The organism is Sporosarcina sp. P18a, assembly GCF_002743135.1.
Classification (GTDB): Bacteria; Bacillota; Bacilli; order Bacillales_A; family Planococcaceae; genus Sporosarcina.
The window spans coordinates 345,300-402,970 of sequence record NZ_PDYQ01000001.1; the positions used below are offsets into that span (position 1 = coordinate 345,300).

General features: G+C 41.1%; 65 protein-coding genes and 1 tRNA gene (1 of these 66 only partly in view). 56 read left to right on the forward strand and 10 right to left on the reverse strand.

The annotated features are described in order from the left end of the window. The first annotated feature begins 61 nt into the window (after positions 1–61). From CSV75_RS01715 to CSV75_RS01850, 30 genes are all read left to right on the forward strand, one after another. The gene (locus CSV75_RS01715; protein WP_199171280.1) at positions 62–277 is read left to right on the forward strand and encodes a peptidylprolyl isomerase; all 216 of its coding nucleotides are present in this window, start codon (positions 62–64) and stop codon (positions 275–277) included. Between the two features lie 5 nt (positions 278–282). Continuing rightward, positions 283–1,785 carry a phage portal protein gene (locus CSV75_RS01720; protein WP_099674482.1) on the forward strand — a complete coding sequence of 501 codons (1,503 nt, stop codon included), beginning with the start codon at positions 283–285 and terminating at the stop codon, positions 1,783–1,785. Then, positions 1,706–2,350 carry an HK97 family phage prohead protease gene (locus CSV75_RS01725; protein ID WP_233191563.1) on the forward strand — a complete coding sequence of 215 codons (645 nt, stop codon included), beginning with the start codon at positions 1,706–1,708 and terminating at the stop codon, positions 2,348–2,350. Before CSV75_RS01720 ends, CSV75_RS01725 begins: the two co-directional genes overlap by 80 nt. Continuing rightward, positions 2,347–3,801: a phage major capsid protein gene (locus tag CSV75_RS01730; protein ID WP_199171281.1), complete on the forward strand. Its 1,455-nt coding sequence runs from the start codon at positions 2,347–2,349 to the stop codon at positions 3,799–3,801. The genes CSV75_RS01725 and CSV75_RS01730 overlap by 4 nt, the downstream gene beginning before the upstream one ends. Positions 3,802–3,819: 18 nt before the next feature. Continuing rightward, the gene (locus tag CSV75_RS01735) at positions 3,820–4,146 is read left to right on the forward strand and encodes a DUF2190 family protein (protein ID WP_099674484.1); all 327 of its coding nucleotides are present in this window, start codon (positions 3,820–3,822) and stop codon (positions 4,144–4,146) included. Between the two features lie 18 nt (positions 4,147–4,164). Then, the gene (locus CSV75_RS01740; RefSeq protein ID WP_099674485.1) at positions 4,165–4,491 is read left to right on the forward strand and encodes a hypothetical protein; all 327 of its coding nucleotides are present in this window, start codon (positions 4,165–4,167) and stop codon (positions 4,489–4,491) included. Continuing rightward, positions 4,475–4,810 (forward strand): hypothetical protein, encoded by a 336-nt coding sequence (locus CSV75_RS01745; RefSeq protein WP_099674486.1) that lies wholly within the window; start codon positions 4,475–4,477, stop codon positions 4,808–4,810. The genes CSV75_RS01740 and CSV75_RS01745 overlap by 17 nt, the downstream gene beginning before the upstream one ends. Positions 4,811–4,819: 9 nt before the next feature. Beyond that, positions 4,820–5,365 carry a phage tail protein gene (locus CSV75_RS01750; RefSeq protein WP_099674487.1) on the forward strand — a complete coding sequence of 182 codons (546 nt, stop codon included), beginning with the start codon at positions 4,820–4,822 and terminating at the stop codon, positions 5,363–5,365. A 3-nt stretch (positions 5,366–5,368) separates the two neighbouring features. Next, positions 5,369–5,848, forward strand: coding sequence for a hypothetical protein (locus tag CSV75_RS01755; RefSeq protein ID WP_099674488.1), 480 nt, complete (start codon positions 5,369–5,371; stop codon positions 5,846–5,848). Continuing rightward, positions 5,838–6,173: a hypothetical protein gene (locus CSV75_RS01760; RefSeq protein ID WP_099674489.1), complete on the forward strand. Its 336-nt coding sequence runs from the start codon at positions 5,838–5,840 to the stop codon at positions 6,171–6,173. Before CSV75_RS01755 ends, CSV75_RS01760 begins: the two co-directional genes overlap by 11 nt. Further along, the gene (locus CSV75_RS01765) at positions 6,170–7,609 is read left to right on the forward strand and encodes a phage tail sheath family protein (protein ID WP_099674490.1); all 1,440 of its coding nucleotides are present in this window, start codon (positions 6,170–6,172) and stop codon (positions 7,607–7,609) included. Before CSV75_RS01760 ends, CSV75_RS01765 begins: the two co-directional genes overlap by 4 nt. A gap of 20 nt (positions 7,610–7,629) precedes the next feature. Continuing rightward, entirely contained in the window at positions 7,630–8,148 is a 519-nt protein-coding gene (locus CSV75_RS01770) for a phage major tail tube protein (protein ID WP_233191609.1), read from the forward strand. Between the two features lie 16 nt (positions 8,149–8,164). Then, the gene (locus tag CSV75_RS01775; RefSeq protein ID WP_099674492.1) at positions 8,165–8,521 is read left to right on the forward strand and encodes a hypothetical protein; all 357 of its coding nucleotides are present in this window, start codon (positions 8,165–8,167) and stop codon (positions 8,519–8,521) included. Beyond that, complete coding sequence (locus CSV75_RS16180; protein WP_158231560.1) at positions 8,515–8,682, forward strand: hypothetical protein; 168 nt, start codon at positions 8,515–8,517, stop codon at positions 8,680–8,682. The genes CSV75_RS01775 and CSV75_RS16180 overlap by 7 nt, the downstream gene beginning before the upstream one ends. Continuing rightward, positions 8,675–11,740 (forward strand): phage tail tape measure protein, encoded by a 3,066-nt coding sequence (locus CSV75_RS01780; RefSeq protein WP_099674493.1) that lies wholly within the window; start codon positions 8,675–8,677, stop codon positions 11,738–11,740. The genes CSV75_RS16180 and CSV75_RS01780 overlap by 8 nt, the downstream gene beginning before the upstream one ends. Beyond that, complete coding sequence (locus CSV75_RS01785) at positions 11,733–11,948, forward strand: tail protein X (RefSeq protein ID WP_099674494.1); 216 nt, start codon at positions 11,733–11,735, stop codon at positions 11,946–11,948. The genes CSV75_RS01780 and CSV75_RS01785 overlap by 8 nt, the downstream gene beginning before the upstream one ends. Next, positions 11,945–12,967 (forward strand): phage late control D family protein, encoded by a 1,023-nt coding sequence (locus CSV75_RS01790; RefSeq protein WP_099674495.1) that lies wholly within the window; start codon positions 11,945–11,947, stop codon positions 12,965–12,967. The genes CSV75_RS01785 and CSV75_RS01790 overlap by 4 nt, the downstream gene beginning before the upstream one ends. Beyond that, entirely contained in the window at positions 12,967–13,389 is a 423-nt protein-coding gene (locus tag CSV75_RS01795) for a phage baseplate assembly protein V (protein ID WP_158231561.1), read from the forward strand. Before CSV75_RS01790 ends, CSV75_RS01795 begins: the two co-directional genes overlap by 1 nt. 25 nt (positions 13,390–13,414) lie before the next feature. Further along, positions 13,415–14,080: a phage tail protein gene (locus CSV75_RS01800; protein ID WP_099674497.1), complete on the forward strand. Its 666-nt coding sequence runs from the start codon at positions 13,415–13,417 to the stop codon at positions 14,078–14,080. 52 nt (positions 14,081–14,132) lie between these two features. Then, positions 14,133–14,384, forward strand: coding sequence for a hypothetical protein (locus CSV75_RS01805; RefSeq protein WP_233191564.1), 252 nt, complete (start codon positions 14,133–14,135; stop codon positions 14,382–14,384). Then, on the forward strand, positions 14,377–15,495 hold the full coding sequence (locus CSV75_RS01810; RefSeq protein WP_099674499.1) for a baseplate assembly protein: 1,119 nt from the start codon (positions 14,377–14,379) through the stop codon (positions 15,493–15,495). The genes CSV75_RS01805 and CSV75_RS01810 overlap by 8 nt, the downstream gene beginning before the upstream one ends. Then, the gene (locus tag CSV75_RS01815; protein WP_099674500.1) at positions 15,488–16,525 is read left to right on the forward strand and encodes a phage tail protein I; all 1,038 of its coding nucleotides are present in this window, start codon (positions 15,488–15,490) and stop codon (positions 16,523–16,525) included. Before CSV75_RS01810 ends, CSV75_RS01815 begins: the two co-directional genes overlap by 8 nt. An 87-nt stretch (positions 16,526–16,612) precedes the next feature. Next, on the forward strand, positions 16,613–16,996 hold the full coding sequence (locus CSV75_RS01820) for a hypothetical protein (RefSeq protein WP_099674501.1): 384 nt from the start codon (positions 16,613–16,615) through the stop codon (positions 16,994–16,996). Between the two features lie 22 nt (positions 16,997–17,018). After that, the gene (locus tag CSV75_RS01825) at positions 17,019–17,885 is read left to right on the forward strand and encodes a hypothetical protein (protein WP_099674502.1); all 867 of its coding nucleotides are present in this window, start codon (positions 17,019–17,021) and stop codon (positions 17,883–17,885) included. Beyond that, positions 17,882–18,100 (forward strand): hypothetical protein, encoded by a 219-nt coding sequence (locus CSV75_RS01830; protein ID WP_099674503.1) that lies wholly within the window; start codon positions 17,882–17,884, stop codon positions 18,098–18,100. The genes CSV75_RS01825 and CSV75_RS01830 overlap by 4 nt, the downstream gene beginning before the upstream one ends. A 30-nt stretch (positions 18,101–18,130) precedes the next feature. Then, positions 18,131–18,301 (forward strand): hypothetical protein, encoded by a 171-nt coding sequence (locus tag CSV75_RS16185; RefSeq protein WP_158231563.1) that lies wholly within the window; start codon positions 18,131–18,133, stop codon positions 18,299–18,301. Positions 18,302–18,489: 188 nt separating this feature from the next. After that, positions 18,490–19,107: a hypothetical protein gene (locus tag CSV75_RS01835; RefSeq protein ID WP_099674504.1), complete on the forward strand. Its 618-nt coding sequence runs from the start codon at positions 18,490–18,492 to the stop codon at positions 19,105–19,107. Between the two features lie 116 nt (positions 19,108–19,223). After that, positions 19,224–19,442: a hypothetical protein gene (locus CSV75_RS01840; protein WP_099674505.1), complete on the forward strand. Its 219-nt coding sequence runs from the start codon at positions 19,224–19,226 to the stop codon at positions 19,440–19,442. 60 nt (positions 19,443–19,502) lie between these two features. Next, complete coding sequence (locus tag CSV75_RS01845; RefSeq protein WP_199171282.1) at positions 19,503–19,895, forward strand: phage holin family protein; 393 nt, start codon at positions 19,503–19,505, stop codon at positions 19,893–19,895. A gap of 1 nt (position 19,896) precedes the next feature. Further along, positions 19,897–20,607 carry a M15 family metallopeptidase gene (locus tag CSV75_RS01850; protein WP_099674506.1) on the forward strand — a complete coding sequence of 237 codons (711 nt, stop codon included), beginning with the start codon at positions 19,897–19,899 and terminating at the stop codon, positions 20,605–20,607. 39 nt (positions 20,608–20,646) lie between these two features. Here the strand turns inward: CSV75_RS01850 and CSV75_RS01855 are convergent, their stop codons facing one another. The 7 genes from CSV75_RS01855 to CSV75_RS01885 form a co-directional block, all read right to left on the reverse strand. Then, positions 20,647–20,985: a YolD-like family protein gene (locus CSV75_RS01855; RefSeq protein WP_099674507.1), complete on the reverse strand. Its 339-nt coding sequence runs from the start codon at positions 20,983–20,985 to the stop codon at positions 20,647–20,649. Beyond that, positions 20,982–21,203 carry a transcriptional regulator gene (locus CSV75_RS01860; RefSeq protein ID WP_233191565.1) on the reverse strand — a complete coding sequence of 74 codons (222 nt, stop codon included), beginning with the start codon at positions 21,201–21,203 and terminating at the stop codon, positions 20,982–20,984. Before CSV75_RS01860 ends, CSV75_RS01855 begins: the two co-directional genes overlap by 4 nt. 218 nt (positions 21,204–21,421) lie before the next feature. After that, complete coding sequence (locus tag CSV75_RS01865; RefSeq protein WP_099674508.1) at positions 21,422–21,961, reverse strand: hypothetical protein; 540 nt, start codon at positions 21,959–21,961, stop codon at positions 21,422–21,424. A 13-nt stretch (positions 21,962–21,974) separates the two neighbouring features. After that, positions 21,975–22,568: a replication-relaxation family protein gene (locus CSV75_RS01870; protein ID WP_099674509.1), complete on the reverse strand. Its 594-nt coding sequence runs from the start codon at positions 22,566–22,568 to the stop codon at positions 21,975–21,977. Further along, positions 22,519–23,856, reverse strand: a complete 1,338-nt coding sequence (locus CSV75_RS01875; protein WP_099674510.1) for an FtsK/SpoIIIE domain-containing protein — start codon at positions 23,854–23,856, stop codon at positions 22,519–22,521. The genes CSV75_RS01870 and CSV75_RS01875 overlap by 50 nt, the downstream gene beginning before the upstream one ends. A gap of 223 nt (positions 23,857–24,079) precedes the next feature. Further along, entirely contained in the window at positions 24,080–24,274 is a 195-nt protein-coding gene (locus tag CSV75_RS01880) for a hypothetical protein (RefSeq protein WP_099674511.1), read from the reverse strand. Positions 24,275–25,063: 789 nt separating this feature from the next. Beyond that, positions 25,064–26,872, reverse strand: coding sequence for a helix-turn-helix domain-containing protein (locus CSV75_RS01885; protein WP_099674512.1), 1,809 nt, complete (start codon positions 26,870–26,872; stop codon positions 25,064–25,066). Positions 26,873–27,144: 272 nt separating this feature from the next. Between CSV75_RS01885 and CSV75_RS01890 the strand changes: the two genes are divergently transcribed. The 14 genes from CSV75_RS01890 (at position 27,145) to CSV75_RS01955 (ending at position 41,055) form a co-directional block, all read left to right on the forward strand. Continuing rightward, positions 27,145–28,284 carry an acyl-CoA dehydrogenase gene (locus CSV75_RS01890; RefSeq protein ID WP_099674513.1) on the forward strand — a complete coding sequence of 380 codons (1,140 nt, stop codon included), beginning with the start codon at positions 27,145–27,147 and terminating at the stop codon, positions 28,282–28,284. A gap of 40 nt (positions 28,285–28,324) precedes the next feature. Further along, on the forward strand, positions 28,325–30,292 hold the full coding sequence (locus CSV75_RS01895) for an acetate--CoA ligase (protein ID WP_099674514.1): 1,968 nt from the start codon (positions 28,325–28,327) through the stop codon (positions 30,290–30,292). 98 nt (positions 30,293–30,390) lie between these two features. Further along, positions 30,391–31,758: an acetyl-CoA carboxylase biotin carboxylase subunit gene (locus CSV75_RS01900; RefSeq protein WP_099674515.1), complete on the forward strand. Its 1,368-nt coding sequence runs from the start codon at positions 30,391–30,393 to the stop codon at positions 31,756–31,758. 19 nt (positions 31,759–31,777) lie between these two features. Next, the gene (locus CSV75_RS01905) at positions 31,778–31,990 is read left to right on the forward strand and encodes an acetyl-CoA carboxylase biotin carboxyl carrier protein subunit (protein WP_099629756.1); all 213 of its coding nucleotides are present in this window, start codon (positions 31,778–31,780) and stop codon (positions 31,988–31,990) included. A 23-nt stretch (positions 31,991–32,013) separates the two neighbouring features. Continuing rightward, positions 32,014–32,919 (forward strand): hydroxymethylglutaryl-CoA lyase, encoded by a 906-nt coding sequence (locus CSV75_RS01910; protein ID WP_199171283.1) that lies wholly within the window; start codon positions 32,014–32,016, stop codon positions 32,917–32,919. Between the two features lie 13 nt (positions 32,920–32,932). Further along, a complete protein-coding gene (locus CSV75_RS01915) occupies positions 32,933–33,715 on the forward strand; it encodes an enoyl-CoA hydratase (RefSeq protein WP_099674517.1) in 783 nt (260 codons plus the stop codon). Between the two features lie 26 nt (positions 33,716–33,741). Beyond that, positions 33,742–35,286, forward strand: a complete 1,545-nt coding sequence (locus CSV75_RS01920) for an acyl-CoA carboxylase subunit beta (protein ID WP_099674518.1) — start codon at positions 33,742–33,744, stop codon at positions 35,284–35,286. Positions 35,287–35,820: 534 nt separating this feature from the next. Further along, a complete protein-coding gene (locus CSV75_RS01925; RefSeq protein WP_099674519.1) occupies positions 35,821–36,213 on the forward strand; it encodes a VOC family protein in 393 nt (130 codons plus the stop codon). Between the two features lie 97 nt (positions 36,214–36,310). Further along, positions 36,311–36,739 (forward strand): VOC family protein, encoded by a 429-nt coding sequence (locus CSV75_RS01930; RefSeq protein ID WP_099674520.1) that lies wholly within the window; start codon positions 36,311–36,313, stop codon positions 36,737–36,739. A 74-nt stretch (positions 36,740–36,813) separates the two neighbouring features. Further along, entirely contained in the window at positions 36,814–37,311 is a 498-nt protein-coding gene (locus CSV75_RS01935) for an SRPBCC family protein (protein ID WP_099674521.1), read from the forward strand. Positions 37,312–37,344: 33 nt separating this feature from the next. Continuing rightward, the gene (locus CSV75_RS01940) at positions 37,345–37,743 is read left to right on the forward strand and encodes a VOC family protein (RefSeq protein ID WP_099674522.1); all 399 of its coding nucleotides are present in this window, start codon (positions 37,345–37,347) and stop codon (positions 37,741–37,743) included. A 341-nt stretch (positions 37,744–38,084) separates the two neighbouring features. Further along, a complete protein-coding gene (locus tag CSV75_RS01945) occupies positions 38,085–38,576 on the forward strand; it encodes a DUF2975 domain-containing protein (RefSeq protein ID WP_099674523.1) in 492 nt (163 codons plus the stop codon). Between the two features lie 15 nt (positions 38,577–38,591). After that, positions 38,592–38,822 (forward strand): helix-turn-helix domain-containing protein, encoded by a 231-nt coding sequence (locus CSV75_RS01950; protein ID WP_099674524.1) that lies wholly within the window; start codon positions 38,592–38,594, stop codon positions 38,820–38,822. 280 nt (positions 38,823–39,102) lie between these two features. Further along, entirely contained in the window at positions 39,103–41,055 is a 1,953-nt protein-coding gene (locus CSV75_RS01955) for a hypothetical protein (RefSeq protein WP_099674525.1), read from the forward strand. A gap of 198 nt (positions 41,056–41,253) precedes the next feature. On the opposite strand, the gene CSV75_RS01960 is transcribed toward CSV75_RS01955, so the two are convergent. After that, on the reverse strand, positions 41,254–42,108 hold the full coding sequence (locus tag CSV75_RS01960) for a hypothetical protein (RefSeq protein ID WP_099674526.1): 855 nt from the start codon (positions 42,106–42,108) through the stop codon (positions 41,254–41,256). 393 nt (positions 42,109–42,501) lie between these two features. On the opposite strand from CSV75_RS01960, the gene CSV75_RS01965 reads away from it, so the two are divergent. The 6 genes from CSV75_RS01965 to CSV75_RS01990 all read left to right on the forward strand — a co-directional run bounded on the left by CSV75_RS01965 (position 42,502) and on the right by CSV75_RS01990 (position 49,824). Next, positions 42,502–43,260 carry a TerC family protein gene (locus tag CSV75_RS01965; RefSeq protein ID WP_099674527.1) on the forward strand — a complete coding sequence of 253 codons (759 nt, stop codon included), beginning with the start codon at positions 42,502–42,504 and terminating at the stop codon, positions 43,258–43,260. 188 nt (positions 43,261–43,448) lie between these two features. Next, positions 43,449–45,206, forward strand: a complete 1,758-nt coding sequence (locus CSV75_RS01970; protein WP_099674528.1) for a choline/carnitine O-acyltransferase — start codon at positions 43,449–43,451, stop codon at positions 45,204–45,206. A gap of 25 nt (positions 45,207–45,231) precedes the next feature. Then, the gene (locus CSV75_RS01975) at positions 45,232–45,888 is read left to right on the forward strand and encodes a DUF3885 domain-containing protein (RefSeq protein WP_233191566.1); all 657 of its coding nucleotides are present in this window, start codon (positions 45,232–45,234) and stop codon (positions 45,886–45,888) included. A gap of 116 nt (positions 45,889–46,004) precedes the next feature. Further along, on the forward strand, positions 46,005–46,403 hold the full coding sequence (locus tag CSV75_RS01980) for an SET domain-containing protein (RefSeq protein ID WP_099674530.1): 399 nt from the start codon (positions 46,005–46,007) through the stop codon (positions 46,401–46,403). 61 nt (positions 46,404–46,464) lie between these two features. Beyond that, positions 46,465–46,538: transfer RNA gene (locus tag CSV75_RS01985), tRNA-Arg, on the forward strand. An 829-nt stretch (positions 46,539–47,367) separates the two neighbouring features. Next, on the forward strand, positions 47,368–49,824 hold the full coding sequence (locus CSV75_RS01990; RefSeq protein ID WP_099674531.1) for a penicillin acylase family protein: 2,457 nt from the start codon (positions 47,368–47,370) through the stop codon (positions 49,822–49,824). 345 nt (positions 49,825–50,169) lie between these two features. Here the strand turns inward: CSV75_RS01990 and CSV75_RS01995 are convergent, their stop codons facing one another. After that, on the reverse strand, positions 50,170–51,246 hold the full coding sequence (locus CSV75_RS01995; protein ID WP_099672862.1) for an LCP family protein: 1,077 nt from the start codon (positions 51,244–51,246) through the stop codon (positions 50,170–50,172). 23 nt (positions 51,247–51,269) lie between these two features. Beyond that, a complete protein-coding gene (locus CSV75_RS02000; protein WP_099629773.1) occupies positions 51,270–51,905 on the reverse strand; it encodes a DUF1232 domain-containing protein in 636 nt (211 codons plus the stop codon). 228 nt (positions 51,906–52,133) lie between these two features. On the opposite strand from CSV75_RS02000, the gene CSV75_RS16725 reads away from it, so the two are divergent. From CSV75_RS16725 to tig, 6 genes are all read left to right on the forward strand, one after another. Further along, complete coding sequence (locus CSV75_RS16725; protein WP_369825349.1) at positions 52,134–52,334, forward strand: peptide-methionine (R)-S-oxide reductase; 201 nt, start codon at positions 52,134–52,136, stop codon at positions 52,332–52,334. Between the two features lie 459 nt (positions 52,335–52,793). Then, positions 52,794–53,420, forward strand: a complete 627-nt coding sequence (locus CSV75_RS02010) for an HD domain-containing protein (RefSeq protein ID WP_099674533.1) — start codon at positions 52,794–52,796, stop codon at positions 53,418–53,420. 412 nt (positions 53,421–53,832) lie between these two features. Then, positions 53,833–54,462 (forward strand): SIMPL domain-containing protein, encoded by a 630-nt coding sequence (locus CSV75_RS02015; protein ID WP_099674534.1) that lies wholly within the window; start codon positions 53,833–53,835, stop codon positions 54,460–54,462. 70 nt (positions 54,463–54,532) lie between these two features. Beyond that, the gene (locus tag CSV75_RS02020) at positions 54,533–55,459 is read left to right on the forward strand and encodes a diacylglycerol/lipid kinase family protein (protein WP_099674535.1); all 927 of its coding nucleotides are present in this window, start codon (positions 54,533–54,535) and stop codon (positions 55,457–55,459) included. A gap of 78 nt (positions 55,460–55,537) precedes the next feature. After that, on the forward strand, positions 55,538–56,503 hold the full coding sequence (locus CSV75_RS02025; RefSeq protein WP_099674536.1) for a tetratricopeptide repeat protein: 966 nt from the start codon (positions 55,538–55,540) through the stop codon (positions 56,501–56,503). Positions 56,504–56,747: 244 nt separating this feature from the next. Further along, positions 56,748–57,671, forward strand: the 5' portion of a protein-coding gene (tig, locus tag CSV75_RS02030; protein ID WP_099674537.1) for a trigger factor. 363 nt of this gene lie beyond the right edge of the window; 924 of the gene's 1,287 nt are visible here — the first part of the coding sequence; the start codon lies at positions 56,748–56,750; its stop codon lies off the right edge, out of view.

The window sequence follows — 57,671 nt, forward strand, 5'->3', positions numbered from 1 at the left end:
TGTGTAAATAGTAACACACTTGAAGGTGTGTAAATAGGTAGAAGAAAGGAGAAGAGGTATTTTGAATTTAGCTGAGAAGTTACAACAAATTAATGACGCAATTGCTGCCATTGAAATCGGTGGCCAAGAATACCAAATTGACAATCGTCGTCTAAGACGTGCGGATCTTTCATTGCTGTATCAGAGACAAAGAGAACTGCAGGCACAACTCGAGGCTGAGCAAATAGACGGCTCATTGTTTGGTAATACGTCTGTGGTGTTTTTCGATAGGAGGTAGCTTGAGTGAATTTTTTAGACAAGACGATAGGTTGGTTTTCACCTGAACGAGCGTATAAGCGAATAGGCTACCGGCAAGCCGTGGATGAGATGCGTTCTTACGATGCAGCCAGTGATGACCACCTGAATCAAGGCTGGCGTGCTGTTAATGCGAAAGCTGAAACAACGGATGGTATGTATCGTGATACAATTCGAGCACGCAGCCGTGATCTAGAACGTAATAGTGACATTTTAGAAAGCGTGATCTTGGCATTTGAACGAAATGTTGTAGGTGGAGGCTTCACCTTACAGGCCAAGACAGAAAATGAAGAACTTGATACAATGGTAGAAGCACTTTTCAAATTGTGGTGTCGTCCGAAAAATTGCGATGTGACACAGCAACAGAGCTTCACAGAAATATGCAAAATGATTGCGCGTCGTCAAAAAGTGGACGGGGGCATGTTGATTGTGATGCGCTACATCGATGATGGTGTTGTACCGCTATCCTTGCAACTGTATGAAGTGGATGATTTAGACACAATGATTCCACTCACTGAAAGAAAAAGAGTGGTAAATGGAATCGAGTATAATGCCTATAACCGTCCAGTTGCATATTACTTAAAAAAATATGATCCATACGGAAACTATAACGGTACATCTGAGCGAATTGACGCCAAAGATGTGCTTTTTTTGTTCCAGAAAAAGCGACCAAGTCAGTTACGCGAAATGAGCGAACTGTCATCCACCATTCCGCGTGTGCGTGACATGAATCAATTTATGGAAGCTGTGAGTGTGAAAGAACGTGTGGCTGCATTGTTGGCCGTATTGATTAAACGGATGATTCCAGGTGCAAACAATGGACAGTTCGCCGGTCGTGGTGCTACAGAAAAGCGCGCAGGGTATAACGGTAAAATGTTAAGTCCAGGCATGATCATGGAACTGAACCCGGGTGATGACGTTCATGTTGTACAGCCCCCTGCACAAGCTGCCAATTCAGCTGAGTTCATTCGATTACAACAACGTTTATCCGGTGCGTCACAAGGGATTTCATATGAAGTCACAGCGCGGGACATGTCGCAAGTAAACTATTCGTCTGCCAGACAGGGCTTACTAGAAGACCAAAAAACATATTTGATGCAGCAACAACACTTGATTGATCACTTTCTGACACCGATTTATGAAGCGTTCATTGAAGCGGCAGTTTTGGCCGGAAAGATTTCTATTAAGGATTTCTATACAAATAAAGAGCGGTATTTGCAGCATGAATGGATTGCACCAGGTATGAAGTGGATTGATCCATTGAAGGAAGCGAACGCAAACAAAATTATGTTAGAAAATAACTTGACGACTTTAGAAGACATTGCAGCATCTACCGGAAAAGATTGGCGTGAACTGGTCGAACAGCGCGCCATTGAGTTAGAATATATGGCCTTAAAGGGGGTGATAAGCAGTGAGTCCGGTACAAAAGCCGAAGAAATCGACAAGCTCATCGAAGAAACCGATGACGAAAAACCAGACGATGAAACGTGATTTATCCTTTAATGTTCGGTCGCTAGATGAAGAAAAACGTTCTTTTGAGCTTTCCTTTTCTTCTGAAGAACCATATCAACGTTGGTTTGGGTCGGAAATTTTATCCCATGAACCAGGTGCGATTGATCTAAGTCGACTTAATGAAATCGGTGTACTTTTATACAATCACAATCGTGACAAAGTAATTGGTCGCATCGATAAAGCATGGGCAAAAGATAATCGTGCCTATGCAACTGTGACATTTGACGACGACGCAGAAGCGGATGTGATATACCAAAAAACAAAAGCAGGTACTTTGCGTGCCGTCTCTGTCGGTTACACAGTAGATTCATGGGAAGAAGTAGCGGCAGGAAAATCCTCTTCAAACGGTAGGCATGCGGGTCCTTGTAGTGTGGCATTAAAATGGCAACCGTATGAAATTAGTATTGTCTCCGTGCCCGCAGATGCAACAGTTGGAGTGGGTCGAGAAATGGAAGAAGAGCCTATCGAGATGGAAAAAGGCGATTATTCGTATTATGAACGTCAAATTTTATTAAATCGAAACTTTGGAGGTATCACCAAATGACATTAGAACAAATGTTAGCACGTCAACAATCAATTGTGGATGCTGCAAAAGCCGAGAATAAACGTAGTTTAACTACAGAAGAACAAGCAGAGTTTGACCAATTACAGTCACAAATCGCTTCAATGCGTACAGCCGGGCCAACTTCGTCCGCTCCACCTGCTACATCGCCAGCGGACAATCAACGGATGATTGAGGATGAGCGTCAACGCACGTTAGAAATCACAACACTTTGCCGTGAATTCGGAATAGAAGCAGATTCATATATCAAATCAGGTGATTCAGTTGATCACGTCCGCAAGTTTATTCTTGAAAAACAAATCAAGGAACGTAGTCCCCAACCAACTGGCATTCAAATGGGGAAAGATGAGCGCGACAAGTTTCGTGAGGCGGCAGTTGACGGACTCGCTTTGCGTGTAGGTATGGGAATCGAAAAACCAAATGAAGGTGCAGAACAATTACGCAACTTATCTTTACGTGAAATTGTGAAGGAATCTCTGCAGCTAGAGGGTGTGAGTAATGCACACCGTTTAAGTGACGATGAACTCTTACGTCAACATTTAACGCCGACATCATTGTTTACAAACATCATCGATCAAACGGCGCGAACTGTATTCCAAAAAGCTTATACGGATGCCCAGACTTCATATCAGCACTGGACACGTCGCGGTACATTGACCGATTTCCGTCCATCTAAAACATATCAAGTTGGAACTGCAGGTGACTTATTGCTTGTTTCTGAAAACGGTGAACTGAAGCACGATGACCCGAATGGTGTGGAAGGTCCAACACGCCAACTGTTGACATATGGTCGCCAGTTTTCTATGTCGCGTCAAGCGTTCATTAATGACGATGTGAGCTTCATTCAGACGATTCCAGCGCTTTACGCTCAATCAGCGAGATTAGGTATTAATCGATTGGTTTATCAAACACTGGCACAAAACCCAGCGATTTGGGATGGCAAGACGCTATTCCATGAAGACCATAAAAATATTATGGCAACAGATGGTGCGCCGTCAGTTGATACGTTGTCACAAGCACGTCAATTGTTACGTAAACAAACGGCACCAGGTGGAGATGTGAAATTAAACATTCCGGCACGTTATCTACTTGTTCCTACTTCGATGGAAACTAGAGCAGGACAATTAATCGGCTCAACTGTTGATCCGTCCCAAGCGAATCCGAACATCCAAAATCCGTTCTACAATCAATTCAAAATTATTTCAGATGCTGAACTGGATGACGCAACGCCGAACGGAGAAAAGGAATGGTACGTTATGTCCGATCAATTACGTTCCCCAATTCAGGTAGACTTCTTGAATGGTAAAGATATGCCGACAATCGTAATGAAACAAGCGCCTGCAGGTCAGCTTGGATTCTTATGGGATATCTATATGGACTATGGTGTGACGGTTGTAGATTATCAGACAGTTGTTAAAAATAACGGACAATAAGAAAGGTGTGAATGATTCATGGTTCAAGCAATTTATGTTCAACGTGGTGAAACCATTGATTTTACTAATGGAACAGAAACAGATATTACAGCGGGTGAAGTGATCACATTAGACACTCGTATTGGTATAGCAGCTACTTCTATTTCGGTAGGTACAAAAGGTGCCTTGAATGTGGTGGGTGTCTATGATTTTCCCGCACTGACAACTGAAGCGTTGACAGTTGGGCAACCTGTTTATTTCACAGATGGAAAAGTAGTAGCTACCGAAACAGGTACCGTTCTGGCAGGTTGGGTTGTGGAACCTAAGACACAAGCAGGAGCAGTCGCCCGTGTGAAAATTGATTAACTAGAGGGGGCAGCAATTATGGCAATTGTTTTAGAAGCATTGACTTATGTTTGGTTTGCGGGTCGGATGATAGAGCCTGGCAAAAAGTTTTCGGCAGATGATGAATTCGGTAAGAAATTGATTCAAGGCGGGTCAGCCAGGGTGCATAAAGCATTTGAACGTGAACAAGCCGAGCCTGAACCCGCTGGCGGGTTGGAGAAAACTTTAATGGTGTTAAAACTGGATGAATTAAAGGCGCTGGCCAAGAAACATCAGATTTTATTGACGTCTGAAGACAACACAAAAGCTGAAATAACTAAAAAATTAATAGAAGCGGATGTGATGCTAGATGAAACGGATGTTTAAAGACTTCGCAACAGAGGACTTGAACGTTTTTTTTAATTTAAATGAAATGGCGGATATGCATGAGCTCGATGGCGCGGAGCTACCCATCCTTGTGGTGACAACAAAAGCGGATGATAAGTTGAGTGGTATGCCGCGCGATCAGATATATGCGAGCCAAGAAGTTTATAAGACGTACCGCACTATTTACGTAAAGACCTCTGACTTCTTCATTCCGAAAATCGACAGTGTGATTACACTGGACGGAAAGGAATATTACGTTGAAGAAACATCCGATGAATCGGGCGTCATCAAAATTGTGGTGTCTGCAAACGAAAGCTAGGTGTAGCGGATGATTACATTAGATATTCATAAGGTCGGGGAAATCGAACGGCTTCTAAGTCAAACACCAGATCAGGTGAATCGTGTGTTGGCAACTGCGATTAACAGTTCTGCTTCACACGGTAGACGGAGAGCAGCTAAAGCTGTACGAAAAGAGTATGTTGTCGATCGTACAGGTGCGATGAAGGATTTGAAAATGATTCGTGCCACTCCTGGTTATTTAAGGGCAACCTTAAAATCAGAAGGAAAACCGATTGAACTTTTCAAATTCGATACTATACCCAGGTTTCCAGACGTTGCAAAAGTGCGAGCTAGGGTTAAAAAGTCTAGTTCGCATAAAACTATTGAAAGTGCATTTGTGTCACAAATGGGTAGTGGTCATATAAATGTATTTGAACGTGTGGGAACAAGCAGATTACCTATAAAGGGGCTTTATTCACCATCATTGCCTCAGATGTATGGAAATGATGAAGTTATTAAAGATGTGGATACAGAAGTTGAAAAACGTCTTGATCAAGAACTTAGCAAAGCACTTGAAAAAATGTTGTGGGGGTAGGATATGCACTCGTTAGATATCTTAGATCACATAGTAGAGTTTATCAGAAATAACTTATCCGAAATGCGGTATCAGACAAAGGATGAAAATGTCTTGAAACCACCAACTGTTTTTGATGGATACTTGCCACCCAAGAAAAACCGTCGAGGGGAAACAGAACAAGAAGACTATCCATTTGTTATTGTTCGCTATTTAGGGGAAACGGATGAAGTCCACAAAGAAAATCATATGCGTTTCCGTTTACTTGTAGGGACCTATAACCGCGATGAACAGCATGGCTGGAAAGACACGCTCACTATCATGAATCGAATCAAGTTTGCATTGAAGGAGCAACAGGTCATAGGTTCGGCAAATTTAACAGGAAGCGTAGAAAGCGCGCTTTTCGAAGACCAAGCAAGACCGACGTGGCACGGAATTATGGAAGTCGAATTCGAAACGCCACAAATCCAATGGAATAGGAGTGCATGGCCAGATGACTATTAAAGAAGAGAAGGAAGAAGTCCTTCCAAAAGTAAAAAGCAAGCAAGCGCTAATTGAAGAAGTGAAAGAGACATCCGCAGCAGTGCAGGATGTCTCTATTTATGTTGGCCCGACATCTAAACTTTTGACTAGATATGCATCGTTTACTGGTGGATTGCCAACGCATATTTCGGAGCACTTTGAAAAGTGTAAATCGTTGCAAAAGATGTTTATTCCGACGTCAAAATTTATTGAGTTTGAGCAATCTTTAAAGGATCCGTCTTCTGCTGAAACAATGCTGTTTAATAAAGTTCGAGACTACTTCACTGGTGAGGTGAAAATGTTATGACATTTCGTCACGGTTCAAGAGTTACAGAAGCACCGACGTCTTTGCTTGTTCCTATCGTTGCAACAGCGGCATTACCAGTAGTATTTGGTACCGCGCCAATTCATTTGGCTAAGACCAGGGAGAATGTGAATAAAATTGTTGTCGCTTATTCATTTGGCGAGGCGCAAGCTGCATTAGGTTATTCGAGCGAGTGGGGAGATTACACATTATGCGAAGCGATGGATGCGGCATTCCGTCAGTTCAATGTGGCGCCTGTAATTTTTGTAAACACACTAGATCCAGAAATTCACAATAAAGTTGGAAGCGAAGAAGTTCCTATTGTAAACAAAAAAGCAACGCTCGAAGCGTCTGGTGTATTACTAGACACTTTAAAACTGGAAACTTCTGAATCTCTACCATTGATTGTAGATGAAGACTATGTAGCCAGCTTCAATGATAAAGGGAAAGTTACGATTGCGATGTTGACCGATGACGTAACTGTCACTGCATCTTATACACAGTTAGCGCCAGAACTAGTTACACATGACCATATTATCGGTGGTTCTAACGTGGACACTGGCGAATTAAAGGGGCTAGAGCTACTAAATTCGGTGTTCCCTAAAACGGGAATGGTTCCAGGATTAGTATTAGCTCCTAAGTTTTCTAAGAATCCCATGGTTGCGGCTGTTATGAAGGCAAAAGCATCTGTTATTAACACCTACTTCCGCGCTGCATCACTAGATGATATCGATACGAAAGAAGCCAATGTCTATACGAAAGCAAACGAATGGAAGAATCAAAACAACTATACAGGAACGAATGAAATCGTTAGTTGGCCACTTATTGGGTTAGGGGATAACGTCTATCACCTTTCTACTCAACTAGCGTTCCGTATTGTTAAAACTACTGCAGATAATGGCGATTATCCATACGAATCTCCATCTAATAAAAATCTACAGATGAACAAACTACTTGTTGAAACGGATGATGGCTACAAAGAAGTGGAACTGGGCCCAGATCAGGCGGAACTTTTAAATAGCCAGGGAATTGTAACGGCTCTTAATTTCATTGGTGGTTTCAAAGCGTGGGGGAATAATACAGGGGCGTATCCATCAAATACAGATGTTAAAGACATCTTTATTCCGGTGCGGATCACTCACAACTGGATTGCAAACTCTATCATCTTGACGACTTGGAGTAAAGTAGACGGTCCAATTCGTGGGCGATTAATCGATTCGATACTTGATACGATGAATATGTGGCTAAACGGTCTTCAGTCGCAAGAAGTGATCTTAGGAGGACGTGTCGAGTACCGTCAAGAAGACAATCCAAAGACAGATTTAATTAGTGGTAAGTTACGTTTCCGCTATTTTGTAGCAGAGCCGACTCCTGCACAAGACATCGAAAATATCTTAGAATTCGACGCAAATTATTACGATAATTTGTTTGTTGAATAAGAGGAGGAAAAATAGTGAGTATGATTCCAGAAAAGATGAATGACTCCCGGATATACGTGAATGAAAGCCCGGAAATTAAAGGGATTGGAGATCTTCAGCTTCCATCATTTGATGGAATGACAGAAACAATGAATGGAGCAGGAGTGTTGGGAGAGTATGAATCTGCCAACATTGGTCATATGCAATCGATGAAGTTAACTATCAACTGGACAACAACTATTGATAAAGCCATGGTTGCATTTTATAAGCAAGGATCATTAAAGGTTGATTGTCGTCTAGCAGATCAAAATTACGATCAAAATGCTTCAAGACACAAGTTCCTTGCTAAACGTGTGTTGGTTCATGGTCATGTTATTAAGCATGATTTCGGTAAAGCGGCGAAAGGTAGTCCGTATGAAGGATCCACAGAAATTGAAGTACTCTACATCAAGGTAGAGAGTGAAAAGCAAGTGCTAGTCGAGTACGACAGAATAAATTATATCTATATGGTTGATGGAGTAGACATGCTAGCAGAATTACGTGCAGCACTAGGTATATAAAAAGGGGGAAATTAAATTGACGGAGAAAAAACAGGAAATGGAAGAACAGGTGGTTCAGGAAGTTGTAAAAAATGAGTCTAATCCACTTGTCATTGTTATGCCAATCAAGAAAGAACTTGCATTTGACGGCAAGAGAATTAATGAATTAAAACTCGACTTTTCAGATATAACTGGCGCCGACATTTTAAGTGTCGATAATGAAATGCGCATTGAAGGTCACCCTGCTGGATTTGATAATATTTACAATCAAGAAGTATTACTGAAACTATCTTCTCGTGTAACAGGGATTTTACCTGATGAGTTGCAAAAGCTGCATGCTGCTGATTTCTTAGAAATGGTCTTACAAGTACGTAATTTTTTCATCCGATGGTAGGAGAGGAGGGAGCTCAAGCGTTTCGTCAAACGTTCTTGAAGCTCTCTTCTTTTTCGTATACATCTATTACATTTTGGCAATCCTTGCCGTTGTTTGAGTTGAAGTACTGGATTGAAGCAGCAGCAGCAGCTGCTGATGAGGTAGGTGACGACAATGGCTAAAAAGGCAATGGAAATGACAATTGAAATTGCCGGGAAAGTCGGTGGCTCTCTGGGTGCTGCATTTAAAAAAGCGACTGGGGATATTGATGACTTAAAAAAGAAAACCAATTCTGCAAAAAGAGAACTATCTCGTTTAGGTAAAGAGTTTTCGAAAGGTAATATTCATCAGTCTCAATATGCAGCCGAAACAGCGAAAGTGCGAGCGGAACTACGCAAGCTTGAAGGCGATATGCGACGAGTCAATGCATTAAGCTCTAAAATTAAAGGCGGAGCAGCTAAAGTGAAGGCGGTCGCAGGAATAGCCGCTGTTGTAGGAGCAACGGCCGTAGCAGGAGCAACAGTGAAATCCATAAATGTTGCTGCTGATTTTGAAGCGCAAATGTCTAAAGTGCAGTCAAAGACACAGGCTTCTGCTTCTGAATTAAGTTCATTGCGGCAAACAGCGATAAAATTAGGAGCCAGCACTAGTCTGTCGGCAGGAGAAACAGCTATTGCAATGGACGAGCTTGCAGCAAAAGGTTTTGATGCAAATAAAATTATTGGTGCAATGCCCGGGATTATAGCAGCTGCTGAAGCATCCGGTGAGGATTTGGTATTAACTTCAGACACCGTCGCAACCGCAATTAATGTATGGAGTTTAGAAGCTACAGAAGCATCTCACGTAGCGGATGTGCTTGCTATGTCCGCTAACCAATCTGCCGCAGGAGTACATGATTTAGCACAAACATTTAAATATGCGGGTGCACCAGCTGCAGCTTTAGGAATATCGTTGGAAGAAGTTTCTGCTGCCGCAGGAATAATGACAGATGCCGGACTTGAAGGTGGAAATGCAGGTACTTCTCTACGGGCTTCTTTATTAGCTTTAAATAATCCTGCCAAAGCGCAAGAGAAGATAATGAAGAAACTCGGTTTCTCAATTAAAGATTCGAACGGAAAGGCCAAGTCTCTTTCCGGAATTATTGAAGATCTAGCTAAATCCACTGAACATATGTCAGAAGCTGATAAAGTAGCAACTGTTGCCAAACTAGTAGGAACAGAAGCAGTAAGTGGTTTCTTATCCCTTATGAAAGCTGGACCTGAAAAAATTGACAATATGACGACTGCATTGGAAAAGTCTACAGGTACAGCAGCGAAGGCCGCAGCTGTGATGAAAGACAATTACGCTGGAGCAAAAGAGGAGTTTTTCGGGTCAGTAGAGTCTAGTCAAATAGCATTTGGAACTCCTATTTTAGGTGTATTAAAAGATACCTTTCAAGGGCTAACTGGATCTGTCGAGCAAAACATTGCAACATTTGAGAATCTAGGTGGTAAAGCGGCCACAGCATTAAGTGATATTTTGGATCCGTTTAAATCGGCTAAACCAGAAATAAATCCAGAACTCAGAGCAAATCCTGATGCACTAGCTGAGTATGAATCGCAAATGGCAAAATACGACTTGTTTAAGGATATGGATTTTGGAGATAAGGTTGTATACTCCCTTGAGACTGCTATGCAAAAAGCTGAAGAGTGGCTTGGTGGTAGTGGTGGAGAAACGATGGGGAGAATCTTTTCTCAGCTTGGTGAAATAGCTGCCAAAACATGGGTAGCTGCATTCACAGGAGCAGTAGGAGGAACTATAGGCGCTGCAATGGAAGGTAATGTTGCAGGTGCTCTAGGTTTAGGTGCTGCGGGGTGGATGCTCGGTGGTGGCACTATGGTAAAAGGAGCAATTGGTGCCGGTAAGTGGGCTATGGAATCTCGGAATGTAAAGAAAACCACAGCAGCTGCTGGGACAGTACAGCAGGCTTCTACAAATACAAAAAAGAAAGGTTCCAAAAACACTAAAGCAACCGCACAGACTCCTGTTCATACTAAAGGTAAACAAAAGAATCCTGGAAAAACTAAAGCTGTCGCTCAACCGTCAGTACGAAATACTAAATCAGCAAAAGCTCCTTCCTTTTTCAAAAATGCTGGCAAAGGGGTTATGAATGTTGGCGGTAAGGTCGCTAAATATGGAAATAAGGCAATGTTGCCACTTGCATTTGCGACTGAGGCATTCAATGTAATTAAATCGAAAGATAAAGTAAAAGCAAGTGGTCAGGCAGCGGGAGGTCTTACTGGAGCATTAGGCGGTGGTAAAGTAGGTGCTGCTATTGGGACTGCTATTGCTCCTGGAATTGGAACAGCAATAGGGGGTCTGGTAGGTGGTGCTGCTGGTTATATCGGTGGGAAATGGGCTGGTGGTAAAGCTGTAGATGCCGCTCGTGGTGATAGTGCTCCTCCGAAAGCTGCAAATACTCCTGCTCAATCAACATTTGATAGCTCTCAGTTAAATGCTTCAGCTAATGAGCTTGCTGCTTCATTATCAGCAAGTAATGCTAGTATGAGTGAATTGCAAGCAAGCACAAGTACAACTGCTCAGAGTATGTCTTTACTCGCTACCTATACCGGACAAGCAAGTGGAATGGTACAAGGAGCGTTTACTGGATTGCAATCAGGTGCAGAAATGACATCTCATAACATGTCATCCTTAGCAATGGTTACGGGCGAAGCAAGCGGCATGATTTATGGTTCATTTGCTACCTTACAATCAAGTGCAGAGATGACAGCCCTTAGTATGTCATTACTTACTTCTTATACCAGCCAGGCAAGCGGTATGATCTATGGTTCATTTTCTTCTCTACAATCTAATGCAGAGATGACAGCGCTCAGTATGTCTTTGCTAGCTTCTTATACGGGACAAGCAAGCGGTATGATGTACGGTTCATTTTCTTTATTACAATCTAATACACAGATGACGGCTCTTAGTATGTCACTGTTAGCCTCTTATACAGGGCAAGCCAGTGGAATGCTAGTAGGATTATTTTACCCATTGCAAGCTAGCACTAGTATGGCATCTGGTAATATGTCTTTACTCGCATCTTACATTGGTCAAGCGAGCGGTTGGATATCATCTTTGCAGGGGATCCAGTCGGCAGGTCAAAGGGTTGTATCAGCTCTATACAATTTAGAGTCTCGTATAAATAGTGTTCCTCTACCTGGAGGTACTTCTGCGAAAAGGGTGAGTTTTGATGGCTAGTTATACTACAATCCAAGGAGATACTTGGGATCTAATCGCATATAAATTATGGGGGAGCGAATACTTGCTCCCTTTACTATTAGAAGCGAATCCAGTGTTTAGGGACATAGTTATATTCTCTGGGGCTGTCAACTTAAATGTGCCGGAAATCGATACATCAATCTATACAGAGCGCCCGGATTGGTTGGGGGATGATACCGAACTATGACGACATCTACGAGACGCACTAGTCTTAATGTCACTTACAATACGACTAAATTAAACGAAGAGCTGGGCGAAGATTTGATTGATTGGACATATACGGATAATTTGAGTGGGGAAATTGATGATTTGCAACTCGTTTTGCAAGATGCTTTTGTGAAATGGTTGAATGATTGGTTTCCGTCCAAGGGTTCTCTGTTAGAAGTAGAATTACTACGTAGATACTGGACGAATGATCTTATGAAAACCAAATTAGGAAAATTTGAAGTAGATGAATTGGATGGTAGAAGTTCTGGTACACGAATGACAATTAAAGCGCTGAGTGTACCGGAATCTACTTCTATACGCGGGCAATATAAATCAAAGGCTTGGGAGAAAGCCACATTGAAGCAAGTAGCTGGTGATATTGCGAAAGCCAATAATTTAAAACTACATTGGGAGTCTAGTGATAACCCTAAAAAAGACCGTTATGATCAAGAGTCTGAAACTGATTTAGCATTCCTACACAGATTATGTAAAGACGAAGGGTTATGTCTTAAACTCTCAAACAAATCAATTGTTATTTTGGATGAAGCTGATTATGAAGCGAAACCTGTAAAGGAAACAATATTGCGGCGAAGTACAGACACATGCAGAATCCAAGTAGAGGATTGGAGTTTCAAAACCACATCAACTGGTCTTTATAAAGATTGTCGTGTACAGTCACATTCAGCAAAGAAAAAGAAAACAATAAAGGCAACGTATGCTCCACCTAAAGCTCCTAAAGTAGGAAGAACTCTTATTGTAAAGGACGAAGTAAAGTCAGTTGCAGAAGCTAAGAAACTTGCTAAAAAACGATTGAGAGAAGCTAATAAAGATGCAACAACAGTGGAATTAATAGTATTTAGTGAGATTCATATTGATGCAGGCATGACTTTCAATTTAAGTGATTTCGGACGTTTGAACGGAAAATATATAGTGACGAAGGTTACTCATAATAGAAGTAAGATTACACTCGATTTACGTAGATGCTTGGAGGGATATTAATGCGTGTGCAAGTCGGAGAAGTCGTCACAATCGATCCAGTTGATGCGACAGCGAGAGTCAGATTAGAAGAGCAAGATGACAAAGTGTCTGCACCATTAAGGATTGTGTATAACGGAACTTTAAAGAATAAACAATACTGGATGCCTAAAGTGGAAGAACACGTACTCTGTCTTTTCACGAAAGAGAGCGAAGGTTTTATTATTGGAGCTTTTTATTCAGAGCAAACACCTCCCCCTCTTCAGGATAAGAATAAGCATTACATCGAGTTCGAAGATGGTAGCAATATTGAGTATGATGTTAGCTCGCATACACTGTTAGTCAACATTGTGGGCGATATCAAGATTCAAAGTGGGCAAGGAAAAGTCGTAACGTTAGATGGGAATTTATTATCTAATATAGGAAGCTTAACACCAAAGAATTGAAATAATTTGGAAATAGGTGATAGCGATGGCTGTTATCGGGAGCTTTGGAACAGTAGTATTTGAAGTTACACCCAAAAAAATAAACTCATTTACTGATCTGGAAAAAAGTAATAAATCCAGATGGAGTGAACACGAAATCCATGGGAAGAAAGCCAAGCTAGAATTTGAAGGTGCAGGATTAATTGACATAAACTACCGCTTGTTGTTACGAGTAGAGAATGGTATTAATCCCATGAAAGAAATAGCAAAGCTTGAAAAAATGAATGATGGTGGAAAGGCTGCTCCTTTTATTTTGGGAAGTAAGCCACTATCACCTAACAAATTTGTTATTACTGAGATTTCAGAAGCACTTAAAAATATAGATCAGCGTGGTAATATCCTTTCAGCAGAAGTTACAATTTCATTGAAAGAATATGTAGAAGGAAAAGCACAAATTAAAAAAACGACTTCCAATACCAAGCAGCCTTCTAAAAATGCTAATGATAAGAGTAAAAAAGTAATGGGGAAAATGACAATTACAGTTAAATCCGTTTATATTCGAAGCGGTCCCGGAACTAAAAACAAAGCTATCGGTGTTGCTAGAAAAGGTGACAGTTTAACTGTATACGGTGTGAAAAATGGCTGGTATTCCCTTGGTGGAGGAAAGTATATATCAGCTAGTTCCGCGTACTCCACATTAAAGAAAGGGTGATAGAGTGCATACAGTAGAGCCTATGAAAAACATAAACTTTGGAGCAACTGGAGTGGAAGAAATTCTGCAAAACGTTGCTTTTATTATGTCTACATCTATCATGAGTTGCCCTTTAGATCGTGCATTTGGTTGGAAGACAGAAATAGATACACCCATTCATATTGCAAAAGCGCGTATCGCTTCTCAACTCACTGAAGTTATTCACACGTTTGAGCCACGAGCAGTGGTCAACGAAGTGCTTTTTGATGGCGATGGTTTAGAGGCAAAGTTGATACCGAAAGTGAAGGTGAGCATACGTGAGTAGATTTAATTTACCGGATTTATATTTTTTGGATAAAGCACCGGAACTCATTGAACGAGAGATGCTAATGCATGTTGAAGGTAAAACTGATATCGCATTACAACGTGCAGATCCACGCCGTAAATTTATTCAAGGTCTTGCTGCGTACATCTCTATTGAAAGAAATAATTTAGAGCATAGTCTTCGACAAAACAGGTTGTCGTATGCAGAGGACAATATGCTCGATCACATGGGAATCGAGATGACGACTGAACGACTGCCTGCCACCTTCTCGAAAACTACAATGGCCTTTATATTGGAAGAGGATCGAGTAGATACTTTAACAATACCTGGGGGAACTCGTTTTTTGGTTGGTGCAGATATTTATTTTGAAACCCAAGAGACACAAGTTATTCCTCAAGGTGAAAATTTGTTTACGGTTGGTGCAGTTTGTACACAGACAGGTGATATAGGTAATGGTTTTCTTCCTGGTGAAATCACCATTCTTGTGGAACCTTTGCCATATGTAAAATCGGTTCAAAACACTACCACCTCAGCGGGTGGAGCTGATGAAGAAGACGATGATGCATACGCTGAGCGTATCAGGCTTGCACCAGAAAGTTTTTCTGTTGCTGGTCCTGATGGAGCCTATATATATTGGGCTAAGTCTGCTAGTCAGGATATCGTGGATGTAAAGATAGATTCATCAGCACCTGGAGTAGTTGATGTTCGTATTTTAATGGCAGGTGGACGTCTTCCAGAGATGGAAGAAATCAATCATGTAGAATCTATCCTAATGGATCGCGAAGTAAGACCTCTGACTGATTTTGTTAGAGTAGATGCACCGTCAATTGTAAATTATACATCCACGGTTGAATATTGGATTTCAAACACGAATGCAGCTGTATCAGTATTAATTGCAGAACAAGTAAAACAGGCATATCAAGAGTATTTGATTTGGCAAAGAGCAAAAATGGGACGTGATGTTGATTTCTCTGAGTTGATTGCTCGTTTAAAACAACAAGGGGCTTCCCGTGTATCCGTTAATGCTCCAATGTTTTTAGAAGTAGGTAAGTTGGAAGTCGCTAAGGAGCTTGAGGCTACTATCACTTATCGAGGACTTGCCAATGATTAAAGTTCAAGACAACTCATTGTTACATTTGTTGCCCTACAGCTTGAGAGAAGACCCTGTCGTAGTTGCTATGGCTGAGGCGGCTGAAATCCAATTAAAAGAGGCATATCGAGAAGCTGAAGCCCTTTTCAACCTGATCGAAATCGAAAACATTCCTGAGCAATTGCTGGATTTACTTTCGTATGAAAAGCATGTGGATTTTTATGATGTTTCATTACCTATAGAACAGAAGCAGGCTGTAATTAAAGCTTCTATTAGTCAGCATCGAAAAAAAGGCACTCCAGAAGCAGTCGAAAAAGCTTTGTCTGCTGTAGCTGTCGAAAATAGATTGCTTGAGTGGTTTGAATATAGCGGCAGTCCATTTTTCTTTTCAACGCTGTTAAATATCGAATCGAATCCGGACAAAATGCAAATGAAGAAAATTATTAACGCAACCAAAAATACTCGCTCTTGGTTCGATAAATTTATCTTTAAAGGAAAATTTATTGTTGTTAGATATTTTAATAATAAGTTGTATATTAGAACCAAGTTATCTGCAGCATCTAATCCATGGGCTCAAGCGGGGATAGGTAGTGCAGGAGAGATTATTCGTCTTGATGGTGAGTACTTATTGAACGGAGATCGTTTTTTAAACGGTTTTTACAATAAAGATGGTCCCGCTCATCTTCAAAGAATAAATCTTGCCATGAAAGTACTGCACGGCTTCGGCGTTCACGAAGTTAATCTAATGCCGTCTCTTGACGGGGAATTTAGTTTGAATGGAGAAATAAGGTTACAGAACGAACCGCAAAATGTAAGGCTTGTCACGTTACATGATGCGAAAATGCGGTATAAAAAGCGTGAGAGCATTCATGTAATCCGTAACCGAACTGCACCAGTAACCTGCTCCACGAGTACTATGAATGGTGTAGTGCCATTAAACGGACAAATACAATTAGATGGTTCAATATTTTTAGATCAAGCCCTGTCAATTCACAGAGGCTTATTTCGCGTTAAAAAAGCAGGAGTAACTATCGAGGAGGTGGCAATTTGATTGTAAAGAACGAACCGATTTTTCAGTCGGAGCTTCGAGTAATTAAGAATGGCAAAGTCAAAGGAAAAGAAAGGGGTGAAGTGAACAATGGCAAATGCGATCACAACAACAAAGGCTAGAGAAAAATTTGCAAAGGCACACGGTGGTACTACTCCATTGCCTGCCATTACACACGTTGGATGGGGAACGGGCGGTCATGATCCAGTAACCCGACAACCGATCGTTCCTACTGCTGATGTGAATGCAATCCCTGGAGAAGTTATTAAGAAGGAAATCAACGGCATTGAATACCCGGTACCCACAACATTACGAATATTTGTGGATCTGCAGTTTTCCGAAAGCGGAGAAGCAGATATTTCTTGTTGCGGCCTGTACGATGCAACAGGCGACTTGGTGGCTTGGAAAACGTTCAAGCCCAAAGGGATGGATGATGAAACGACATTAGAAATCGATTGGGACGAACAGTTCTGATTTTTAGAAAGGAGAGAATCACATGGCAAATCAAGAAATTCATGAACCAACTAATTACAGCCAAGAAATTCGTAAGTTGCAAACAACTGATCCTTCACACGCAGACGTATTTAACCCATTGTTTGAGCGGCTGATTAATAATGATGTGTTCCTAAAGTCTTTGACTGAACGCTTGATTCAGGAACATACGCACAGCGGAGCGGATGGTGAAGGCTCACAAATTCCTTTGGCCAATATTAAAATGCCAGTCGGTGAAGGAGAGATTGTAACCGACAAAGAATTAGCTCATCATATCAACGAACGGAATCCCCATGGGACTCGAGCTGTCGATGTAGGGGCTGCTTCTTCACAAGAGGTTGCTACGCATTTGGCGGATATTACGAAACATATCACATTTGTTGAACGGACATCATGGAATGGGAAAATAGACAGTTCTGAAAAAGGACACCCCAATGGAGTTGCAACGCTTGGTGTTGATGGGTTGATAATCAAAACTCAAGTACCTAGAGATATTGAGATTATCTCAAGTGGAATTAAATATTCTCCAGGTGATGAAATATTATATACACTAATAGGAGAATGGACCCTCGCCTCTACTGCTTCGGAAATAGTGATTAGACGTTTTACGGTAAATAAAACAGGAATATTAAGATTCAGTTTGTCCAATAGAAGTACATCAGCAAGTGGAAGGGTAGTACCAAAATTAATAATAGATAACAAAATTTTTAATTTTCCTGGAACTTACTCCACAAGTTATGTCAGAGCATCGATAGACATTGAAGTTAAAGCTGGCGACTTAATAAGTTTTGCTATGTCGCACCATTTTTCTGGAACCGGATATGTTAAAGATTTAAGTATTGGTATTGAGGGAGTTGTGACTCTATCATGATAAAAATTGAATTCAAGGATGAGTTAGAGAGAAAAGCATTACTAGACAATCCTCCTAGCGGACTGTCCCTTGTAGAGGAATGTTATCATATCGATGGTAATTTTCTCATTTTTGCTAAACCCGAACCACAACCACCATCTGGAATAGAAGAACTTACAAATTACGTGTTAGATGTGGACTTTAGATTGTTAATGGTTGAAATGGGTTTAATGTAAAAAATAAAACACTAAATGGAGGAATATAAGATGAATATGATTACTTATAAAGGTTGCAAAACAAAAATAGAAAAGAACATGTACGAAATGCAAGAGGAAATGCAGACAATGCTTGACGTGTTTTATATGGGTGGGCGCATCACGCAAGATCAATATGAAGAACTTACGGTGTTATTGACTGCTAATCACGAAGCGGCTTAATACACATTCGGACCATGATGTGCAATAAATCCGGACGTCGAATTTATAAATGCTGCTAATGAGGATGCTACTATTTTTGTACTCTGGTTACGAAAGCTTTATGTAAATCTATATACCGCACAAAATATTAATATGGTATTGTTGTATTTGTGAATACTGTCCTATTAATTTTTTTTGGGGGGAAAGCTTTGGAATTTCAAGAGTACTTAGGGATTGGTTCAATTTTAGCTACAATTATAGTAGGTGTCATATCATGGTGGGTGTCTTCTTATGTAACAAAGAAAAGTTTAAAGAGACAAAAATTGAATTATGAAATTAAATTATATCCAATTATTTCAAAGGGATTTTTGAATAAGTCCGATGATTTACAGATACATTACCAAGAGGAATTACTACCTGATCCTACCTTGTTGGCTGTAGATATTATAAATTCTGGAAATGTTGCAATTGAAAATCCTCCTATAGAAATAAAAGCATTGGGAGCCACATACATCATCCCTGGTTATATTGAAGAGATCCCAGCGGGGTATGAGGAATTATGGGAGCTGACAAGAACCGATGCAGAAGCGTGTGCAGTCAAACTAGCACATATAAACCCTGGACAAATAGTTAAAGCTCGTTTTTTTTTGAATGAACTACCAAGCAATCCACCAGTGTTTCAATGTCCTATGAAAGATTTAGAACTTCAGGAAGTTAATACTGAAATGAAGCAAATCTTTATGAATAGCTTACTTTCTACATTACCATTTTCATCTTTAGGGAGAAGTATACGTGAATTAAATAAATATTTTAATAACATGTTTTAAACAACTAGAATTAATAAACAATTGAGAATGTCCACATGGGCGTTCTTTTTATTTTGAGTGAAAAAAGGAAAACTCCTCATTATGTCGAATTAACCAGACATAAAGGGGGAAAGTCTATGAAAGTTAACATTATATACAAAGATAAAATCATCAAAGAAACAACGGTTGATCATATTACTTCTGAAAAATATTCAATGAAAAAGGGTGCAAGGTGGGAAGTCAACGGCTTGGATCTGCAAGTGGTCAATATGGAAATCAATCACCCTGCTAATTACATGGATTTAAATTTTGAGGATTATGACAAGGTGATTGACATTAAAACAAGATTTAAGTAAGAGCGTCCTTCAGGGCGTTCTTTTTATTTTGAAAAAATCAAATAAAGAAAGGTGACGTTTATGCAGATGATTGATTGGTTAAGCCGGTTTTTGGAAACGGACAATACAAAGCTGATTTATATATTAGCTTTAATAATGGGGGCAAATATTATTGATTTTACACTTGGTTGGATCAATGCGAAGTTTAATAAAAAAGTTGACTTTTCTTCCAGCCGTGCTATTTTCGGGATTGCGCGCAAGATGCTACTTTTGATTTTATGCGTATACTTTATTCCGGTTGCTTTATTGGCACCCTATCCAATCGGTATTAGTGCATTGTATGTGCTGTATATAGGTTACTTATTGAGTGAGATTAATTCTATTTTTAATCACTTACGGCTGACAGATGATGATAAATCCACCGATGTGTTTATTGATTTTATTAATACGGTGTTTAAAAAAGGAGGTAAGTGATATGAGTGTAACATCCACATGCCGCGATGTGTCAGAATTATCATCAGTCGCGCAAACAGCTATTAGATTACTCTTTCAAGAGTTATATAAAGCCGGAATCACAGATGTATTCGTAACAGAAACATATCGCAGTCAGGCACGACAAAAATATCTATACGCACAGGGACGGACAAGACCTGGTCTGATTGTTACCTGGACATTAAACAGTAATCACGCAAGCCGTAGAGCGTGGGATATAGCCGTAGCGCCGCCTAAGAATTTGTATGAAGTAACTACTCTTGCTCAAGTTGGCGCTATTGCGCGTAAGCTTGGCATTACATGGGGCGGAGATTGGAAAGGTACACCGGATCGTCCACACTTTGAGATAAAACCTACTTGGACAATGCCAACAGGATACAAACTGGAAGGGCAAGTAATCATTCCATCTAATAGTAAGTTGCGGGTGCAATTGATTGTGGAAGAGAAAGATGATGTACAGCAAGTGGCTAGTGATAATAAAAAAGAGGAGGCGAATCGTGTGTGGGTAGAATTTTCAAGTCCGACATTAAAAAATGAGTTTATAAAGTTTATGGAATCTAAGGGGCAACAGGAGATTGCGGTTAAACAGGGTATAGATCAGGGCTTTAGCAAGTCATGGGAAACAAACGAAAAAGCAACTCCTGGAGATAAGGCAGCGCTTGGATTGCTAGGTATGATTCGAGAAAAGAGATAAAAAAAGCGACTCTATCCATTTGTGGACGGAGTCGCTTTTTTAATTTATGCATTGCACATCAACAATATCGCTTACTAATATACGTTCAACGCCAAATGGATCTTCCATTAAAACAACTTTCAATTGAATGTTAATTTCTCGAATTACCCCTGAATGATGAATAATCTTCCCATCCTTCCAAGTTTGAATTTTAGTCTCGCATTGCCGCAGGTGCGCAACTTCCAATGTCTGCTGAATGTTATCCCAATCAAACTGGTCCAGTTCAGGTTGCTCTACATAGTTGTCTTCTGCGTACCATTCACGTATACGTTCCAAGTGTTCAGGTATAAATAGAGACGTCCACTTGATATTTCCACGGTCACGATTACCTTCCATCATATAACCACACTTTCTTTCACTATTACGGGAACAGCTGCTAAAACATTTCCGATTAAGAAAGTTCGCTTGGATTTGCGAAGGTAGCAATAGGCTCTAAATGATGACTCACCCACTTGCAGTACTTTAACCCTTCGTTTGCTGATTTGACCGTCTTTAGACATATACATCACTTCTAACATCTCTCCATATCTTACCGACTTCTCCAATGTTTTACGCACACTCGTTCCCCTCCTTGTTTTATATTATAGAGAATGAACGTTCGCTTGTAAAGGTGAATAAAAAACGACCGCGTGAGCAGTCGCTTACTTATCCTTTCATTTTCAGATAACTAGCTGTATACTTATTCAAGGTTGATACACCCTGTCCGGTGTACAACCAACAAGTCTAACTGGGCTTGGAGCGCTCTATCTTTATGGTAGGGTGCTTTTTTGTGCGCTCATACGGCTTTACCTACTTCACGTAGGATGTTTAGGAATAGAGGACTCATTTGAACTAATACATAACCTAAACCCGCATTGAATATTACATCCCATGCTCTTTCAGATCGTCCTATCATGAAGAAGAAACACCCTCCTACCATGATTACACTAGCTATGGGGAAGCTAATAGCGACTAGTAATTGTATTAGAGGATCTAACACATTTGCCAACATGTTCAATGATGCTTCACCTATAACACCTGTTTGGATTACGTCACCTGTTACGGGTAGTAAGTCGCTGGTTAGAGGTGGTAAGTTGTCGGGTATAAGATTAGGTGGCATATCAGCTAATACGTTTACAGGTTCGGTTATCGCCTGTATAGGTTCAGTAGCTATCGGCTCAGGCATAGTCCACACATAGGTTGCGGCACCCGTAGCAACAACTGTTCCACCTATTAGAGCTACATCCTTCACGTTCACTGTGTCTTTCAAACGGTCACTAAAATCCGTGTATTCCGATTCAGGTACAGTCTCAATAATCGCTCTCTTCTTAAACATATAGTTTCCCCCTTTATTTTATATCGCTAATAGTAAACACCATAACCGCTTGCAATCCAGCGCATTCTTTTTTTAGTTCATCCCTACGATGCTCAGTAGTGGTTAACCATACCAAGGTTGGAAAGTGTCCTAGTTTTTCTTCCACCAATCCATTGTTCAGCAACTCAACATAACGCTTTATCTTGTTGCGATTTTCTTTCATTGTTTGTGTGGAATCAACTTCAAGAAAATGCTTCCGATCCCACGAATCTGTGAACATAGCATCCGTAATAACAGTTGAGTGGCCGTCTGAAACCTTCACTTCATTTTTCCAATCTTTCGGCTGACTGGAAAACAACCACATTTCATTCCTCATAACGATATGTTGGACGTGACCACCTTTCTTTCTCACCTTTTCACAATCCACGTATGACCTTCCTTGTTTGGATAAATAGTAGATTGTTTGATAACCTTCGCGAATGCTCATTAAGTAGTCTGATAGGTTGTGGAGGATTCTATTTGTGTTTCGTACCGTCCCAAGCCGTAAGCATTCATTTAATTGATCCCGCGTCATGAAATCAAATCTCTTCAAAAGTAACAATATCTGTTCGTCCCTTTCGTTCAACATGATTTCTCACCCCTTTTTTAACTGGAATGAATCGGATAGACGGTTCATTGTCGTCCACACTTGTTTCTTTCTTATGCAAATCGATTACACTTTGGATTACTTCTGATTTAATGAAGGGAGTTTGTAATATTTCTTTTCTATCGGCTGTTTGATAAATGGCTCTCCCTTTAATCTGTGGAAGACATTCAGCACCTTCACTATCCAGTACCACGCGAGAAGCTACAGCGGACTGCACACGAAATGATAGTTTTGCGTCAGAGTTCTGCTTGCACTGACGCGGTATCACATCGCCAGTGGGGTATTGAGTAGCTAGTATTTGACGGAATCCCAATCCTGCACCTAGTCGGGCGATCTGACTCATCAGCGCTTGACACGATTGTTTTAGCTGCCGATCTTCTTTCGTAACTGCTTCAGCAGGATTGAGTTCACCGACTTCATCAATAAAAATAAAGTATCTATCTTTTATTCCGGCATCCTGTACATTCTTTTTTCCGAGTGATCGCATTTTGAATTGTATATCACGCATCTTTTCGTATGCCATCTGTAATGTTTCCAGAGCTTCTTCAGGCTCATATGCAATAGAAATCGTCTGTTTAATATGTTCATAGTCGCATAACTCCACACCGCCTTTTAAATCAATCAAGAACAGGTGAGTGTGATCTGGTTTGCTATGGAGCAAGCTCGTGATCGTACTGTTAATAAAGTTTGATTTGCCATAGCGAGTAGCGCCACCTAGAACAACGTGCGGGATCTGTTCAAAGTCATGGAATCTAAATGCGTTCTGATCACGCGTTATTCCAACTGGAACTTTCCAATCTTCGCCCGCTTGGAATTCTACTCGCTTAGGTAGAGGATTATCATAAACTCGAATGATCAACAATCCGTCAAATGACAATTCTATTTCTTTCGTTTCGCTTAATTTATTCGTCCACAACGATTTCAAACTATCTATGATTCCGGAATCGAATTGAAGTTCTTTTAAATCCGTCAGGGATAATTTCTGCCGCCTGTTATTTAATCCGTCTTCCAAAATGTGCTGCTTGTTCTGGTAATCCTCAAAACTTCTGCCAAGTGGAATTCGGTATTTATACTCCCATCCCCATTCATGTTTTTTCTTACGGATGAGTTGGGTAGTCAACGTGTCTTTTCCGTCTTTCACATTTAGGCCGGATAGAGAAATAATACGCTGAATTTTACCCGACTCATTGGAAGATGCGCCTTGTTTTTTTGCGTAAGCTTTTAACGCAAACCCTCCCATTATGGAGGTAGTCAGAATTTCAAATAACACATCATCATCCTTTCTTTAAAGTAAACGCCACGGGGTTATCTATCTATAGATAGAGTTGCAGTCATCGAGACATTAAATAAAACGGATACGGCTTGCAACTGCAGGTTTTGTAATGTCCAGTTGTGTGGATGGAGTAGTCATCAATCTAGTCATGGATCTGGACGTAGTAATTCAGTCAATATTTAGTTATCAAAGTGCAATATCAGGACATCAACCAAGACGATCAACTGGACTTAAACAAGGTTTTTAAAGTGACGATAATATCCTTGTATTTGTAATAAAACCTCAAGGCTTCACGGTACGTTTCAGATCGATCGGTGCGCGGGATCGACTCGATGATTTTTATTAAATCGGCGTGATTCTTCTCATTTAATTTGGCTGCTATTTGGGGTAGTGGTTCATTTTTCGATGTCATCATGAGCCTCCTCCTTTCTAAACTTTTTCTAACGGTTCTGATGTATCATATGGCGTTGTCTGCATAAAAATGCCTGTCCGTTTAGAAAAAGGTTAGAAGAAAACAAAAACAGCCAACCCTCTATATAGAAGGCGGCTGTTTTAGAAAACAACTCAATGCTACACAAATGCTACACAAGATAGCCGTAAACACTGTCATATCAATGCTTGTCCAGTTTTTCAAACGTCCTCCTGGGACGTAATGAACTTTCTAGGGAAAGACAGGAAAAAGGCGCTGTAAACGTTAAGAAATTAACGTTTACAGCGCTTTTTATTATATGTAAAATTTATCCGTGCGAAGACATTGGCCGATCACTAGGTTGCATGATACGAGCGCTTGCGCTACATTTATCGAGATGACGGCGGGAATTTCAACGACTTCGAATTTTGCGCCGATAGGGATTTCATGGGCATTCGCAACAGTGCGCTCCGGCAAGGAAGATGGATAATTTCGTTTTCTTTAAAGACCTTCATGTTTTTTCGTTTTCAGCAGGTTGATTAGATCTTTGTCGCCAACGTGATTGATGAATGCTTCGTATCCGCTGATTAAGCTGTTGTAGGCACCGCAGGATGACTAGCAGCCGATTACTTCTCTGTAATGCATTGGCTAGTCTTTAAGATTGCCGTTCATAATTCCTATAATAAAACTTCTTTGAATTTGCTTTTGCCTATAAAATTCATGATGTGAAGTAACCGGGAATTTATGCAGCCCAGCCCTTTAGATGAAAACGGTGACAAGGGGCCTATCCCCTTGTCACCGTTTAATATAGTGGTAAATATTCCCTGCCAGCTGAATGTTAAATAATTGCTGGCCATCTGTCAGGTCGGTTGAAAGAATTTCTTCAATACGTTTCAGGCGATAGTTCAGCGTGTTCGAGTGGACGTGAAGGGCGACGGCGGTTCGTTTGATGTTTTGGTTTTGACGCAAATAGGTAAGTAGTGTTTGCAACAAATCTCCTTTTCGGGCTCGTTCGTATTGAATGAGCGGGCCGATGACTTCGTGGACGAAATCGAGCAGCTCTTCTTCTGAATTCCGTAAGATGAAGCGTTGGATGCCAAGGTCTGTGTAGGACAGGGCGCGTTCTTCAAAATGGTAGTTTTTCATGAATGTGGTGCATTTTTCAGCTTCTTTGAATGATTCGTGGGCAGCGGCGAGGTTTGGTTTCATTCTGCCGATGCCGATGGTGATGTCGAGTTCGCTGTATGTTTTATCGATTTCCTGCTGCAAATGCAAGGCGAGTTCTTTAATACTGCCTGCCGGGTTTGCTGCCTGCAGTTTGGCAGGGTAGGAGAATAAGGCGGCGAGCTTGTTTTGGTCGATAAGCGCGGCGCCTTGCGAGTTTTTTCCTAGGAAGTTATTATTCGTCATATAGAGCAGATTGTTGATGACGTTTTCGCTTATAGCTCCGCGCTGCAATTTGTCTTTGTTTTCGACACTAATAATGACGGCGATGTAGTTGCGGTTCAAGTCGAATTGCAGATTTTTTGCCTGCTTCATTAATGTTTTATCAATTGCCTGGCCGGATAAAATTTTTGTCATGAATTCGTTCCGCAGACGCTGCTGTGTTTCGTAGACAGCTTGTTCTTTGACGAGCACGAGCGTGAGGACCGTGCAGATGTGTTCGAGCGCGTTGATTCCGACTTCTCCGATTGGGTCTTTTGAAATGATTATGAGTGTGCCGAGCGGCTTTATTTTCGATTGCAACGGCAGCGCGATGACTTGATATTTTTCAAGGCCTAGTGTGATTTCAGAGACGCTGTACGGGCTGTTGAGCGACTGGTCATTCTGTTTCACAAAGCGTAGTAGTTCGCTGTTCATCTCTATTGAAACGGGCGCGCGGCAGGCAGAAGCGGTCAGTTCGCCTATCTCATCGAATAAGAAAATATGCTCGCCGATCGTTTTGTAAATATAGTCGATAATGGACTGGATTCCTTCCCCGTTGACTACTAGATTGGAGATGTTCCGCTGCGTTTCGATCGAGCGGGACAGTAGCTGGACGGTCTTTTTCTCTTTATGATAAATATTCGATTTTTCGAGCGCGATGGCGGCTTGCTGGGCGATCGCTTCTAACAGCTGCATATCTTCTTTTTTGAAATGAAGCGATTTATCGAATGAATCAAGCGTAATGACACCGATGCAGGTTCCTTTCAATAAAATCGGTGATGAAATGACTGAAGTGAAGTGGAAATTATTCGAAATAGATTCGTCGAGCAACGTCCGATTGCAAGGAGTAAGTGTATCAAGCGCCTGTTTGATTTCTTCTTCATTTTTAAACACAAGCCCTTTTTCCGCTTGAAACGTCATGCCGGTCATCGATTCGCCGCTGCTTAATTCAATCGATTTAAAGATTTGCGGATAAAACAAGCCGTGCGCGGATTTGGCCACCAGCCGCTGTTTCTGCAGGTCGAAAACCCAAATAGAACCGCCTCCTGCTTCGTCTACTGCGGAAATTGCTTCACCTATAATCAAATCGAAAATCGTTTCGATGTCTAATGAAGAGTTAATGACAGTGGAAACATGTACAAGAGATTTGAGCTGCCGGTGAGTTAACGTATCTTGCATAATCTATCATCCTAACTCTATAGTATTTTGTGTTTTTTGTGTAAAACACACAAATTCTTTCGGAAAATTACACATAGAATTGATTTTTTTTATTGTTTATAATTATAGATGAATTGGAAATAGAATGAAAGTGGGTTGGTTTAAAGTACACGGATAGATGAAAGTGAGTCGATTTAACGTGCACGAATAAATGAAAGCGGTTGCAAATTGGTTGTTAGCGCAATGATTTACGGCAATGACGGAATGTAAAAGAAGAATGGAGGGTATTGGATATGAATTTTGATTTGACGGATGAACAACAAATGGTGCGTAAGCTGGTTCGAGATTTTGCGGAAGCGGAAGTGGAGCCGGGTGCGGATGAGCGCGATCGTACAGGGGAATTCCCGAAAGAGATTTTTAAAAAGTTTTCGGAGCTCGGTTTGATGGGGCTGCCTTTCCCAGAAGAGTATGGCGGTGGCGGAGCAGATACGACGAGTTTTGCTATCGTCACGGAAGAATTAAGCCGTGTCTGCGCATCGACAGGCATCACGTATTCTGCGCATATTTCACTTGGCGGAGCACCGATTCATTTGTTCGGCACACCGGAACAGAAAAAGAAATATTTAATGCCGATTTGTACGGGTGAATCGTTCGGGGCGTTTGGGTTGACGGAGCCGAATGCGGGGTCGGATGCGGGCGGGACAGAAACGACAGCTGTTCTTGAAGGCGATGAGTGGGTCATTAACGGTTCGAAATGTTTCATTACGAATGCAAGCTATGCGAAACATCTTGCTGTGACGGCGATTACAGACCGCTCAAAAGGAATGAACGGCATTAGCGCATTTATCGTGCCGACCGATGTACCAGGATTTACGGTCATCGCAAACTATGAAAAAATGGGACTTCATTCTTCTAACACGACGGAATTGATTTTGGAAAACGTCCGTGTGCCGAAAGAAAATCTTCTAGGTGAAATTGGAAACGGTTACAAACAGTTTTTGGCGACACTTGACGGCGGACGGATCGGTATCGGTGCAATGGCTGTTGGCGTAGCGCAAGGAGCGTACGAGAAGGCGCTGAATTACGCTAAGGAGCGAAAACAGTTCGGCAGAAGCATTTCGAACTTCCAGGCGATTCAGTTCAAACTCGCGGATATGGCAATGAATATCGAGCTAGCACGCAATATGGTGTATAAAGCAGCGTGGCTAAAAGATCAAGGGCGCCCATTCAAAAAAGAAGCGGCGTTTGCCAAATTATTCGCTTCTGAAATGTGCATGCGCGTCTGTGATCAAGCAGTGCAGGTTCACGGCGGCTACGGCTATATTAAAGAATACCAAGTCGAGCGTTTCTTCCGCGATGCGAAACTTTTAGAAATCGGTGAAGGTACGTCTGAAGTTCAGCGCATGGTCATTGCAAAACAAATCGGCTGCTGATTTTGAAAGGGTTCTAGTGAATTGACAAAGGGGCGATTGAATGGATATTGAACGGGTTTTACAAGTAGCGGCGAATAGTAAACTTATTTATCCTAGTGAAGAAAAGGCGCGCTCGACTTCGATTGGTAGCGCAGAAGCTTTCCAAGAACTTCTCCGGCAGTCCCAGGAAGATCCTGCTGCATTTTGGGATCAGCATGCCCGTGAACTTGAATGGTATGAACCGTGGACAGAGACGATCAGTGGCAAACTCCCTGATTTCAAGTTTTTCGTAGATGGCATTACGAATCCAAGCATCAACTTACTAGACCGGCATATACATAACGGTGCCGGTAACCGGACAGCGCTCATTTGGGAAGGTGAGAACGGCGATTCGAAGTTTTACACGTATTCGATGCTTCTTGCAGAAGTGAACCGTTTTTCTAATGTGCTTCGGTCGTTCGGTGTGAAAAAAGGCGATTGTGTCGCAATCTATCTTCCGAATTTGGCGGAAGCCGTCATAGCGGTGCTCGCGTGTTTCCGTGTCGGGGCAATTTACAACGCAGTCTTCTCGGGTTATTCCGAGCGTTCTTTGTCCGACCGATTGGCAAGCTTTGAACCGAAAGTCATTATCACAGCGGATGCGACAATGCGCCGCGGCAAAGAAATTCGCTTGAAAGAAAAAGTCGATCAAGTCGCGCCGTCCACTTCTTCAGTTGAAGCGGTCATCGTCGTCAATCGCATGGGCATCGATATCGACATGCAGGAAGGCCGCGATTACTGGTGGCATGAGCTGACGGAAAAAGCGAGTATCCATTGCGAACCGGAGCGCCTTGAAGCGAATGAAAGCGGGATCGTTTTCTATACGAGCGGCACGACGGGAAAGCCGAAAGGGATTGTGCACTCAGGTACGGCATTCGTCGTGCAGAACTATGTCTATGCGAAATACCATCTCGACCATCGCGATGACGACGTATTTTGGTGCACGGCGGATATCGGCTGGCTGACGATGCATATTTGGGGTATCGTCGGAGCCCTTGCGAACGGCGTTACGACAGTCATTTGCGAAGGAGCGATCGATTATCCCGAGAAAACACGTTTTTATCAAATCATTGAAAAATACCGTGTCAATAAATTATTTACCGCTCCGACAGCGCTACGCATGTTGAAAAGCATGGGTCAGGAGCCAATCGAGCAGTTTGACTTATCATGCCTTGACGTGATCGCACTCGTCGGCGAACCATTCGATGCGGAGACGTGGCACTGGACGTATGAAGTGCTAGGCAAGAAAAAAGTCTATATTAATAACACTTGGGGGCAGACCGAAACGGCCGGCTCGCCGATTGCAGGAGCAGCATGGCTGACGCCTATGAAACCCGGGTCTTCCGGCACGCAGTTTTTAGGCGCAGTATTCGATGTCGTCAATGAAGCCGGCGAACCCGTGAAAGCCGGGCAGCTTGGCAACTTGATCATTAAAAAGCCATTCCCGATGCTATGCAGGACGATTTGGAGAGAGCCGGAACGTTACTACGGTTCATACTACAGCCAAGTCGACGGCAGCTACTACGCTAGTGATCTCGCGTTGATTGACGATGACGGCTATATTTGGGTAGTCGGTCGTTCCGACGATGCGTTCAACGTCGCAGGCCACCGTTTGAGCACGATGGAAATGGAAAGCGCCGTGCTCGAAAGTGCAGGCGTGGCGGAATGCGCGGTCATTGGCGTGCCGGATGAAATTAAAGGAGAAGTGCCTATCGTTTTCGTCCGTCTTTCAGAAAATGTAACAGATGGGCAGGAAGTCGCAGAGCGGATTAAAGAAAACATCATCCGCCAGATCGGAAAAATCGCCCAGCCGAAGGAGATCATCATAACGGACTCTCTACCTAAAACGGTGAGCGGAAAAATTATGCGTCGCCTGATTAAAGAAATCGTTACGACAGGCAGTGTCGCAGGTGATGTGACGGGGCTTGAAGATCCGTCGACAGTTGCGGAACTTCAGAGCGTCATTAAAGCGAAAACTGCGAGCAAATAAATGAACAGTGGAGCCGGTCTTTTTATGGCCGGCCCTCCTTTTCCTAAATGGATGCACACGAAAGCTTGATTACACGATAAATTGAAAGGGTGACTATCATGTTTAAAAAGATTTTGATTGCTAACCGCGGGGAAATAGCGGCCCGTGTCATGCGTACATGCAGGGCTTTCGGTATTAAAACAGTTAGTGTCTATTCGGAAGCGGATGCGGAAGCTGTCCACGTCAAGCATGCGGATGAAGCATATTTGCTCGGCGGACCACGCGTAACGGAAAGTTATATGAAAATCGATAAAATTTTAGAAGCGGCGCATCAGTCAAAAGCAGAAGCGATACACCCAGGGTATGGTCTGCTTTCTGAAAACGCCGAATTTGCACGCCGCTGCGAAGAAGAAGGATTCGTGTTCATCGGGCCGTCGCCTGACGTCATTTCTGAAATGGGCAGCAAAATTGCAGCGCGCAAGGCGATGGAAAAAGCCGGTGTCCCAGTCGTGCCGGGTATCACCCGTGCGCTTGCAGACGCGGAAGAAGCGATCGAAGCGGCGGAAACTATTGGCTATCCTGTTATGCTGAAGGCGTCTGCAGGCGGCGGTGGAATCGGTATGCAAGTCGTCTACAGCGCTGACGAAATTCACAAAGCGTTCGAAGGCAATCAAAAACGAGCGACTGATTTCTTCGGTGACGGCGCGATGTATATTGAAAAATTCGTCGAGAATCCGCGCCATATCGAAATTCAGATCTTAGCGGACAATAGTGGAAATACAGTGTACTTATGGGAGCGCGAGTGCTCAATCCAGCGCCGCCACCAAAAAGTAGTAGAAGAGGCGCCGTCTTCATTCATTTCAGAAGAGACGCGAAGAAAAATGGGAGAAGCAGCAGTTAAAGCGGCAAAGTCCATTGGCTATAAAAATGCTGGCACGATCGAGTTTTTAGTCGATGCAGACCAAAACTTCTACTTTCTTGAAATGAATACACGGCTGCAAGTTGAGCACCCGATTACAGAAGAAATTACAGGACTCGACTTAGTGAAAGAGCAGCTTGATATCGCAGCGGGAAAAACACTTACATTTGCGCAGCAAGACGTCAAACGCGACGGACACGCAATTGAAGTACGTATTTACGCAGAAGATCCGAAAACATTTTTCCCTTCACCGGGGACCATCACGAAACTTAAGTTGCCAGAAGGACCGGGCGTCCGCCACGAATTGGCTGTCCATGGCGAGTCGATCGTCACACCTTTTTACGACCCTATGATCGCGAAACTCGTTGTCAAAGGTAAAGACCGCGACGAAGCGATCGACCGCCTGCAGGAAGCGCTTTCGAACTACCATATCGAAGGCATCAAGACGAATATTCCGATGCTTCAGGAAGTAGCAGCACATGAAGCATTCCGTTCTGGGGATACGACAACGGAATTCGTGGAAAAATATTTGACGAAGAAAAAGAAAAAACAAAAACAAACGAAATGACTTTTTGGGGGGAATTACTATGACAGAAATTACTGCAAGCATGGCAGGAAGCGTTTGGAAAGTACTCGTGAAGGCAGGAGACGAAGTAGAAGAAGATCAAGACATCGTCATCTTGGAATCGATGAAAATGGAAATACCGATTGCAACTGATTTTGACGGTGTCGTAAAAGATGTAAAAGTGAACGAAGGTGAATTCGTCAATGAAGGAGACGTCATCGCAGTCATTGAATAATTCCTGTAGAAGGAGATGAAATGATGAAATGGCCTAAAACAATTACGATTAAGGAAGTTGGACCGCGAGACGGACTGCAGAACGAAAAAATCTTCATTCCGACAAAGGACAAAATCGCCTGGATTAATGAGTTGTCTAAAAGCGGCCTGACATCGATTGAAGTGACGTCTTTCGTCAATCCGAAATGGATTCCGGCGCTCGCGGACGCAGCTGAAGTAATGGCGGGCATTAATCGGGAGCCGGGCGTCTCTTATTCGGCGCTCGTCCCGAACCGTCAAGGGCTTGAACGGGCTTTTGAAGCAGATATCGATGAAGCGGCGGTGTTCATGTCAGCGAGCGAAACGCATAATTTGAAAAATATTAATAAAACGATCATGGATACACTGCCTGTATTAAAAGAAATTGTACAAGACGCGAAAGCGGCAGACAAGAAGACGAGAGGCTATGTGTCTACGGTGTTCGGCTGTCCGTACGAAGGCGTGGTCGATACGGAAGCGGTCGTCCGCGTGTCGGAGTCGCTGTTTGACATGGGCATTGACGAGTTGTCGCTTGGCGATACGATCGGCGTTGCGAATCCGCGGCAAGTCCAGGAAGTGCTTGACGTACTGCTGAAACGTTTTCCGGCAGACAAATTGGCGATGCATTTCCATGACACGCGCGGGACAGCTTTAGCGAATGTCCTGGCGTCACTTGATATGGGCATTACGGTGTTCGACAGTTCAGTTGGCGGCCTCGGTGGCTGTCCATACGCACCGGGTGCTTCAGGCAATGCAGCGACAGAAGATTTATTGTATATGCTGCATGGCATGGGTATTCATACCGGCGTCGATGAAGAGAAAATTTTAGCGGCATCCGCGTTTATTCAAGAAAAAATCGGCCGGGCGCTTCCAAGTAAGAACTTGCAGGCTACCGGTGCGCATGATAAATGAAGGACGTGAGCGAATGGGGAATAAAGTGGTATTAGAGAGGCGCGGCGACGGAATTGCGGTCATACTATTGAATCGTCCGGAGGCAGCGAATGCATTGTCAATTGAGATGCTGAACGGGCTTTACGATGCGCTGCAAGAATGCCGCTACGACCGGGAAATCCGCGCTGTTATTATAACGGGTGCCGGTGAAAAAGCTTTTTGTGCGGGCGCTGATTTAAAGGAACGCGTAGGAATGAATCCGGTCGAGGTGCGCAAGACGGTTTCGTTGATCCGCCAGACGATTAACGGCATTGAATCACTGCCGCAGCCGGTCATTGCTGCAGTCAACGGCGTTGCGCTCGGCGGCGGGACAGAACTGGCACTGGCATGCGACATCCGCATTGTAGCAGAGACCGCAAAGTTCGGATTGACGGAAACTTCGCTCGGCATTATTCCGGGAGCTGGCGGTACGCAACGTCTGCCGAGATTGATCGGCAAAGGACGTGCGAAAGAGCTTATTTTCACAGCGCGCAGAGTCGAAGCGACAGAAGCATCGGAAATCGGGCTTGCTGAATTCATTGTGGCGCCTGATCAGTTGATAGATCAAGCGCTTACTGTCGCGGGACAAATCGCTGCCAACGGTCCGCTCGCTGTCGCGCAGGCGAAGTTCGCGATTGACCACGGCTATGATGTAGAACTGCAGACGGGGCTCGCAATCGAACAAAACGCCTATGAAGTGACGATTCCTTCCAAAGACCGGCTCGAAGGACTGCAGGCATTCAAGGAAAAACGCAAGCCTATATATACTGGCGAATGATGAACGATCATAAGGGAGGCAGGACTATGACAACCGATACGAAATCTTTGCAGCAAGCATTGAATGAAAGAGTTGAGCAGATTAAAAAAGGGGGCGCGCAGAAATACCATGAGAAAAATGCGGAACAAGGGAAGATGTTCGTCCGGGACCGCTTAAGATTATTATTCGATTCGGATCTTGAAATCGAAGACGGCCAATTCGCGAACTGCATGGCGGGCGATCTTCCTGCTGACGGAGTGGTAACAGGCATGGGGAAGATTAACGGCCAAGTTGTTTGCGTCATGGCGAATGATTCCACAATCAAAGCAGGCTCATGGGGCGCGCGAACAGTGGAAAAAATTATCCGAATCCAAGAAACCGCTGAAAAATTGAATGTGCCGCTCGTTTACTTAGTCGATTCAGCAGGTGCACGAATTACGGATCAAGTCGAAATGTTCCCAGGTCGCCGCGGTGCGGGGAGAATTTTTTACAATCAAGTGAAATTATCCGGTCGTATTCCGCAAATCTGCGTCTTGTTCGGTCCGTCAGCTGCTGGCGGCGCGTATATCCCAGCGTTTTGCGATATCGTCATTATGGTAGACAAAAACGCTTCGATGTACCTTGGATCACCGCGCATGGCGGAAATGGTCATCGGTGAAAAAGTAACACTCGAAGAAATGGGCGGCGCACGAATGCACTGCTCAACTTCAGGATGCGGCGATGTACTCGCAAAAAACGAAGAAGACGCAATCGCAGCGGCGCGAAGATATTTATCGTATTTTCCGGCAAACTTCTCGGAAAAGCCGCCTGTACGTGATGCAGTGGCGCCGAAACAGCTGGATAAGGCACTGGAAGAAATCATTCCGAAAAATGAAAACGCTCCGTTTAATATGCACGACTTGATCAAAGGGATTATCGATGAAGGTTCATTCTTCGAAATTAAGAAACTATTTGCAGGTGAGCTCATTACTGGCCTTGCGCGCATCGACGGAAAAGCGGTCGGCATTATCGCGAACCAGCCGCGCGTTAAAGGCGGCGTGCTATTCCACGACACTGCTGACAAAGCGGCAAAGTTCATCAACCTTTGCGACGCATTCCATATTCCGCTGCTGTTCTTAGTCGACGTGCCTGGATTCATGATCGGAACAAAAGTAGAACGCGCAGGCATCATCCGCCACGGCGCAAAAATGATTTCTGCGATGTCAGAAGCGACTGTACCGAAAATTTCCGTCATTGTCCGCAAAGCATACGGCGCAGGTCTGTACGCCATGGCAGGCCCGGCATTTGAACCGGATGCGTGTTTAGCACTGCCATCCGCTTCCATCGCGGTCATGGGGCCTGACGCAGCTGTCAACGCAGTCTACGCAAACAAAATTGCTGCGTTGCCCGAAGAAGAGCGCGCAGCTTATATTGAAGCGAAACGCAGCGAATACAAAGAAGATATCGACATTTACCATTTAGCTTCCGAAATGATTATTGACGGCATCATCCCAGCAGACTCACTGCGCGATGAGCTGATCACGCGCTATGAAGCGTATGCGACGAAATATATCCAGTTTACAGAACGTAAGCATCCGGTTTATCCGGTGTGATGGAAACAGACAGGTCCCGCGTCACCGAGAGGGACTTTTAATTAACTATTTACGTGTCAGATTCAGCAATTTTCCATTTTCGAAAATGGATATACAAAACGTATACAGACAGCGCGCAAACAATTGCTACTAGTACATTTTTTCATGTCTAATTGAGACGTAATGAAGTGAAATCTAGATACGAATTAAAAAAGCACGGTAACATTGTTAAATCAATGTATACCGTGCTATTTGTATGTGACTTCAACTGGTAACAATAAAATGCCAAAGTATTTCATACAAAAGCCATATAAATTCTTAGCTTATTACCTTTTCTAAATTTATTCGTAATATACTTTGTGAAATGCTGCCCTTTAAAAGTTGTGGGGGATAGAAGGCGCACGAGGAAGACATACTCATTACTACTGACAAATTAAAAATGAGAATATGTCACAACCTGGCTGTTTTTAATTAATGGAATTAGAATGTTTAGATATAAATAGTGAATATTGTTTTGTGCTAAAAAGAATTGATTAAAGTGGAGGAGGAAAAAAGATGGGAAGAGTAGTTCACTTTGAAATTCACGTAGACGACATGGAAAGGGCACAAAAGTTTTATGGAGATGTATTCGGATGGACCTTTCAGGACTGGAGTGAGTATGCAGGGATGCCTTATTGTGGAGCAGTGACTGGTGATAGTGAGCTTGGAGTGGATGGAGCATTGATGCAACGTCAAGGTCCGCGTCCAGAACGTAACCAACCATTAAATGGTTATGCTTGTACTATAGGAGTCGATGATTACCATTCGACTGAAGTGAAAATTCTTGATGGTGGGGGCAGCGTTGCAATACCCAAATATGCGTTGCCAGGAATGGCATGGCAAGGCTATTATTTGGATACCGAGGGTAATATTTTTGGAGTTCATCAACCAGATAAAAATGCAAAATAATTAGGTTGTTTTGTGGGGAATATAATCTTAAACTAAAGAGACATTTTGTTTTGTAATAATTTTACTAGGTTTCATTATTTTAAAGGAGTGATGGATAATGGCTGTCGATATTTATTTAACGTTTAATGGGAATTGTCGTGAAGCGGTTGAGTTTTACGCAGAGGTTTTTGAAACCGAAAAACCTAACTTTATGACTTTCGGAGAAAAATCTCCAAATCCAGAATACCCTCTTCCGGAAGAAGCAAAAAACTTAATTATGCATACTCGTTTAGCTATTGAAGGAAGCACTGTAATGTTTTCAGATACGTTCCCTGGTTCTCCTTTCACGGTTGGAAACAACATTAGCTTAGCTTACCAATGTTTGGAAGCGGAAAAGTTACAAATGGTTTATGAAAAACTAAAAAAAGAGGGAACCGTTGGGATGGAACTTCAAGAGACTTTCTGGTCAAAACTTTATGGCCAGGTCACTGATAAATTCGATGTAATTTGGCAATTGAGTTTAACCAACGAAGATGAAGTTTCTTAACAGCAAACAATCTGAGTCGTAAAGTTTTGCATAGGCGGATGGCAGTTGAACAATTAATTATAAGAGGTGTATGTATGGTTAAAGTTTCGTCTACTAGTTTGAAAATGATAAGAAATTTTGATGTAGATCCTGAAAAAGTATTTGATGCATGGCTAAACCCAGAAATGATGAGAAAGTGGTTTTTCACATTGGAAGGGACAAATAAAGTGACGCGAAATAATCCTCAAGTAGGCGGTGCTTGGGAAATTATTGATCATAGAGGAGGACAAGATTACCGTGCGATTGGGGAATACCTTGAAATTGATCCTCCGAAAAAAATCATGCTCACTTTTAAGATGCCAGAAATGAGCGATTTAAAAGATACAATAACAGTTGAGCTAAAAGAGCTCGAGCAAGGCTGCGAGATGACATTCACACAATTGATCCATGTTGCAGAAGAAGTGAATGGGACAGAGTCTGAAATCGAAAAAGCACTTACAGAAATGCATGATGGCACTGAAGTTGGCTGGAATTATATGTTTATGGGATTGAAGGAATTAGTGGAAACAGGTAGAGTTAGCTATACAGGGTAAAAAAGTTTAGAAAAAAAGAGAGGAAAGTAGAATATGAAAGACGTTAAACCATTTTTAATGTTTCAGGGCGGAACTGCAGAAGAAGCTATGAAATATTACACCTCACTCATCGAAGAATCAGAAATTAAAAGCATAGCGCGTTACGGAGCGGAAGGACCTGGTGAAGAAGGTACAGTGATACAAGCGGTCTTCACGTTAAAAGGACAAGAGTTCATGTGTATCGACAGCCATATTGATCACGAGTTTACATTTACTCCATCTTTTTCTATTTATCTAACGTGTGATACTGAAGAGGAAATTGACAATCTTTATGAAAAAATGATGCAAAATGGCACAGCTCTCATGCCTTTAGATAACTATGGATTCAGTAAAAAATTCGGATGGCTGAATGACCAGTTCGGCATTTCTTGGCAGTTGAACTTACCAGAGTAACTTTTTGCAAATATTGTGCGCGATAAAACATCAGCGAGTGCCTAACTGATAGTAGCAGCGCGTTATCTGGTTTTCATAGCTATACTACTAAATAGTAAAAAAGCTGATCCCATTTATTACATATAAGTGGGGTCAGCTTTTTTGTTGAATCAAAAGTATGTCAAAGCTTCATGAATACATATCTGGTTTCTGTTTTTTGTCTAAGATGAAAGATCACAAGAGGTTTTTTATACATATTTAGCAGTTATTATATGTTCCTAATCAACATATATTTATTGATATTCGATAAATTAAATGGTAAAGTGAGATTTATAATTTAGAAGCTAAGCGAGGTGCTTTTTATGAAACGAGGAACAACACTATTTTTAAAGATAGCTGTCATTTTAATTGGTATTCCAGTTCTTGCTGTGTGCATATTTTTGTTGCCGCAGTTAGCTATTGAGGCAAAAGAAGCTACGGAAAGAGGTTGGGATTTTGCTTATGCAGTATATAGTATTTTAGTAGTCATCTATATTTCGGTGATTCCATTTTATTTTGCCTTGTACCAAACCTTTAACTTATTAAACTTTATCGATGGAAATCAAGCGTTCTCAGAGTTGTCTGTAAGGGCGTTAAAGAAAATCAAATACTGTGCGATCATAATTAGCGGCTTATATGTAGTAGCCCTTCCATTCGTCTTTATCATGGCAGAGATAGACGACGCCCCAGGTCTGGTAATAGTCGGAATGATTCCTATTTTTGCTTCCATGGTGATTGCGGTCTTTGCTGCTGTTCTCCAAAGGCTTTTAAGAGAAGCAATCGATATAAAAGAGGAAAATGATTTAATAGTCTGAGTAGAGGTGAATAACATGGTAATTATCATCAATATTGATGTGATGTTAGCCAAAAGGAAAATGAGTGTTACGGAACTTTCCGAGCGAGTTGGGATTACAATGGCGAACATCTCCATACTGAAAAATGGAAAGGCGAAGGCGATTCGACTATCGACTTTAGATGCGATTTGTAAGGCTTTAGAGTGTCAGCCTGGGGATATATTAGAATACCAAGTAGAAGAAGACACGGAAAGTCCAGCAGAGTAGAAAACGAGTCAATGCAACTGTAAGGCATTTCATTCAACACGATATAATAAAAAAAATATAAATATAGAGCATTTCCTCAAGGACTGGAATGCTCTATATTTTTGTCTAAACTAAAATAAATATATTTAGCCGTTGGGGATCCTTTTTCAAACTATAATTCTAGGTAGAGAAAAAAGAGTAATCGCGATATGATAAGGATAGCTCAAACTTTATTGTTTTTAGTATAAAGTTTGTTATTCGTACAGATCAACGCGTTGTCAGATGTTAAGGGGGAAATAGTTTGGATATTTATCAGGAATTTTCAGCCCGACATTTTGGGGCTTATTTAGATTCGGAAGAGTTTTTGGATTATATGTTGCGTCAATGGTTGCTTAAAGGACGTCATTTGGATGTTTGTCATGTCATCGACCTTCCTTCGTTTACAAAAGTGATGAATGCATGTAGGAATGATGAACGGTACGCATTACTCGTAGAACTGTCAGACTTGTATGAGAGTGAAATTACACTAGCGAGTCAATACAATGAAACATTACTAGCGTTGGCTTATGGTGAAGATTTCGATCCGTTTGAGCTGGATCAGGATACTAGGGCCAAAGGGGATTGGCGATACCATCTTTGGTTCTATTTCTTTAATAACGAAGGACATGTGGCGGAATCCTGGCAACTATTCAATACAAAAATTTATCCGCTATGTGCCACGTTAAATAACGCGCGTGCCGATCATATGCAGACGCTAGCTAGGTACTTTAATGAACTAAGTGTACTAATGGATAAAACGCGCGATCCGGATATTTTAGAGAGTGTGACGAAAAAGACCATCATGAATCTGTATGATTTGTTTTTACAAGTGGCTCATAATGATACAATGATCGACTTTGCAACGAAGCGAAGTTTTTGTGAACGCTTGATTCATATGATGAAATATAAAGAGATGCACAGGGTTGGTCTGGAATTCTATATCACATTCAATGATCTATTCGATTTGAATGATATTCCCACTGTCATTAGCTTGGTGAATCTATCTAAGTCTGCATATGATTATCATGCAGTGCATGTTCTGCATGGTGATATTCAAGCAATTCAATATCGCATCGAGAAATATAAAGGGGATATCGTTTCGCAATTAACGAAAATTTCCGAGTACATATTACGAATGAAGAATGTTATTGAAGAGCAACATGGTGGAAAGATTCATGAAGACTCCTTTATACAAGCTGATTTCAACTTTTTCTTTTATGAATGTGGAATTGAAGAAATGTGTACAGCTAATTTCTCCGAGTTGCCGTTTGAAGATCAAGATAGTATAGTAAGAAATTTATTGAACGCAATGATTTGCTTTTATAAAGCGGATAAAACATTAACATCAGAAGAAGGCAAGGTAAAAGAACCAGCATTGAACTTATTGATTGGCTGGGAATTGGGTAATGAAGGTATGAAGTTGAGAAACCGTGTTCTCTCTTTGGTACCTGATGTAGGAATCGAATACCGCGAAATCATGACTTCAGATGCATTGATTCAATTAGATGAATGTCTGACAGAGTTCTACTTGCATGACCTGTCTCCAAATGTAGAAGCAATCATACAAAAATCTGAGCAATATGATCTTGAACCAATCGATTCTAAACAGGCGTTGACGCTGCTGGAAGAGACCTTTACATCACTTCATCACCATAGTGCGCTAATTTTCGGTGAGGAAGAAAAAGAACGCTTTGAAAAGTCGGCCAAACAGTTACCTCGCTTGTTGAAATCTAATGAAGTGAAACGACTCTTAATGTTTGCTGAAGTGAAATGGCGTGAATTAGAAAATGCCTATAAGCCAGAAAGTCAACAGTCCAGTCAAAAAGCCGCTTTTATTATAGCAGACTATGTAAAAGCAGTGGAAGAGTACCTTAGTCATGTCTTAGTTAGTAATAGAGTAACCAAACAGACGATGCCTTTAATAGATGTGGCGATGCCTGAATCAGGACTAACTTCTGTCGAAATTGGCAGTGAAGAGTACTATCACTACGCCACTCTTGGTAGTTTCTATCATTATCTTAGCGCAAATGGTACTAGTCTACTGAAAAGAAATGTAGATAAAGTACAGGTTGTAGAGTACCTGACACATTGGGTGAACAGTATTCGCACATCTTCGTTTGATCAAAAGAATGAGTTGGAAATCGAAACAGCACAAGTCTTACGAAGAGAAACCATTGTCTTACTAAGACGTTTGGTTGCAGACTTGGCGGATTAATCATCAAGCTGTAAACAAACGACGAAACTTAAATCGGATCGGTAGTTACCTACTCGGTGTGGTGTATAGTCTAGTTAACTTAAACTATAAAATTCGAGAATGGCGAGATGAAGATTGTTGAAATGGGTGGGTAGTTAAAGTGCGAAAGGTCTAAAAATGAAAGAACACACAAAACCTCATTGGTTTTGTGTGTTCTTTTTATTGTACTTCTAAATGAGCATTTCGGATCGTCAAATATTGACCATTCGATATATTGATGGACGTTTCACCTTCTACTACGTCACTTATGAGAAGATCCATCATATCTTGCCGGCTATTTTTGCTGATTTCATAAAATCCTATATCGCTTTGATCATCTACCAACAATGTATAGGAACCAGCTGGGAGATCTGTACCCACTTTGTATTGGCCATCCTTATATATTCCATTAGCGGGTTTTATACTAGGTGCGGAAGCTACAGGATACATTTCTCCACCTTTTAATGTAAAGTTTTCTCCTTCGTGTAATGTGACATACGTGTGGGAACGTCCATCCAGTGCAACGTTAAATACAATACTGTCAGGATTTCCTGATTGATCTTTTGTATTTTCCAGTAGTGTAATACCATTAGAGAAAACTAAATATTCTCCCGGTTCGATGTCAGTTCCTACCTGATATGTACCACCCGTTATAGAAGTCGTAGGTGACGGAGCAGTTTGTTTTTCTGGTATAGCTGGCTTGGGTACGGTTGTTGATGGCTGTGTCGAAGGTGCATCTGAAACGGTGTTGGATTGTTCTGTAGCCGGTTTCGTTGATGGTTCTTTTATTGCTATTTCCGGTTCTCTTACATCTTTTTCGGTTTCATTCATTTTAGGCTGTTCTTTCTCGGGGTGTTCTGTGAGTGTTGTTTTAGTAGATGGTTCCGTTGTTGTATCCTGTATCAAAGTTTCTGATGATGCTGGCTTGTCTGTTGTAGTTTCGGGTGTTTCTTTGTTGCTCGCAATGGCAATAATTAGCGCTATCAGCAATACGGCTGCACTAGCCACGGACCACCACAATTGTTTTTTGTTCATATAGTATGTAACCTCACTTTTTTCATTATATCTATATGATACATGATAGTACTTTACAGAATCTACCTATTAGCTTTCTGGTTATATAGGAAATTTGATTGTTTATCAGTTGAGCTATACATAATAAAGTGTACAGTTGCTATTGTTTAGTTTTATTTTCTTTAAGTGGTATATTACTTTGCAAATGACTATTCACGTGCTAAACTACAAGTACAACTCAATAGACTTTGACTTTATGTCAAAGGGGAGTAGCTATAGGGAAACCTATTTCACAATCGTCAGTACATGGTTTACTACCATCGGTTGTGATAGCAAAATTTTGCTTAGCGAGACCTTTGCCTTTTATTAGGCAATGGTCTTTTTTTGTTGGCAAAAATTAGAGGAGGAAAATGAATGGAAGCAATTTTATTGGAGTATGCATGGGTTTTGTTAGTATTGATCGCGTTGGAAGGATTATTAGCTGCAGATAACGCGGTAGTCATGGCAGTTATGGTTAAACACTTGCCGAGGATGCAACAAAAGAAAGCTTTGTTCTATGGATTAATCGGAGCATTTGTATTCCGGTTTGCAGCGCTGTTCATGATCACAATGTTAGTTAATGTATGGCAGATCCAAGCGCTTGGGGCAGCGTACTTATTGTTTATCGCAATCAAACATATTTACGATCAGAAAAAGGGGAAAGAGCATTCTATAGAACCTGAAGCGACTAAGGGTTCTGGTTTTTGGATGACTGTATTGAAAGTAGAATTAGCGGATATTGCTTTTGCGGTGGATTCAATGCTCGCTGCAGTGGCATTGGCCATCACATTGCCTCCATTAGGAGATATGGTGATAGGTGGAATTAATGGAGGCCAGTTTAGCGTCATGCTGGCCGGTGGATTGGTCGGGCTCGTCATTATGCGATTCGCTGCTCATAAGTTCGTCCAGTTGCTAGCTAATTATCCGCAATTAGAGACAACGGCTTTCGTTATTGTCGGATGGGTGGGAGTCAAGTTGACCGTCCTAACGTTAGCGCATGAAAAATTAGGATTCTTACCACTAGATTTTCCACACTCCACTGAATGGAAACTGATTTTCTGGGGAGTTTTAGTGGCGATTGTAGTGATAGGTGCCTTAATAAGTATTAAGGAAAAACGAGCTCTGAAAGTATAATGTATAGTTCTGACAATAGATAAGCGATTTCGCGAATTAGATAGGAATCTCCCATTAAAATAGATGGGAGATTTTTTTATGTGATATTCTTAATTAGACAGTTTATATATTAATTAACACGAAAATATTAATAGTATGTAAAGAAAAGCGTAGACAGTATAATCGAAAGGGGGTTCCTCTTACTATTGATGACATTCAAATTCCAAGAACATTTACCCTCCGTGCCAATTCCTGAGCTTGAAGATACGAAAAGGAAACTGCTGGAGGCGATTGAACCATTAATTAGTGGAGAAGAATTCGAAGAAACAAAGAAAGTTGTTCAACAGTTTTTTGAAGAAAGCGGAGAAGCGCAACTACTTCAAGAAAAGCTTCAGATTTGGCAAGAAAATATCGCAGGCAGTTGGCTAAAACCATTTTGGGATAATGTCTATCTGACATCCCGCGATTCGTTACATACAGGCAGTAATTTTAATGTTTTACTCGACAATCAGCAATATCCACTACGCACAATTGCAGAGTTAGCTGGTAAAGTGAGTCGATCCGTAGCGGAGTTTTATCATACGATCATTGATGAAAAAGCCGCCCCTGAAATGTCGCGGGGAATGCCGCTCGACATGAGTCAGTATCCTAACTTCTTCCGATCTGTCCGAATTCCCAAAACTCACCGGGATGGTCATTACGTCGCGGAATACTCGAAAGTGGAAAATCATATTTGCCTGTTAACTAATGGTCATATCTACTCGATTCCTGTCACCAATCAACGCGGTATAATGTATTCCAGTGAGTCTTTGTCGAGTTTAATTGAATCGATTCTTTCATTAAAAGAGCCAGCGGGAAAAAACGTAGGGATTTTCACTACTACAAATAGAAATAAAGCAGCGGATATTTATCAACAACTTTCAGTAACTACAGTCAATGCTGAAAATCTACAAAGCATAGCGGATTCTCTAGTCGTCCTATCTATAGATAAAGAAAGTACAAATTCCGATGAAGCGATACAAAATTTATTACTGGGCGGCAAAAATAAATACTTTGATAAGACATTGCAAATCGTCATTACTAAGGCGGGCGAGGTTGGATATAGTGTGGAACATACGGCAGTGGATGGAACTACGAGTTTCGCTGTAATACAATATGTACAAGACCAGCTCACTTCAACGGATACAGAAAATATCAAAACGAAAGAGCAGCCTGAAGCAGAAAAGTTGGATTGGATTTTATCGTCTGAATTACTGGAAGAACTCAACGTATTGGAAACAGAAAATGAAAAAACCGTTCAAAATTATTTTATTCATGTACAAAATTTTGATGCGTTTGGTACCGATGAAATAAAACAACTTGGATTCAGTCCGGATTCATTTTTCCATATGGCGCTGCAAGTTGCTCAATATAAAACATTCGCTACGATGCGCAGCACATATGAAGCGGTGTCGATGCGCTTATTCAAGGAAGGAAGAACGGAATGCATACGTCCTTCAAGCACAGAAAATCTGGCATTGGCTAAAGCGATAGTAGAGGATCCACTAGAACCCGCGATAGTATATCGATTAATGCAACATGCAAGTACTGCACATTCCGCACGTTTAAAAGAAGCACGAAAAGGGTTTGGTGTGGAAAGACATCTATTTGGATTACAAGAAATATTTTCACAGTTTGAAGATGAGCTTGGGATAGAAAAATCACCTGCACTATTTTCTGATCCTGGCTATTTAAAAATGCGTCATGATATTATTTCCACTAGTAATATGACACATCCCGAAGTCAAAAGTTGTGTGTTTGGACCAGTAGTCGAGGACGGCTATGGAATTTTTTATGTCTTACTGAAGAATCGATTGATAGTAAACTTTTCAAGTTTTAGCCGGAATGAACAGGATGCTAAGCTTCTCGTAAGAAACCTTGATGGAGCACTAAAAGAACTGCGAGATATCGTATTAGCTGTCAAGTAAGGCATGTATAATGGAGAGTGAAATAATGAAAGCTGTAGAATTATATTTAGCGAATTACTTCAATGGAATTGAACTAGCACCCGCTTTATTTTACGAAACAAATAAAGCTATACGCTTTGAAATTTCAGAGTCTATTGCATATGATGAACCGGATTTTTTAAAACAAGCATTCTACCGCTCCATTACTTTATTCGAGGCGTTATTTAGAGACGAGGATGACATCATTCTAGTCACTGATGTTCATACAAACAATGATTTCCTACGTGCAAAACCGTTACATGTCTATTCCAAATATGTAAAACGAAAAGATTTGTTATATAAATTGCGGTTTTCGACGGTTCCTAATCTCTATGGCGATGAGGAAGAACTTGTAACGCATCGTTTTTCGCTTTCTTGTAAGAAACGGGATGTTCGGTATAGGCAATTGCTGAAAGCGATTTGTTATGAAGATTTCGCCGATCCGACAACGATTTTAAAACATAATCCTGAAAGTGGGTATGATATATTCTTTATTAATCAATCGAAGAATATCATTTATCACCTATATGATGATCGCGGGTGTGATATCATAGCGTCTGACAAGGAATCCATTAGATTTCTCTATGAACAATATACTGACTGGATTCTTGATTATGATAAGCAGGAAGTGGATGAAGACTTTTCGTTGAATAATTACAGCTAAACTCGATTCCTCGAAAGATAGATTTTTCGCTTTAAGTCTAAGAAAAGAAATCAGCAATCTGGTTTGATTAATGGTATACTTGCAAAGTATAATTTACAAGCGAGTAGGTGAAAGACGTGATAGAGATAAAACTTTCTCCAATTGGCGAAGGGGAGTTCAATAGAGGCGTATTCGCAACATGCGATATTAAAAAAGGACAGCTGTTACACGAGGCACCAGTTATTCCCTATCCAAATGAGCAACATCAACATATTGAAAAAACCGTTCTAGCTGACTATGCTTTCGAATATGGAGAAAACCATTCGGCTGTCCTACTTGGCTACGGAATGTTATTTAATCATTCCTATGAACCAAATGCGACCTATGATATTAATTTTGATCATCATACATTTGATTTCTCTGCCTACAAAGATATTAAAGCTGGAGAAGAGATTTTGATCAATTATAATGGTGATGTGGACGATGATGAGCAATTATGGTTTAATGACGATTATAATGGCACAGCTAACGATTAATCATAAGCATGAGAACACTTTGAATCAGTATATGGATTAAAGTGATTCTCATTTCTATCATGTCCTAGTAGCTCAGCTGGATAGAGCAACGCCCTCCTAAGGCGTAGGTCGGGGGTTCGAATCCCTTCTAGGACGTCATCAAGCCAGTTGAGAAGAAGGTTAGAATTTTAAAAAGCGCTACACATGTTGTACAAACAACATGTGTAGCGCTTTTTGTTGTTGGAGAAGGCATTATAAAAGTTTAGGACATGAAACCATACATGAGCCCTGAAGTTAATCCGAGCAACAATAGGTAATGTGTTATCCTCTTTCCTTTCTGGGTCTTGCAAGTCAGAACGATAATTTTTTGAAATCTTTACAATTGGAGTTTAATAAAGTAAAAAAGAGTATAAAGTACTACCCGTAGTAATGGAGAATAATACAAAATTAGTAGAGTAGTTTTCAGACATAGTAGTTTTTATTAAGGATTTTGATGAGGTAGGAAGTTTTACTGTTTTCGAAAAATGACATAACATCAGTCATTTACCTAAAAGTTTACCTGAAATAGTTTTACTTTAAGTCTATTTAATTTTAAAGTGTATATCCAATGTATAGGGAGCAGTCGAAAGTGATGTTAAGTACTCTTTTGTACCTATTTTTGTTGGAAATATTAATTATTTAATGTTTGAATATTTTTAATATTCTTGACATATAAAAGCGGGTGTCTATAATGTAAAACACAGTTGTCGTTTAAAAACTGTTATACAAATTGGGTATTTCATCCGCTTCAGCAAATTAGTGATTAGATGGAGAATTGGAAGGTGATGTAGGATTTTGCGATATGAATCTCTCTATAAATGATAGCGCTATCATTTGGCGAAAACTTTATTGAAGTATTCGTATTTGAATGTAGTGATCTACACTAGTAAGAACACACGCTGTTTGAATGAATTTGTAGCATACTAATTGATAGGGTGGTTATGTAATGAAGCGTTCAATGAAAGTACTTATGCATATGACACTTATTTTAGTTCTGATTTTCTTATCTGCCTGCTCAAAAGAAGATGTATTATTAGGTGAAAAAGTGCAAAGTGTTTCCAAAGCTGTTAAAGTCCATCGCGATGAATTTGGGGTTCCACATATATATGCAGACTCGATGGAAGACTTATACAAAGCTTATGGTTATGTGATGGCACAAGATCGACTATTTCAGCTAGAGATGTTTAAACGGGCAAATGAAGGCACAGCTGCGGAGGTATTTGGGGAAGAGTATCTAGCGCATGATGAAAAGATGCGACGTGATGGACACACTGATGAGGCGATTCAAAAAATGATCGATACAATGGATCCCTTTGCGAAGGAAATTATTGAATATTTTTCAAGTGGGATTGATCGCTATGTCGAAGAAGCCCTTGAGGATCCCGAAAGTAAATTATCAAAGGAATTTTCTGAGTATGATTTGAAGCCTAAAAATTGGACCAGTGTAGATGTTCTTCGCTTGTACATGGCTTCTATGACGGCCTTCATGGATCAAGAGCAGGAGCTTGAAAATGCTACTATTTATGCCAAATTGTTAGATGAATACGATGAAGAAAAGGCGCAAGCCATTTTTAATGATATGGTTTGGATAAACGATCCGGACGCACCAACAAGTTCGGACAGCGATGCTTCGATTGGTGAAGGAACGCCATTTGCAAATGTTAAAACGCTAGAGCAAGTCGCGTTCGCGGGCGAGACTGTCTCGTCGATGCGAGAAGATTTTATTGAGAAAAGGCAAGAGCTGGGGGTCCCATTAAAAGTAGGTAGTAATGCCGCGATTATTGGCGCTTCAAAATCTAAATCTGGTAATCCCATCATGTTTGGTGGACCACAAGTAGGTTTTACAGCACCGGGCTTTATTTATGAAGTCGGGCTTCACGGTCCAGATCTTGATATTCAAGGTTCATCATTTATTGGATATCCATTCATTATGTTTGGTGCGACGAATGACTTTGCCTTTACAGCAACTGCTGGCTATGGTGATGTGTCGGATATTTTTGAAGAAGAAGTAAATCCCAATAACCCAAATGAGTATAAGTTCAATGGGAAATGGGTGGAATTTGAAAAAAGAACGGAAAGTATTGATGTGAAAAAAGATGGTGGAGAGATAGAAACTGTTACTCGGGAATTTCACGAGAGTGTTCATGGTCCCGTTATATTTAAAGATGATGACAATCATATTGCTTATAGTAAAAAATGGGCATTTCGAGGAACTGAAGCAGACAGTTGGGCAGCTTATGTAAAGATGAACTATGCAACGAATCAAGAAGAATTTGCGAAAGCTGCAAGGGAGTATACCATGTCATTGAATTGGTTTTATGCTGATAAAAACGATGAAATTGCTTACTATCATGTCGGTCAAATACCTGAGCGGGATGAGCGTGTAGATTGGCGTTTCCCCACACCAGGAACGGGTGAATATGAGTGGAAAGGTTTTCTAGACACAGCGGATAATCCACACGAGATCAATCCTGAACGTGGTTTTGTAGCGAATTGGAATAACAAACCTGCGCCAAACTGGAATACGAATGAACAAAACTATATGTGGGGGGCAGATCACCGGAATCATCAGTTTATTGATAGAATTAGTGCACGAAACAAGTTATCGATTGAAGATGTAAATGAAGTCAACTATGAAACGAGCTTTGTCAATTTGAAGACACGTTGGTTCAAGCCATTTTTGCTAGATGCTCTTTCAACGAAAGTAGATAGCCACCGTAAATATGAGACAGCTATCTCCATTCTAGAGGATTGGAATAATTTAAATGAAGATAAAAACAATGATGGCTACTATGATTCACCCGGCGCAACAATTATGAAGGCTTGGTGGGATCAGTTCTTTATGAATGTTACAGAAGAAGACATTGGTAAATTTTACGAAGAGATGAGACCGTTCGTAGATCATCGATCAGGTGGATCAGGCTTATTGTCTCGCCTCATTCAAGGAGATAAAGCAGCATTACAAGTAGAAAATGATTGGTTAAAGGGACGTAACCTTGAAGAAATTGCACGTGAAAGTTTCGATCAAGTTGTAGTGGATCTGGAAAAAGAATATGGCGCATCAATGAAAGAGTGGATCATGCCGATTGAGACGATGACATTCGGCGCTGAATCCCTTATAGGAGTGCCGCATGGACTAGGAGATCAGCAACCTATTATTTTAATGAATCGCGGAAGTGAAAATCATTTTGTTGAAATGACAGAGAATGGCCCTGTAGGCATGAATGTTACACCACCTGGCCAGATCGGTTTCATTAGACAAGACGGTGAGTATTCTCAACATTATAAGGATCAGATTGAAATGTTTAAAAACTTTGAGTATAAACAAATGCTCTTTGAAAAAGAGGATGTACTAGATAATTCCGTTGAGACATTTGAGATTGATTTTGAAGAAGAGTCATAAGGTGAGTGAAGAATTTGCTATGAAAGAACTGTATGGAGGAACTGAGAAGAAAAAGTGTTTGTTTCTTCTCAGTTTTTTAATTTGAAACGGGTATGGATCAGTTTTAAGTATGATGTGAATAGTCCATACTCTTTCTAATTAAGGTTCTGCATAATAGAATATGTACAAATTGGAGATTTACGACTAACAATAGGTGGTACATTTGATTTGGAAGTGGCAGCAGAAGCACAGCGGCGATTGCAAAATAGAAAGACAATGGGGAATTAGTATTGACAACGTAAAAATAAGCTGTTCCGGTCGGTTGAATGACTGGAACAGCTTATTTTTCTGTGAGACTATATCGTTCTAGTATTGTTGATTTTGACTATCTTCAGGATCTGTTGCATATTCTCCATATTGTTCACTTTCGTCGTTTACTGATTCATCCTCTACTGATAAAAACTCGCGTAATGCTTGTTTGTTTTGTTCTAGGTTAATCTCAAGAACAGCACCAACTTCTGTGCGCAAGTCCCCAAATGATCCTTCTACCGGAATACGCAGTGATTCCATTTCGTTATCCTTTCCACCAGTCAACATACCTTTAGCAATTGTAAAGATCGTTTTACTGTCGATGTTCGTATCAATGTATGGATCAATAACGCCCATTAATTTCGGTATATTGACGAGTGTCTGTAAACTCATCGCTTCGTCTTTTAGTTTCCCTAACGCTTCTTGTTGACGTTGCACGCGACCGTAATCACTGTGGATGTCGTGGCGGAATCGTACGTAACCGAGTAATTGATCCCCGTTCAATTTTTGTTGTCCGGGATAGAGAGTTAAACCTAGGCCGTGTGACATCTCATATGGAATATCGACTTCAATACCGTCAGGAGCGATTACATCGACGATTTTTGAGAAACCTTCGAAATTAACAATCGCATAATATTGTACATCTACATCGAAATTTTGCTTGATCGTTTGTCGTACTAATTCAGGTCCTCCAAGTGCATAAGCGGCATTAATCTTTTCCATACCATGACCCGGAATATCGACGTATATATCACGCATCAACGAGATTAATTTCACTTTGTTTGTTGTTTGATCGTAGTGACCGATCATCAAAGCGTCTGAACGAGTGTCATCTTCGTCGCCTCTCGCATCATCACCGATCAACAATACGTTAATTTCTCCAAATTGTGATTCGCCACCTTCAAAGTCGTCAAAAGCGGAATCGCTAGTAGAAAAAGTATTACTACTGTCGCTAAGTTCTGTATGTATTTCATTTGTTTTGCCACCGCTCGCAAACGATAAGCCGTTTGAATATTGTGCAGTGACGTATCCGCCACCCGCTAACAGTAGCAAAGTGAATACCATGAATATTAACCGTTTATATTTTCTCTTAAGTTTTTTCTTACGACGCTTTCCAGTCTCTCTGTTTTCCATTAATGTCACACCTACTCATTTGATTATGAATTCTTTGTTAGTACGCTTGAAGCAATTTGGACCGCGATCGCATCATCCAGATACCCGACCGCAAAAATGTAGTCCGGGATGACATCTACAGGAATGATAAAGTATAATAATGCGCTGCCGATAATGGCTAGATCACGTTTTGCAACATCTTGCATTTTAAACCGTGTAAATAATTCTTTCATTTGATCGACGAATGGACCTACTCCGCCAGCCAGTTTTAACTTGTTATCGAAGTCATGTAGAATTCTTTCTCTTCCTTCAGTGCTTTGAACATATGCTTCGTAACTTGCAAGTTGATGTTCGACTTTTTCAATAGAGATATCCGCAGATAGAAGTTCTGATGTTTCGACCAGTTGTTGAATCGTTTCATCGTATGTAGAATGGATCACATGTTTATGATCAACCGGATAGCCTGCCGCGTGAAGTAACTTGGCTAATGGAATTTCTAAAATTATTGCGAATTTCTCTAGATGATCCAGTGTTGCTTTGCGCTTTTCATTAATGATTCTGGAGATGGTTGAAGTGTCAATATCTGTAAGTTCGCTTAGTTTGCGCATGGACAATGAACGATCTTCTAAAACATCACGCAACAACTGCCCGACAGACAGACCAAGACTACTTTCTGACATGACACTACCCCTCCAATTCTACTACACCGGTAAAAATATGTACTTCTCTCAAAATAATAAATGTTTGTTGGCAAATTGTCAACGGTTATAAGCAAGGATCTTTTTTTGTCGAAAAACGTCTGCCGCTAATTATAGCAAAGCTTGACCGAATCACAATCCATAGGCTTTATCGTATGGTTATTTTCACGTTCTGATCAGTATGGCCCTCAGTACGGTTGGCCAAGTATCATGCAGCCAATCGTTCCGGAAGTAATGACGGAACATATAGAAAATAGTTTCAATAGGATCCGAACTGAAGTGAGAAGTTTTGCAGGTGATAGGCATTTGGGATATATATTCGAAGATGGACCAAAAGATCACAGGGGATTACGGTACTGTATTAACAGTGCATCGATTGAATTTGCACCGCTTAAAAGAAATGGTAGCTAAAGTCTATCTGACAATTTACGTAAAATAATAAACGACGAATACAATAGAAGGAAAGGAGTCGCAGTGGCTTTCTTTTCACATGATGAATATAGCAAGGCATGGTGTTATGCGTTGAGCTATGCAATTCGTGGACTAACACGACAAGCTGTATTTAGAATCCGTGCTGTTCCTAAATGGGATAATTTATATTGATGATTCAAGACATAGAAAATGGATTGATAGGGTTGCCTACACAGCATATAGTACGACAAGGCGGTATAAGTATTCATAACATCGGTATGCATGTTAAACTCAATTACGGTGAGAATACGAAGCCCCAGTAAATTCTGCTTTAACATTGGGATGACTGTAACGATTTGTCTCGGTAATTCAACGAAATGAATTTCATTCGTCAGGAAAAGAACTGATTTTCTGGGCTGTATTCGCATATAACTAATGGAAAAGAGGGGAAGGGATTCAATGCAAGAAATGATAGCGAAATGTAGAGTGGAAGTTAAAGGTATTTATAATAAATTTGATGCGAGTCATGATCTTGATCATATTGATCGTGTAATGAAAAATGCAGAGAAAATTTTAGCGACAGAACCCAGTGCTGATGAACTAGTCGTCCGTTTAGCAGTTCTATTGCATGATGTAGAAGATGCAAAATATGAAGAGATGCATGAAGTCACTACGATAGAGTTGCTTGAAAAAATAGGTGCGTCACCACAGATTGCAGACAATGTGATGTCCGCGATTGAAAGTGTTTCATTCAGTGGTGGCAATGCAAAAGATATTACATCAATTGAAGGCGCAATTGTCAGAGATGCTGACCGTTTGGATGCCATAGGCGCGGTCGGCATTGCGCGGGCATTTGCATTTGGCGGGGCACGCGGCAGGAAACTGTACGATCAACAAGAAGAAGCTCGAATGGATATGTCTGAGTCAGAATACCGTATAAAGGAAACGGCTACCGTTACACATTTTCACGAGAAGTTATTATTACTTAGCGAATTGATGGTCACAAAGGAAGGTACGCGTTTGGCAAAAGAACGACATGAATTCATGGTAAGTTTTTTACAGCAACTACGGAAAGAAATCGATTGAAAAATAGATTGCTAATTCTGAACTCGATAGGATAGAATGAGGTAACTAATAATAATCTATCCAATAGAGAAAAAGGTGACGTCTTGGACAGAAATAATCGATTATTCATCATTACACTCGTTGTCATCGCCTTGTTTACATTAGGTGGATTCGCAGTACAAAAAGGATTCATCACATTTTAATACTGAAACGAATATTCAGAGCTCATCGGTCATAATGGATCGGGAGCTTTTTTGTTTGGATTGGACGAATTGTTTTACATTTTCACTCATAAGACCCCCTCAGCCAGTTACTTTACGTTTGGGATTAAGTATTTTTACACGTTCAAGTGCGTGAGTAAACAAAAAATGGGTATAAATTGGTTCGAGTGCTGCATAGAAATGATAATACTGTAAAAGGGAGAGTGTGCTATATGTTTAAAGAACAGGAAACACGAATGATTACTGTATTTGGTGAAGGGGCAGTGAAAGTCTCGCCTAGTACGGTTCATGTTGTATTATCTGTAGTATCAAGAGGAACGGAACTAGGAGAAATCCAGCAAGAAAACGCTAGACGGATGAATCAAGTAATCCAGTCGTTGCAAAAAGCGGGAGTTGCAGAAGCGTCCATTCAAACGACTGATTTTCAAATTCGTCCAGTCTATGAATACGTGAATGGAGAACAACGTTTTCAAGGGTATGAAGTGATTAATTCTATCCGCATTACAAGTGACGAACTTTCAAGAATAGGAGAATTCGTCGATCTTGCGGTCAAAAATGGTGTGAATCAAATTGGTTCGATCGATTTCACGATGCCGAATTCAGATGAACACTATCAGCGAGCGTTGGTACTAGCCTTGCAAGATGCAGACACAAAAATGATTACGATTGGGACCTCCTTGAAACTACAGAATCGACCCATTCCATTGAAGATTGAGGAGCAACATACGTCTCAACCAGTGGCATTCCGCGCAATGGCTATGGCAGATACCGGCAAAACACCCATCGAGTCCGGGACGATGACAATCAGCGCAAGCTTGCTAGTAAAGTATCAAATAGTCTGACAAGTAGTCTAGTAAGTTAATTGGCAGTCTGCTACTATGATGAAAAAGGCTTTCGAAAGAGGCGGTCCATATGGATGTACATTTCATCATCAATGAACAAGCTGGCGATGGTAAAGGAGCCAAGTTGTGGGCAAGCTTGCGAAAGAATAGTAGTTTTCCATTTCATCTGACCGAGCGACGAAATCATGCGAAAGAACTTTCGCAACAACTTGCTGAACAAACCGACGTGTCGTTATTGCTCGTCATAATAGGTGGGGATGGGACAATCCATGAAGTGCTAAATGGCGTTGCAGGTTATCCTCATGTAACAGTCGGGATTATGAAAGCGGGCTCCGGCAATGATTTTGCAAGGACGTTTCCAGCATTTAATAGTTTGCAGGATGTGGAATCTTATATCACAATGGAACCGGCTAATAGAAAAACTGTGGACTTTGGCGCTGTTCAATTGAGCGACTCAGATCAACGTTATTTTGCAAGTAATTGTGGTTTTGGATTAGATGCGGATATTTCATTGGCAGTCAGTCAATCTACTATTAAAAAGACGCTAAATAAATGGAAGCTTGGCAGCATAGTGTATGCCCTGAACGTAGCGCGCAGTTTATTAGCCTTCAAACCATTCAACGCGACCATTCAAATGGACTCGGATACACGGATATTTGAGGATGTCTGGATGATCACTGTCAGCAATCAAAAATACTACGGTGGCGGTATGAAAATTTCTCCTCATTCTATTTATGATGATGGAGAGTTTGAGCTGACAATCATCCACTCTATTTCTGTGCTCAAATTTCTTGCAGTATTTTTAACGGTATTCAATGGAAGTCATACGAAGTTAAAGGGAGTTTCGACGTATAAGAATAACAAATTCATCATGAAGACAGATCGGGTAGTAGGTTGTCATACCGATGGGGAGTATATTGGGACAACTACAGATCAGTCTGTCATTTGCGAAGTCGATCAGCGTAAGTGGTTTGTAGCGGATAAATCGATAGTGTAATCGCGTCATGGTGTCAAGGTGGAATCGGTTTAGAAGGCTGTGCTATAGTGAAAGTAACAAAGCGGGCAGGTGATTACGGTGCAAAAAAAGCACAGAAAAGTCATTAGAAAAGGGAATGTGGTCGTCTTTCCTGGAACACTCGAACGTCTTCATCGTGAAGGTAGACAGGCATTGGAACGTGACCTTCATGAAGAAGCGGCACGAAATTTCGAATCTGTATTAGAAATTGATCCAGAAGATTACACAGTTTTTGATGGTTTGGCTATTTCTTTATATGAAATGAAAGAATATGAACGAGCAAAAGAATTCGCACTTCTTGCTATGCAAAACCAAGCTGGCGATTACATAGAATTACTTGAGCTTTATCTTTCGATTTCAATCCAATTACAGCATTACGATGAGGTAGAGCTGACGATACAAGGTCTGTTGGAGAAAGAAATCATTCCAGATTATAGCTTGCAGAAGTTTCAATACTTGCGAGAATTGAATAGTCGATTATCTGATCGTTATGAAGAACCTTCTATTGAGGAGCCTTCTATTACAAGCGAGCAATTTCACCAAATGGGACCGATGGAGCAACAAGAATTCTTACTTTCATTGCAACATCAGAAATTACAACCGTATATTCCAGTGTTAGTAGATGTAATTGAAACAGAGGAAGCGTTACCTGTTGTGAAGACCTATGCGTTGATGTTATTGCAACAAATAGGCTATCAAGAGTCACTAGCTGTTCGAAAATACCACTTTGAAACAAAAGCTAATCCATCGAGACTAGTTTCACCCGAAGAAGATCAATTTGTTCAGGAAGTGCAGTTTCTCGCAAAAGCGCAATTTGAGAAAGATCCCACAGCTAGTGAACTGGTTGTCAATCTGATCCTTAAGTATAGTGTCTTACTGTTTCCATTCCACTGGGGGCCTTACACAGCGGAAGAGGTAGCGGGCGCGTATGTTGCATATACAAAGCAGTTATTATACGGTAAGCAGACGGAGGATTCTTCATTGCTATCGTTCATACGTTCGGTGGATGAAGAAATGGAGCGTTGACAGTGATTAATTCTTGAAAGATGAATAGACTATGTTATACTAAAATGGTTGTCAACTGCTTACCTGTCCTCAGCAGTGTTGTCGCTTCTTACAGGCGGAACAAATTGAGCCGATTCAGGTAAAGCCTTCAAAGAGTGTCGAAGATTTTTTAGGATGTACAGAAAAAATTCAGATACAATCATGCGAAGGTATAATTGATTAAAATAAAAATAAAAGTATTGCAAATGATTTGGAGGTCATACATATGACAGTTAAATGGGAAAAATTAGAAGGTAGTGAAGGGAAACTTACATTTGAAGTTTCCGTTGATCGTTTCAACGAAGCATTAGATGAAGCGTTCAAAAAAGTAGTAAAGAAAGTACAGGCACCTGGTTTCCGTAAAGGGAAAATGCCACGCAAAATGTTCAATAAAATGTACGGTGAAGAATCACTTTACAACGATGCTATCGATATCGTACTACCTGGAGCATATTCTGCTGCAGTAGACGAAGCAGACGTAGATCCAATCGCAGCTCCTGAAATCGACATCGAAAAGCTAGAAAAAGGCGAGCCTGTTGTTTTCACTGCAATTGTAGCGCTTAAGCCAGAAGTAAAGCTTGGAGAATATAAAGGTCTTGAAGTAACTCGTCAAGCAGTTGAAGTAACAGACGAGGAGGTAGACGCACAGCTTCAACAACGTACTGAAGCACTAGCAGAAATGGTAGTCAAAGAAGATGGCGTTGTGGAAGACGGCGATACAGCTACAATCGATTTCGAAGGATTCGCTGATGGTGAAGCTTTTGAAGGTGGACAGTCAGAAAACTACGAACTTGTAGTAGGTTCTGGTTCATTTATTCCAGGATTTGAAGAGCAAGTAGTAGGCATGAAAACAGGAGAAGAAAAAGAAATTGAAATCACTTTCCCTGAAGAATACCATGCTGCTGAATTAGCTGGAAAGCCTGCTACATTCAAAGTGAAAGTGAACGAAATCAAGTCTAAAGAAGTTCCTGAACTTGATGATGAGTTGGCAAAAGAAATCGACGAGAGTGTATCTTCTGTTGAAGAGTTACGCACGAAGTTGAAAGAAGAAGCTGAAGAACTGAAAAAGAATGATTCTGAAACAGCTCTTCGTGACGATTTAGTAGAACAAGCTGCAAGCAACGCTGAAATGGACATTCCACAAGCGATG

Bases quoted from the DNA above. Each gene is read 5' to 3' on its own strand.
- CSV75_RS01730 (WP_199171281.1), top strand. From the start codon at position 2,347: ATGACATTAGAACAAATGTTAGCACGTCAACAATCAATTGTGGATGCT.
- CSV75_RS01735 (WP_099674484.1), top strand. From the start codon at position 3,820: ATGGTTCAAGCAATTTATGTTCAACGTGGTGAAACCATTGATTTTACT.
- CSV75_RS01740 (WP_099674485.1), top strand. From the start codon at position 4,165: ATGGCAATTGTTTTAGAAGCATTGACTTATGTTTGGTTTGCGGGTCGG.
- CSV75_RS01745 (WP_099674486.1), top strand. From the start codon at position 4,475: ATGAAACGGATGTTTAAAGACTTCGCAACAGAGGACTTGAACGTTTTT.
- CSV75_RS01750 (WP_099674487.1), top strand. From the start codon at position 4,820: ATGATTACATTAGATATTCATAAGGTCGGGGAAATCGAACGGCTTCTA.
- CSV75_RS01755 (WP_099674488.1), top strand. From the start codon at position 5,369: ATGCACTCGTTAGATATCTTAGATCACATAGTAGAGTTTATCAGAAAT.
- CSV75_RS01760 (WP_099674489.1), top strand. From the start codon at position 5,838: ATGACTATTAAAGAAGAGAAGGAAGAAGTCCTTCCAAAAGTAAAAAGC.
- CSV75_RS01765 (WP_099674490.1), top strand. From the start codon at position 6,170: ATGACATTTCGTCACGGTTCAAGAGTTACAGAAGCACCGACGTCTTTG.
- CSV75_RS01770 (WP_233191609.1), top strand. From the start codon at position 7,630: ATGATTCCAGAAAAGATGAATGACTCCCGGATATACGTGAATGAAAGC.
- CSV75_RS16180 (WP_158231560.1), top strand. From the start codon at position 8,515: ATGGTAGGAGAGGAGGGAGCTCAAGCGTTTCGTCAAACGTTCTTGAAG.
- CSV75_RS01780 (WP_099674493.1), top strand. From the start codon at position 8,675: ATGGCTAAAAAGGCAATGGAAATGACAATTGAAATTGCCGGGAAAGTC.
- CSV75_RS01785 (WP_099674494.1), top strand. From the start codon at position 11,733: ATGGCTAGTTATACTACAATCCAAGGAGATACTTGGGATCTAATCGCA.
- CSV75_RS01790 (WP_099674495.1), top strand. From the start codon at position 11,945: ATGACGACATCTACGAGACGCACTAGTCTTAATGTCACTTACAATACG.
- CSV75_RS01795 (WP_158231561.1), top strand. From the start codon at position 12,967: ATGCGTGTGCAAGTCGGAGAAGTCGTCACAATCGATCCAGTTGATGCG.
- CSV75_RS01800 (WP_099674497.1), top strand. From the start codon at position 13,415: ATGGCTGTTATCGGGAGCTTTGGAACAGTAGTATTTGAAGTTACACCC.
- CSV75_RS01815 (WP_099674500.1), top strand. From the start codon at position 15,488: ATGATTAAAGTTCAAGACAACTCATTGTTACATTTGTTGCCCTACAGC.
- CSV75_RS01820 (WP_099674501.1), top strand. From the start codon at position 16,613: ATGGCAAATGCGATCACAACAACAAAGGCTAGAGAAAAATTTGCAAAG.
- CSV75_RS01825 (WP_099674502.1), top strand. From the start codon at position 17,019: ATGGCAAATCAAGAAATTCATGAACCAACTAATTACAGCCAAGAAATT.
- CSV75_RS01830 (WP_099674503.1), top strand. From the start codon at position 17,882: ATGATAAAAATTGAATTCAAGGATGAGTTAGAGAGAAAAGCATTACTA.
- CSV75_RS16185 (WP_158231563.1), top strand. From the start codon at position 18,131: ATGAATATGATTACTTATAAAGGTTGCAAAACAAAAATAGAAAAGAAC.
- CSV75_RS01840 (WP_099674505.1), top strand. From the start codon at position 19,224: ATGAAAGTTAACATTATATACAAAGATAAAATCATCAAAGAAACAACG.
- CSV75_RS01845 (WP_199171282.1), top strand. From the start codon at position 19,503: ATGCAGATGATTGATTGGTTAAGCCGGTTTTTGGAAACGGACAATACA.
- CSV75_RS01850 (WP_099674506.1), top strand. From the start codon at position 19,897: ATGAGTGTAACATCCACATGCCGCGATGTGTCAGAATTATCATCAGTC.
- CSV75_RS01855 (WP_099674507.1), bottom strand. From the start codon at position 20,985: ATGATGGAAGGTAATCGTGACCGTGGAAATATCAAGTGGACGTCTCTA.
- CSV75_RS01865 (WP_099674508.1), bottom strand. From the start codon at position 21,961: ATGTTTAAGAAGAGAGCGATTATTGAGACTGTACCTGAATCGGAATAC.
- CSV75_RS01870 (WP_099674509.1), bottom strand. From the start codon at position 22,568: ATGTTGAACGAAAGGGACGAACAGATATTGTTACTTTTGAAGAGATTT.
- CSV75_RS01880 (WP_099674511.1), bottom strand. From the start codon at position 24,274: ATGATGACATCGAAAAATGAACCACTACCCCAAATAGCAGCCAAATTA.
- CSV75_RS01885 (WP_099674512.1), bottom strand. From the start codon at position 26,872: ATGCAAGATACGTTAACTCACCGGCAGCTCAAATCTCTTGTACATGTT.
- CSV75_RS01890 (WP_099674513.1), top strand. From the start codon at position 27,145: ATGAATTTTGATTTGACGGATGAACAACAAATGGTGCGTAAGCTGGTT.
- CSV75_RS01895 (WP_099674514.1), top strand. From the start codon at position 28,325: ATGGATATTGAACGGGTTTTACAAGTAGCGGCGAATAGTAAACTTATT.
- CSV75_RS01900 (WP_099674515.1), top strand. From the start codon at position 30,391: ATGTTTAAAAAGATTTTGATTGCTAACCGCGGGGAAATAGCGGCCCGT.
- CSV75_RS01905 (WP_099629756.1), top strand. From the start codon at position 31,778: ATGACAGAAATTACTGCAAGCATGGCAGGAAGCGTTTGGAAAGTACTC.
- CSV75_RS01910 (WP_199171283.1), top strand. From the start codon at position 32,014: ATGAAATGGCCTAAAACAATTACGATTAAGGAAGTTGGACCGCGAGAC.
- CSV75_RS01915 (WP_099674517.1), top strand. From the start codon at position 32,933: ATGGGGAATAAAGTGGTATTAGAGAGGCGCGGCGACGGAATTGCGGTC.
- CSV75_RS01920 (WP_099674518.1), top strand. From the start codon at position 33,742: ATGACAACCGATACGAAATCTTTGCAGCAAGCATTGAATGAAAGAGTT.
- CSV75_RS01925 (WP_099674519.1), top strand. From the start codon at position 35,821: ATGGGAAGAGTAGTTCACTTTGAAATTCACGTAGACGACATGGAAAGG.
- CSV75_RS01930 (WP_099674520.1), top strand. From the start codon at position 36,311: ATGGCTGTCGATATTTATTTAACGTTTAATGGGAATTGTCGTGAAGCG.
- CSV75_RS01935 (WP_099674521.1), top strand. From the start codon at position 36,814: ATGGTTAAAGTTTCGTCTACTAGTTTGAAAATGATAAGAAATTTTGAT.
- CSV75_RS01940 (WP_099674522.1), top strand. From the start codon at position 37,345: ATGAAAGACGTTAAACCATTTTTAATGTTTCAGGGCGGAACTGCAGAA.
- CSV75_RS01945 (WP_099674523.1), top strand. From the start codon at position 38,085: ATGAAACGAGGAACAACACTATTTTTAAAGATAGCTGTCATTTTAATT.
- CSV75_RS01950 (WP_099674524.1), top strand. From the start codon at position 38,592: ATGGTAATTATCATCAATATTGATGTGATGTTAGCCAAAAGGAAAATG.
- CSV75_RS01960 (WP_099674526.1), bottom strand. From the start codon at position 42,108: ATGAACAAAAAACAATTGTGGTGGTCCGTGGCTAGTGCAGCCGTATTG.
- CSV75_RS01965 (WP_099674527.1), top strand. From the start codon at position 42,502: ATGGAAGCAATTTTATTGGAGTATGCATGGGTTTTGTTAGTATTGATC.
- CSV75_RS01970 (WP_099674528.1), top strand. From the start codon at position 43,449: ATGACATTCAAATTCCAAGAACATTTACCCTCCGTGCCAATTCCTGAG.
- CSV75_RS01975 (WP_233191566.1), top strand. From the start codon at position 45,232: ATGAAAGCTGTAGAATTATATTTAGCGAATTACTTCAATGGAATTGAA.
- CSV75_RS01990 (WP_099674531.1), top strand. From the start codon at position 47,368: ATGAAGCGTTCAATGAAAGTACTTATGCATATGACACTTATTTTAGTT.
- CSV75_RS01995 (WP_099672862.1), bottom strand. From the start codon at position 51,246: ATGGAAAACAGAGAGACTGGAAAGCGTCGTAAGAAAAAACTTAAGAGA.
- CSV75_RS02000 (WP_099629773.1), bottom strand. From the start codon at position 51,905: ATGTCAGAAAGTAGTCTTGGTCTGTCTGTCGGGCAGTTGTTGCGTGAT.
- CSV75_RS16725 (WP_369825349.1), top strand. From the start codon at position 52,134: ATGCAGCCAATCGTTCCGGAAGTAATGACGGAACATATAGAAAATAGT.
- CSV75_RS02010 (WP_099674533.1), top strand. From the start codon at position 52,794: ATGCAAGAAATGATAGCGAAATGTAGAGTGGAAGTTAAAGGTATTTAT.
- CSV75_RS02015 (WP_099674534.1), top strand. From the start codon at position 53,833: ATGTTTAAAGAACAGGAAACACGAATGATTACTGTATTTGGTGAAGGG.
- CSV75_RS02020 (WP_099674535.1), top strand. From the start codon at position 54,533: ATGGATGTACATTTCATCATCAATGAACAAGCTGGCGATGGTAAAGGA.